Source organism: Pseudomonas sp. B22(2017), from assembly GCF_002113105.1.
Taxonomy (GTDB): domain Bacteria; phylum Pseudomonadota; class Gammaproteobacteria; order Pseudomonadales; family Pseudomonadaceae; genus Aquipseudomonas; species Aquipseudomonas asiatica.
The window spans coordinates 1-54926 of sequence record NZ_NEJN01000018.1 but is presented as its reverse complement, the minus strand read 5'-3'; the positions used below and the strand labels follow the sequence as shown (position 1 = coordinate 54926).

Here is a 54926-nt window from a genome sequence, read left to right as displayed (position 1 = left end):
CACCAACCCCTGGCAACACGCTAGCAGCAAGCCCGACAACAGCTGCATGTAAGCCACACGCATCTGCGGCGGCAAGGCAATCAACGCCGCCCGGTCATACAGCCCCGCGCAATCGCCAATATCCTCGACCTTCAACGCAAAGAAATCCCCACACCAGAGCTCAACGTCACCACTGCGCCAAACTTCGAAAACCCCGCGCTGTTGCACCTCGGCTTCAAGCCCATGCTCACGGAAGAATGCCTCCACCGCTTGCCGCGACAACTCTACGCCCAACACGCGATACCCCTGCCCGGCCAGCCAGGCCAGGTCCAGGCTCTTGCCGCACAACGGCACCAGCACGCGGCTGCCCGGCGCCAGGCCAAGCGTTGGCCAGTACCTCTGCAGATAGGGATTCACCTGCGCCTGGTGAAAGCCGATCTGGTTGTCGGCCCACCGCTGCTGCCAGAACGCTGGCTCCATGATCACTCCTGATTTTTAGATGGTTTGTCGGTAAAAGTTGGTTTGGATTTCGATCTGTAGTTGATCGAAGATGATTGCATCTTAACCGTCAGGACCCCGCCATGCTGCCCAGCCTGTTCATTTCCCATGGTTCTCCCATGCTTGCCCTGCAACCCGGCGCCAGCGGGCCTGCGCTGGCAGGGCTTGTCAACGCCCTGCCCCGGCCGAAAGCGATCGTGGTGGTGTCGGCGCACTGGGAAAGCCGCGAACTGCTGGTTACCGGCAGCGCACGACCAGAGACCTGGCATGACTTTTACGGTTTCCCACCGGCGCTGTATGCGGTGCAGTACCCGGCACCGGGCGACCCCACACTTGCCGGCCAGGTCAGTGAACTGCTGCAGGCTGCCGGGCTGCCTGCCCGGCTGGACGCGCAGCGGCCGTTCGACCACGGCGCCTGGGTACCTCTGTCGCTGATGTACCCGGATGCGAATATTCCGGTGGTGCAGGTTTCACTGCCCAGCCACATGGGGCCGGCGCTGCAGGTCAAGGTAGGCCAGGCGTTGGCGGGTTTGCGCGACCAGGGCGTGCTGCTGATCGGCTCGGGCAGCATTACCCACAACCTGGGCGAACTGGACTGGCATGCCGGGCCGGATGTGATCGAGCCATGGGCACTGGCGTTCAGGGATTGGGTGGTGGAAAAGCTTCGGGCGAATGACCAGGAAGCGTTGCTGGGTTATCGGCAACAGGCGCCGTTTGCGGTGCGTAACCATCCCAGTGATGAGCATTTCCTGCCGCTGTTCTTTGCCCAGGGGGCTGGCGGCAAGTTCGGGGTGGTGCACCAAGGGTTTACCTTGGGGGCGTTGGGGATGGACATTTATCGGTTCGACTGAAGGGCCTCTTTGCGGGCTTGCCCGCTCCCACAGGTCCTCCACAGGCCTTGAGAGCTGTGATGCACCTGTGGGAGCGGGCAAGCCCGCGAAGAGGCCGGCACAGGCAAAAAAAATCCCCAGCCAAAGCCGGGGATTTTTTCATTGCGCCAGGATCAATCCTCGCGGTAGCGACGCAGCTTCAGCTGCTTGCCAGCCACGCGGGTGTCCTTGAGCTTGGACAGCAGCTTCTCCAAGCCATCTTCCGGCAGCTCGACCAGGCTGAAGCTGTCGCGCACCTGGATGCGGCCGATGGCGTCACGAGCCAGACCACCCTCGTTGAGGATCGCGCCCAGCAGGTTCTTGGCAGCGATGCCGTCACGGGCACCCAGGGCAGTACGGCAACGCACGCGGCCTTCGGCCAGCGGCATCGGCGCACGGCGCTCGCGGTCACCACGCTCCGAGCGTTCGCCACGCTCACCACGCTCGGTACGCTCACCACGCGGGGCGAAGCTCGGCACCAGCGGCTGCTCACGCTCTACCGCGGCCAAGTCCAGCGCCTGGCCATTGGTGGCCTTGCGCAGCAGGGCGGCAGCCAGGGCACGCGCGCTGCAACCCAGGTCGGCGGTCAGGCGGTCGAACAGATCGCCGTGGGTGGCTTCTGCTTCGGCAACCAGTGGCGCCAGGCTCGAGGTCAGCTTCTTGATGCGGGCATCCAGCACGGCCTGGGCATTCGGCAGGCGGGCTTCGGCAACTTTTTGCCCGGTTACACGCTCGATCACCTGCAGCATGCGGCGCTCACGCGGGGTGACCAGCAGCAGTGCACGGCCATCGCGACCGGCACGGCCGGTACGGCCGATACGGTGTACGTAGGACTCCGGGTCGTACGGCATGTCGACGTTGAACACGTGAGTGATGCGCGGTACGTCCAGGCCACGGGCAGCGACGTCGGTAGCGACAACGATGTCCAGGCGGCCATCCTTGAGCGAGTCAATCACGCGCTCACGCTGGTTCTGGGCGATGTCGCCGTTCAGCGCGGCAGCCTTGTAACCCTTGGCTTCCAGCGCGGAGGCCAGGTCCAGGGTGGCTTGCTTGGTACGCACGAAGGCGATCAGCGCGTCGAACTCTTCCACTTCCAGCAGACGCAGCACAGCCGGGATCTTCTGGTCGGCGTGGACCATCAGGTGAGCCTGCTCGATCGCGGTAACGGTCTGGGTCTTGCTCTGGATCTTGACGTGCTTGGGCTCGCGCAGGTGGCGTTCGGCGATCGAGCGGATCGACGACGGCAGGGTGGCGGAGAACAGCACGGTCTGGCGGCTGGCCGGGATGGCATCGAAGATCACTTCGAGGTCGTCCATGAAGCCCAGCTTGAGCATCTCGTCGGCCTCGTCCAGTACCAGGTACTGCACGGTCGACAGGACTTTTTCGTCACGACGCAGGTGGTCGCACAGACGGCCAGGGGTGGCCACGACGATTTGCGCGCCGTTGCGGATCGCACGCAACTGTGGGCCCATCGGGGCACCACCGTAGACGGCGACCACGTTCACGCCCGGCATCTGCTTGGCGTAGGTTTCGAAAGCGGTAGCAACTTGCAGCGCCAACTCACGGGTTGGCGCCAGGATCAGGGCTTGCGGTTCGCGCTTGCTCACATCGATCTTGTTGAGGATCGGCAGGGCGAAGGCAGCGGTCTTGCCGGTGCCAGTCTGCGCCTGGCCGATCATGTCGTGACCGGCGAGGATGATCGGGATCGATTGTTGCTGAATGGCGGACGGCTCTTCGTAGCCGGTCGCCAGAACGGCAGCAACAATATTCGGATTGAGATCGAGAGCGGCGAAGCCGCCGGTTTCCTGGGTCATGGGTCTGCCTCTAGGTGCATCCGCAAAGACCCATGCTCCAAAGCTGCACAAGCCATGAAAGACCGACAGGTCACCCAGGCAGCTTTGGCGGCGGGGATTTGCGAAAACGATTGAAAAAGAAAACGTGGGAAAGTCCGCCTAGCGGACGTGCAGCCGAAGCTGGACTCGGAGGGTTTGCACCACCTGATTTTGCGGTCCGCTAAAAGACCGGCGCGTACTATACCCGAAATCGTGCGCAGACGTGAGGAATATTTTCAGGGTGCTTGGCCAGTGTCGGGCCATCAATCACCTGGAGCTGAATCGATAATTCTTTATTGCCTGTACCGGCCTCATCGCCGGCAAGCCAGCTCCCACAGGGACAGCGCATGGCTTGAGGCCAACGCGGTCGGTGTGGGAGCTGGCTTGCCGGCGATAGGGCCAGCAGCCTCGCCACAGATTCATCAGGTAGCCGGCCGAATCTCGCGGATCAGCCCCTCGAGGCTGTACCCTAGGCGCGGCGCCAGCGCCTGGGCACGGGCTTTCAGCCCATCCAGGTCCAGCGTCTGCTCCAGGTCCGCCGGCACCAGCAGGATCACATTGCCCTCCTTCACCGGCAGCTCCCAGTAATGCCGGTGGTACAACCCGCGCAGCAACGCCGCGCCCAGCGGCTTGCCGTCGTCGGTGGCCCACTGGTTGATCACCAGCCAACCACCCGGGTTCAGTTGCTGCTGGCAGTTCTCCAGGAAGTTCCACGCCAGGTGGCCCACCCCCGGCCCATGGTCGGTGTACAGGTCGACGAACAGCAGGTCGGCCTTCTCCGCCGTGGGCAACAGCTCCAGCGCATCGCCGATGCGTACATACAGCCGCGGATCGTCATCCAGGCCCAGGTACTCCATGGCCAGGCGCGGTACGTCCGGGCGCAGTTCGATGGCCTCGATGTCGTCCAGCGGCAGGAACTTCATGCAGGCCTGGGTCAGCGTGCCGGCACCCAGGCCGAGAAACAGCGCGCTCTCCGGCTGCTCGTGGCACAGCGCCCCCACCAGCATGGCGCGGGTATAGTCGTACTCAAGCCAGCTGGGGTCGGCCGTGAACACGCAGCTCTGCTCGATCGCATCGCCGAATTCCAGAAAGCGGTAGTCGTCGACTTCATACACGCTGATGACGCCAAAGGCGTCCTGCACCCGTGCCAGTAGCCGCTCTTCCCGTTCCGCCGCCATGCTCACCACCTACCCGCACAAAAACGCGCATTGTCCGCCAACACCCTCGATGCAACAAGCGCAGCGCCAACTGTTACCATGGCCCATAGCCTACAACCGACAAGACCGAGCCCGAGATGAACCAACCGTGGAGCCCCGACAGCTGGCGCGCCCTGCCGATCCAGCAGCAACCGACCTACCCCGATGCCGCGCACCTGCTGAAGGTCGAACAGACCCTGGCCAGCTACCCGCCGCTGGTGTTCGCGGGCGAGGCGCGCGAGCTGCGCCGGCAGTTCGCCGAGGTCACCGAAGGCCGCGCCTTCCTGCTGCAGGGTGGCGACTGCGCCGAGAGCTTCGCCGAGTTCTCGGCGGCGAAAATCCGCGACACCTTCAAGGTGCTGCTGCAGATGGCCATTGTCATGACCTTCGCCGCCGGCTGCCCGGTGGTCAAGGTCGGGCGCATGGCCGGGCAATTCGCCAAGCCGCGCTCATCGGGCGATGAAACCATCGGCGACATCACCCTGCCCGCCTACCGTGGCGACATCGTCAACGGCATCGGCTTCGACGCGAAAAGCCGCATCCCCGACCCGGAACGCCTGCTGCAGGCCTACCACCAGGCCACCGCCAGCCTCAACCTGCTGCGCGCCTTCGCCCAGGGCGGGTTCGCCGACCTGCACCAGGTGCACAAGTGGAACCTGGACTTCATCGCCAACTCGGCGCTGGCCGACAAGTACCACCAGCTGGCCAACCGCATCGACGAAACCCTGGCATTCATGCGCGCCTGCGGCCTGGACAGCGCGCCGCAGCTGCGCGAAACCAGCTTCTTCACCGCCCACGAAGCACTGCTGCTGAACTATGAAGAAGCCTTCGTGCGCCAGGACAGCCTGACCGGCGACTACTACGACTGCTCGGCGCACATGCTGTGGATCGGCGACCGCACCCGCCAGCTGGACGGTGCCCATGTGGAGTTCCTGCGCGGCGTGCACAACCCGATCGGGGTCAAGGTTGGCCCCAGCATGAACGCCGAAGAACTGATCCGCCTGATCGACACGCTGAACCCGGCCAACGACCCCGGGCGCCTGAACCTGATCGTGCGCATGGGTGCCGGCAAGGTCGGCGACCACCTGCCGGGGCTGATCCGCACGGTCGAACGCGAAGGGCGCAAGGTGCTGTGGAGCTCCGACCCGATGCATGGCAACACCATCAAGGCCAGCAGCGGCTACAAGACCCGCGATTTTGCGCAGATCCTGGATGAGGTGAAGCAGTTCTTCCAGGTGCACCAAGCTGAGGGTAGCCACGCCGGCGGCATTCACATCGAGATGACCGGGCAGAACGTCACCGAATGCATCGGCGGCGCCCGGCCGATCACCGAGGATGCGCTGTCCGACCGCTATCACACCCACTGCGACCCGCGGATGAATGCCGACCAGTCGCTGGAGCTAGCGTTCCTGATTGCCGAAACCCTCAAGCAGGTGCGGCGCTGAAAACCTCCAGCCAAACACCTCTGCGCCCCAACTCACCTCCTCAGCGGATCATCCCAGAAATGCCGCTCGGCCTCCTGCTGGATATCCGCCCGGCTCAGCCCCAGGTCGTGCAGGGTCGCATCACTCAGGCTGGCCAGTTCCTGGCGCTGGCGGTATAGCTGCAGCCATCGCGCCGGGCGCCGCAGGGCGGCATGCCACAGGTGGTTCAGGGAAAAGGCAGGTTGCTGGATGCTGCTGACATGACCTTTCATCGTGAAGCCCTCCGTGTTGATGGCTCCAGTCTCCTGCCAGGCATAAGATCAATCCAACGAATGTTTCTGATGCCATGCATCTCGGAGATTGATGCAATGTCCCAGTACCAGAGCCTCGATGCGGACGTACTGCGCACGTTCGTGGCCATCGCCGAGCAGGGCGGCTTCACCCGCGCCGGCGAGGTGGTCAACCGCACCCAGTCGGCGGTGAGCATGCAGATGAAACGCCTGGAGGAGGACATCCTCCAGCGCCAGCTGTTCGAGCGCGATGGCCGCCAGGTGCGCTTGACCGCCGAGGGCCAGGTGCTGCTCGGCTATGCCCGGCGCATCCTCAAGTTGCATGGGGAAGTGTTCAACACCCTGCGCATGCCGCACATGGTCGGGGTAGTACGCATCGGCACGCCGGACGACTATGCCATGCGCTTTTTGCCGACCATCCTGTCGAGCTTTGCCCAGGCTTACCCGCTGGTGCAGGTGGAGGTGCATTGCGACTCCTCCAAACAACTGATGCTGCGCCAGGACCTGGACCTGACCATCGTCACGCGTGAGCCGGGCAACGAGATTGGCCAGCTGCTGCGCCAGGAACGCCTGGTCTGGGCCGCCGCGGAAGGCTTCTGCCCGCAGGAGCAACGCCCCATGCCGGTAGCCTTGTTCAACACCGACTGCTTCTGCCGGGCCTGGACCTGCAATGCCCTGGAGGCCCAGGGCATCGACTACCGCATCGCCTATACCAGCCCGAGCCTGGCAGCGATCTTTGCCATCGTCACCGCAGGGTTGGCGGTGACCGCACAGTTGCAGAGCCTGATTGGCGGGAATATCCGCATTCTGGGCGAAAACGAAGGGTTGCCGCAGTTACCGGTGGCCAATGTGATGCTGGTGCGCAGTACCCAGAACCCTTCGCCGATTACCGATTGCATGGCCGACTACATTGTCGAAGGGTTCAAGTGAGCCGCAGCGGGCATGTCCCCCTGTAGGAGCAGCCTTGTGCTGCGAATGGGCCGCAAAGCGGCCCCAAATTTCAAAGCTCGAACCCGAGCATCACCGCACAACCCACCAAAAACACACAGAACATCGCCCGCAACACCTTCTCCGGCAACGCATGGGCCAACTTCACCCCCCAGCTGATACTCAGCAAGCCGCCCACCGCCAATGGGATCCCCACCCCCCAGTCAACACTGTGGTGCACCCCGTAGGTGACCAGGGTTACCAAGGTACTTGGCGCCGCAAGCGCCAGCGACAGCCCCTGCGCCACCACCTGGGTGGTACCGAACACACTGGTCAGAATCGGCGTGGCTACCACGGCCCCACCAACTCCGAACAAGCCGCCCATGGTCCCGGCAAAGCTGCCCAGTACACCCAGCCAAGGCCAGGCATAGCGCAACTCGGCGCTGGGCGGCGTTACCTTCATGAACATCCGCGCAACGTTCCACACCGCCAGGGCCACCAGGAAGCCGACGAAGCCCAGGCGCATGGAATGCGCATCCAGCCCGACCGCCCAGATCGACCCCAGCCAGGCGAACACGAAGCTGCACAGCGACAGCGGTACCGCATGGCGCAACTCGATGCGGTTACGCTGGTGATAACGCCACAGCGCCAGCAGCACATTGGGCACTACCATCACCAGCGCAGTACCCTGCGCCAACTGCTGGTCCAGGCCGAACAGCACGCCCAGCGCCGGAATCGCGATCAGCCCGCCGCCAATGCCGAACAGGCCACCCATGGTCCCCAAGGCTGCGCCCAACACGATATACAACAACCACTCGATCATCAGGGGCCTCATCCGCCTGTACACATAAAGCGAGCATGCTATCGATTGCGGGCTGGTGGGGAAACGCACAGCAGCGCACAATGGCTGTGCGTTTTTCGCAAAAGCAAGGCAGCCATGAGCCCCGATACCCTGACCGACCAGCTAAGCCTGTTCCTCGATGTGCTGGAAACCGGCAGTTTTTCTGCCGCCGCCCGCCGCCACCCGCTGACGCCTTCCGCCGTGGCCCGCCGCATCGACAACCTGGAAAGCGCCGTGGGCAGCCGCCTGTTCACCCGCAGCACCCACGCCGTGCGTGCCACGCCTGCCGGCAACGCCTTTGCCGAACGGGCCAGGCGCATCATCGAGGAACTGCGCCTGGCCCGCGCTGAAGCGGTGTCGCTGAGCAATGCCCCCGAAGGCCTGATCCGCATCGACGCCCCCGCCGCATTCGGCCGCCGTCACCTGGCCCCGGCCATCGCCGATTTCCTGGTCGCCTACCCGGGCCTGGATGTGCAACTGCGCCTGATCGACAGCTTCGTCGACCTGCATGGCAGCCACCTGGGCGAGGTCGACCTGGTGCTGCGCGCCGGCCCCCTGGCCGACACCCGGCTGGTCGCCACGCCACTGGCCTACATGGTGCGCATCGCCTGCGCCAGCCCGGCCTACCTGGCCAGCCGCGGCATGCCCAGCTGCCCCAGCGAGCTGCCAGGGCACGACGGCCTGGACTGGGACGGCCTTGCGCCACCATTCGCCTGGCGTTTCAACGTGGCCGGGCAAACCCGCCTGTACCGCCCCTCACGCATGCGCATGGCCGCCAACAACGCCGAAACCCTGCTGTTCGGTGCGCTCGCAGGCTTAGGCATAGCCCACCTGCCTACTTGGCTGATCAGCGAATACCTGCTGCGCGGCGAGTTGATACCGTTGTTTTGCGACGGTGGCTTGCCCAAAGCGGAAACCAGCGGTATTTACGCACTTCGCCTGGAACATGAAACGAACTCTCGCAGCCGTTTGCTGCTCGAATTTCTCAAGAGCCGCTTCAGCCCGATTCCACCCTGGGACCTGGCCTTGCGCAGTGAGCTGCGCGAATAAAGCGCGCACTAACGATCCGCGTGCCAGACTTTCCCATTGATTACCTTCAAGGACCTGCATGAACGCCGACACCCAAGCCTCCTGTGACGAGCTGCTGCTGGACAACCAGGTCTGTTTCGCCCTGCACTCCACCTCGTTGCTGATGACCAAGGTCTACAAACCGCTGCTGCAGGCCCTGGGCCTGACCTACCCGCAGTACCTGGCCATGCTCGTGCTCTGGGAGCACGATGGCCTGACCGTAGGCGAGATCAGCCAGCACCTGCTCACCGACCCCGGTTCGCTGACACCGCTGCTCAAGCGGCTGGAGAGCGAAGGCCTGCTGCAGCGCAACCGCAGCCGCGAGGACGAACGGGTGGTACTGGTGCAGCTGACCGACAAGGGCCGCGCCTTGCAGCAGCAGGCCAAAGAAGTGCCGCAGTGCATCCTCAAGGCCAGCGGGCGCAGCCTGGAACAGCTGCAACAGCTGCAGGCCGACCTGCTGGCGCTGCGGGAGAACCTGCAGAAAACCCTCTGACAGCTATGCTGTGCGATGGCCGTTCAGATGAACGGTGATGATTTATCTTGCGCACTAACTAATTGCGCGCTAATTTAAATCCCACACCAACCCGCGCCCTCCTCCAGACGGGGAGCGCACAGCACATTAGCGAGGCTCAAGATGCAAAAGGTCACTCCGCTGTACATCGCAGAAGCTACCTCTACCGGTGGGCGCGACGGCAAATCCCGCTCCAGTGACGGCAAGCTGGTGGTCAGCCTGAGCACCCCCAAGGAACTGGGTGGCGCTGGCGGTGACGGCACCAACCCCGAGCAGATGTTCGCCGCAGGTTACTCGGCGTGCTTCATAGGTGCCCTGAAGTTCGTGGCCGGGCAGGAGAAAAAAGCCCTGCCGGCGGACGCCTCGATCACCGCGAAAGTGGGCATTGGCCAGATTCCAGGTGGTTTCGGCCTGGACATCGACCTGCACATCAACCTGCCGGGTCTGGCTCAGGCCGATGCCGAAGGGCTGGTGGAAAAGGCGCACAAGGTGTGCCCGTACTCCAACGCCACCCGCGGCAATGTGGATGTGCGCCTGCATGTGACCGTGTAAGCCACAGGCATAAAAAAACCCGGCCTAGGCCGGGTTTTTTGCGTTTCACAAGAAGGATTACTTCTTGGAACGGCCTTTGAAGCTGTTGTCGCGAGTGTCGATATCGATCCACTCGTCGATCTGGATGAAGTCGGCAACCGAGATCTCGGTACCGTTCTTCAGCTTGGCAGGCTTCATGACCTTGCCCGAGGTGTCGCCGCGTGCAGCGTTCTCGGTGTAGACAACCTGGCGGCTGATGGTGGTCGGCAGTTCAACCGATACCAGGCGGCCTTCGAAGAACACGGCTTCGCAGACGTCTTCCATGCCTTCTTCGATGTACGGCAGAACGGCTTCGATGTCCTCGGCGTTCAGTTCGTACATGGTGTAGTCGGTGGTGTCCATGAAGGTGTATTCGTCACCGTTGATGAACGACAGGGTCGCTTCTTTGCGATCCAGGATCACGTCGTCCAGCTTGTCGTCTGCACCGTAGACGGTTTCGGTCTTGTAGCCGGTCAGCAGGTTCTTCAGCTTGGTCTTCATGATCGCGCTGTTACGGCCCGACTTGGTGAACTCAGCTTTTTGAACCAGCCACGGGTCGTTGTCGATCCGCAGGACGGTACCGGGTTTCAGTTCTTTACCAGTTTTCATTACGAAGTATCCGAATCTGGATGGATTTATAAAAATCGAGGCCGCGTATCATAGCGAATTTCGGTAAAAGTGTACTAGCGCTGTGGCAAGGTCCGGCTGAGCGGCCTGTCGCGCCGCCCAAAGCCGGGCATGCTGCTGCAGTTCCGGCCAGTGCTGACGAGCTGCCTGCCAGGCCTGGCCCATGTCGCGGTCCATGTTCCAGGCACGCCACAGGCCAAGCAGAGCGGCATCGGCATCGCCTGACAACCCCTGTCGATAATGCGCGAGAAACGCTTCGAGCTTTTCCCAATGGGCATTCTCGTCCTGCACGTAAATGTGCCACAGCATCGGCTGCCCGGCCCACTGCGCGCGCACGAACGAGTCTTCGCCGCGCACGGCATTGAAATCACAGCTCCACAGCAATCGGTCGTAGTCGTCTTGGCTGACGAAAGGTAGCACCTGCAGGGTCAGCGCCCCTCGCTTGCGCACGCTGCCCACTTGCAGTGCCGCCTCGCCAAGCCACTGGCCGAGCCCCGCGACAACGCGCCCTTGCGGCACCAGCAGGTGGCAAGGTTGCTCGCCTGAGGCCAGGGCCTCAAGCCAGTTGCCTAATTGCGGGTTTTCGTAGGCGAACAGGGAAATCAGCAACGCCCCCGCTTCAGGGTTCACGCCAAGCCCGTGCAAGAAGGCCTGCCGTGCGCCTTGCTGGAACGCATCACGCCGTGCCAGCAGCGAGCCCTCGCGCAGCAGGCCACCGGTTTTTTCAGTGAAGCCTGGAAAGAAAAATACCTTGCGCAAGCCATTGGGCTGCGGCGAAGGCAAGCCATGGCAACCTTCCACCCAGTCCTCGGCACTGAGGTATTCGAGGTTCAGCCACAGCGGCGGCGTGACACGAGCACGCATTGCCTCCACATAGGCTGCTGGCAATTGGCAGGCGAAGGCACCGATTACCACATCAGCCGGCGCCACCGGCAACCAGGCTACCGGCCATTGGCGCACATCCACACCGTGCTGCCACTGCTGCGGGGCGGTGGCATCGGCCCCGGGGCACATGGGCGTGAATGCATTGAGGTCATCCACCCACAGGCGCACAGCCAGGCCGTGCTCGGCCACCAGCTGCCGGGCCAGGCGCCAGGTCACGCCTATATCGCCGTAGTTGTCGACGACGCTGCAGAAGATGTCCCAAGTGGCTTTCATGTGCCCAGCCCTCGCCCAGCGGAAAAACCGCGCATTCTGCGTATAAATTGTCGCTGACAAAAGCACCTGCGCAGAAAAATGCCCAGGCGCATGCGACAATGCCCCCCGAACACCCTGCCAGGAGGCTGCCATGGCGCGCCACCGTGAACTGAAGATCACCCTCAAGCCGCTGCCGTTGATCGTTTGCGTTGCCTTTGGCCTGTGGCTGGGCGCCGTGGCGATCGCCGCAAGCCTGTGGCTGGCCCTGCAACTGTGGCCACAGCAGGTACAGCCACTGGCCCAAGCCGTGGCCCCCGCCGCGTACCGGCCTGCCGCGCCGCCAGCGCCAGCCCCTGCGGCGGATGCCCAGGCGGAAATGTTCGAACGCTACAAGGACATCCTGCACAAGCAGGAGCTGCAACAGGCCGCCGAGGCCGCCCAGGGCAACCCGCGCAACCTCAACAGCCCCAAGTGCCAGTTCTGGCTGCAGCAGAACCGCACCGCGCCCACCGACAAAAGCCAGGCCAACGTGCTGGAGTTCTGTTACTGACCATGGACAAGCCCAGCCTGCTGGCACAGATCGTCGCCACCCTCGAACATGACCTGGATGTGCTGACCCGCGCAGCGCAAACTGCGTACGAAGCCGCCACTGCCGAAGAGAACATCGCCGAGAACAAGTACGACACCCTGGGCCTGGAGGCCTCGTACCTGGCCACCGGCCAGGCCCGCCGCAGCGCCGAGATCCGCAAGGCGCTGCTGACCTACCAGCAACTGCTGCTGCGCGATTACGACCCGGCACGCGGGGTGCAGGTGAGCAACCTGGTGACGCTGGAGGATGAAGATGGCGGGCAGCGCCGACTGTTCCTCGGCCCCGAGGCGGCGGGGTTGAAGATTGGCGAGGGGGATGGGCTGGTGACGGTGATTACCCCGCGCTCGCCGCTGGGGCAACAACTGGTCGGCAAGAAGGTTGATGATGAGGTAAACCTGGGGGCACAGACATTGGTCATCGTCGATATTGCCTGAACCGGCCTCTTCGCCCCTCAGGCCAGTGATACCCCTTGTAGGAGCAGCCTTGTGCTGCGAAGGGGCCATGAGCAACACAGAAGATCTTTTGCCTTACCGGCCCCTTCGCAGCACAAGGCTGCTCCTACACGGATTGCAAGGCATCGAACCGCCGCGCCAACCCCTGCTCTGCGAACTGCTCCACCACAAAATCGACAAACGCCCGGGTCTTGCCCGGCAACAGCTTGTGCTCGGCGAAATACAGGCTGATATGCCCATCGTCCACATACCAGTCCGGCAGCACCCGCCGCAGCCGTCCGCCTTCCAGGTACGGCACGGCAAACGGCAGGCTCACCAGGGCGACCCCCAAGCCCTGCTCGGCCACCGCGCAAGCCGCATCCGAATCGCTCATGGTCATCGTCTGGCGCAACTGCAATGGCTGCTGCACCTGCCAGCGGCTGGTCAACGGCCATGACCGCACCCGCCCAGTCTGCGGCGAGCGGATCAGGATACCGTCATGCCGTTGCAATACCTGCGGGTCGTCAATCGGCGCGTGCCGCCCCAGGTACGCCGGCGCCGCCACCAGCACCCTGTGCGCCGGGGTCAGCTTGCGCGCCACCATCCCCGGCGGCAGCTCGAAACCTCCGCCAATCGCCGCATCGAAGCCCTGGCCGATCAGGTCGACCTGGCGGTTGTCGAAATGCCAGTCCGGAGTAATGGCCGGGTAGCGACGCAGGAACTCACCCAGCAATGGCAACACATACAAGCGCCCGAATACCGTGCCCATGCTCACCCGCAACAACCCGGCCGGCTGGCCTTCGCTGCTGGCCAGGTTGGCCACGGCGTACTGAATGGTGCGGAAGCTGTCACTGACCTCCCCCAGAAATCGCTGCCCTGCCTCGGTCAGGGTCAGCTTGCGGGTACTACGCTGGAACAACCGCACCCCCAGGCGCGCTTCCAACTGGGCAACATGCTTGCCTACGGCAGCCGGGGTAATGCTGAGGCGCCTGGCGGCTTCGGCAAAGCTGCCGACTTCGGCACTGCGGATGAAGCATTCCAACGCGTTGAATGATTCCATGGCCATGATTGGCAACCAAAGGTTTACTCTGCTGATAGTGATTGCCATCTTATCAGCAGGTAATCAAGCGCCGATACTGCGCCCATCCAAGGCATTCCGGCCTGGCTTCCAGCAGGAGATCAACATGTCCAAGCAACACTCACTCGAAGGCAAGGTAGCCCTGGTACAGGGCGGTTCCCGCGGCATTGGTGCAGCCATCGTGCGACGCCTGGCCCGCGAAGGCGCACAGGTGGCCTTCACCTATGTCAGCTCCGCCGGCCCGGCGCAGGCGCTGGCTGAGGAAATTACCGAAAACGGCGGCAAGGCCCTGGCCCTGCGGGCCGACAGCGCCGACGCGGCGGCCGTGCAACTGGCCGTGGATGACACCGTGAAGGCCTTCGGCCGGCTGGATATCCTGGTCAACAATGCCGGTGTGCTGGCGGTAGCGCCGGTGACCGAATTCGACCTGGCCGACTTCGACCACATGCTGGCGGTGAACGTGCGCAGTGTATTCGTCGCCAGCCAGGCCGCGGCACGCTACATGGGCCAAGGCGGACGCATCATCAACATTGGCAGCACCAATGCCGAGCGCATGCCGTTTGCCGGCGGCGCCCCTTATGCCATGAGCAAATCAGCCCTGGTCGGCCTGACCCGCGGCATGGCCCGTGACCTGGGGCCGAAAGGCATTACCGTGAACAACGTGCAGCCAGGGCCGGTGGACACCGACATGAACCCGGCCAGCGGCGAGTTCGCAGACAGTTTGATCCCGCTGATGGCGATCGGGCGCTATGGCGAGGCGGATGAGATTGCCAGCTTCGTGGCTTACCTGGCAGGGCCTGAGGCGGGGTATGTCACTGGGGCCAGCCTGACGGTCGATGGCGGGTTTGCTGCCTGATTGAAGGGTTGCCTGTGCCGGCCTCTTCGCGGGCGCGCCCGCTCCCACAGATACTGCGCGATGCCTGTGGGAGATTACCCAGCCCTTTTGGGCTGCGCTGTCGCGCAGAGAACAAATATCGCTCGTCTGACGCGGCCTTTGTAGGAGCAGCCTTGTGCTGCGAAGAGGCCGGCACAGGCTCTGCCGCACAATGCATTGATGCAAGGCCCGACACTTTCCGATAATCCCCCCTTTTATTCTGCCCGCCACGAGAACTGCATGAACGCCCCCACTCTCAGCCGTGCCCTGATTCTGCTGATGGCCACCGCCACCGGCCTGGCCGTGGCCAGCAACTACTATGCGCAACCACTGCTGCACAGCATCGCCCAGCAGTTCGGCCTGAGCACCGCCAGTGCCGGCAGCATCGTCATTGCCGCGCAACTGAGCTACGGCGCCGGCCTGTTGCTGCTGGCGCCCCTGGGCGACCTGTTCGAGCAACGCCGGCTGATCACCGTGATGACTGCCATTTCCACCCTTGGCCTGGTCATCAGCGCCGGCGCACCGAGCCTTCCCTGGCTGATCCTTGGCACCGCGCTGACCGGGCTGTTCTCGGTGGTGGCGCAGATCCTCGTGCCCATGGCCGCAACCCTCAGCGAGCCACACCAGCGCGGGCGAGCGGTCGGCACGTTGATGAGCGGATTGCTGCTGGGCATCCTGCTGGCGCGTACCGCCGCCGGGTTCATGGCCGAACTGGGTGGCTGGCGCAGCATCTACGTGCTGGCCGCGGTGCTGATGGCCATCACCGCCGTGGCGCTGTACCGCAGCCTGCCACAACACCACAGCCATGCCGGGCTGAAATACCCAGCGCTGATCGGCTCGGTGTTCCGCCTGTTCCTCGAAGAACCGGTGCTGCGCCTGCGTTCTCTGCTCGGCCTGCTGGCTTTCAGCCTGTTCGCCCTGTTCTGGACGCCACTGGCGTTCCTGCTGGCGAAAGGCCCGTACCACTATTCGGACGCGGTGATAGGCCTGTTCGGCCTGGCCGGTGCAGCGGGTGCACTGTCGGCCAATTGGGCGGGGCGCCTGGCCGACCGTGGCAAGGGTTCGCTGGGCACCACCGTGGGCCTGGTGGTATTGCTGCTGTCGTGGGTGCCGCTGGGCTTCGCCGAACAGTCGTTGCTGGCCTTGCTGCTGGGCGTGCTGATGCTCGACCTGGCAGTGCAACTGGTGCACGTGAGCAACCAGAATGCGGTAATTGCCCTGCGACCCGAGGCGCGCACGCGGCTGAATGCCGGGTATATCACCTGCTACTTCATTGGCGGGGCCTTGGGATCGCTGCTGGGCACGCAGCTGTTCCAACGCCAGGGCTGGATGGGGATTGTGCTGGCCGGGTTGGTGATTGGCGGGCTGGCGTTGCTGGCGTGGGGTTTGGCCGAGCGCAAGCGCAAGAACGCTTTGCAGATCGCCTGAAGCCCATTGACCTGAGCGACAATGCACCGCACGACCCTCCGTCGCATGGCCGTTGACTTGCCTGCCCGGGCAGCGCTCAGTAGGCGCTGGTCAATGCCCTTTCCCTGACAGGACGACGTTATGACAAGACTCACGGTGCAATCCGGCGATTTCTTGCAAGGCGAAGGCGAGTATCGCAACGGATCGCTCACACTCAAGACCCCGCGCAGCCCCTCCCCGGGCGAGCGGATTTCCCTGGCACGCATCAGCGACCTGCGGCTGGCCAGCCTGGAATCCAGCCGCAGCCTGGGCAGTGCCCTGGGCTGGGGCGTGGCCGGGGCTCTGGTGGCCGGGCCGGTGGGGTTGCTGGCCGGGCTCTGGCTGGGTGGCAAGGAAGAGGAAGCCACCTTCCTGGCCACTTTCAAGGACGGGCGCAAGCTCATGGCCATTACCGATGGCAAGACCTGGTCGAAGATCGACGACAACTGGAAGCAGCACAGGCGGCCGGCCAGCAAAGGCTGACGGGATATCGCAGGGCCCGGATCGTTTTATGTTGAAGGCGGCTGTAAGATGCCGCCTTTTTTCATGGCCTGTACTGGCCTCTTCGCGGGCTCGCCCGCTCCCACAGGAACAGCGCTGCGCTTGAGTGTGGTGCAGTCCCTGTGGGAGCGGGTTCACCCGCGAAGAGGCCGGCGCAGGTGTCGCGCATCCAGGAGCCCCACCGCATGCCCCCGCGTCATCCCCGCCTGCCCCTGAGCCTGCTCAGCCTGGGCCTGGCCCTGCATTGCCCCCATGTGCTTGCCGAAGACAGCGTGCTACTGGCCCCGCTGCAGGTCTCCGATACCTACACCAACGACGGCTACCAGGTACGCCAGGCAGCAGTAGGCGGTTTCCAGCCCGCACCCTTGCTCGACACCCCGGCCTCGATCAGCGTATTCAGCCAGCAACTGCTGGAAGACCGCCAGGTACGCCAGCTCAGCGAAGTGCTGCAAAGCGACGCCTCGGTGGGCGAAAGCTACGCCCCCATCGGCTACTACGAAAACTTCAACGTGCGCGGCTTCGAGCTGAATGCCGCCAGCAGCTACCGCATCAATGGCCAGACCATCGCCGGCGAGCAGAACGTGGCCCTGGAAAACAAGCAGCAGGTGGAGCTGCTCAAGGGCCTGTCCGGGCTGCAGAGCGGCGTATCGGAGCCGGGCGGCCTGATCAACTACGTGACCAAGCGCGCCGAAGACGTGCGCAGCGTCACGGTGTCGACCAACGAACAAGGCGAGCGCTACCTGGCCACCGACCTGGGTGGCTGGTTCGGCAGCGAGCGGCAGTTCGGCCTGCGGGCCAACCTGGCTCATGAAGACATCCGCTCCTACGTCGACCACGCCGACGGCAAGCGCGACTTCGCCTCGCTGGCCTTCGACTGGCAGATCAACCCAGATGCCACCCTGCAGCTGGATGCCGAATACCAGCACCGTGAACAGCGCTCGGTGCCGGGTTACCAGCTGCTCGGTGGCAGCGAAGTACCCCATGGCATCGACCCGGACGACCGCCTGGCCTACCAGCACTGGGCCAAGCCGGTGCAGAACGATTCGCTGAACCTGGGCGGGCGCTTCGAGTACCGTTTCAACGAAGCCTGGACCGGGACTTTGAGTGCTTCGCGCAGCAAGGTGGTGATTGATGACTACAGCTCGTTTGCCTGGGGCTCGAGCGAAGGCGCGTTCTTCGGCAGCAACGGCGACTACGACATCTACGACTTCCGCAGCCCGGACGACACCCGCCGTACCGATGAGGCGCAGGCCATGCTCAACGGGCGTTTCGATGCGCTGGGCGTGGGGCATGAGTTGACCGTGGGCAGCAGTGCGCAGCGGCGCACGCTGGATCAGCGCCCCAGCTATATGGAATGGGTAGGTACAGGCAACATCTACACGGGTGCACCGGCCTTTGATCCATCCGACAAGCCCATCAGGTCTAGCGAACGTCGCCTGGACAGCCGCCAGTACGGGTTGTTCGTGAGCGACCGCATCAGCTTCAACGAGCACTGGCAGACCGTACTGGGTGCCCGTGAAGTACGCCTGGACGAGAAAACCTGGAATGAGGACGGCGTTGCCGGTCGCCATACCCGGCAGTACGAGTTGCTGCCCAACGCCGCGCTCATCTACAAGCCGCAGCCGGATACCACGGTATATGCCAGTTATTCCAAAGGCCTGTCGGCAGGTGGTACCGCACCGTGGTTCGCCGAGAACAGATTCGAAATCCTGGCACCGACGACCTCACACCAACTGGAACTAGGCCTCAAGCATGACTGGCAAGGCCTGAGCTTCAGTGCCGCACTGTTCCAGATACGCCAGGCGTACCAGTACGCGCGCCCGGACGACGCCGGCACTTTCACCTACGTGCAGCAAGGCCAGCAGAAGAACACCGGCCTGGAACTGGGCGCCAGCGGCTGGGTGACCTCGAACCTGCAGGTGCAGGCCAGCGCTGCGGCGATTCGGGCGCGGGTGCAGAACAGCGATACCGATGCTTATGAGGGCCACCAGGCGATCAACGTGCCCAGGTTCCGGGCGGCGTTGCAGGCGGAATACACCCTGCCGGTACCGGGATTGGCACTGCTGGGTGGGGCGCGCTACAGCGCCAGCAAATATGCGAGCCAGGCGGGGAATGTGGAAGTTGGTGGGTATACGGTGTTCGATGTGGGTAGCCGCTACCGTACGCGCATCGGGGGGTATGACACGGTGCTGCGGCTGACTGTGGATAACGTGTTCGACAAGCGTTATTGGCGTGATGTGGGGGATTACCTGGGGGATAACTACCTGTTCCAGGGAGCGCCGCGCACGGCTCGGCTTTCGGCTTCGGTCAGCTTCTAGGTTTTTGGGGCTGCCTTGCAGCCCATTCGCAGCACAAGGCTGCTCCTACAGGGGCGCACCCCATCCTGTAGGAGCAGCCTTGTGCTGCGAATGGGCCGCAAAGCGGCCCCAAAGGGCGTGAAAACAAAAAGCCCCCGGCTTTTCAGCTCGGGGGCTCTTCGTAGAATGTGGCGGTGAAGAAGGGATTTGAACCCTTGATACGATTTCTCGTATACACACTTTCCAGGCGTGCTCCTTCGACCACTCGGACACTTCACCGTTTCTCTTCAAGCCTTGCAGCCTGTCGAGGTGCGCTAATTTAGTGAAAGACCTTCCCTTTGGCAAGCATTTTTTTCAATTTTTTCATGCATTTGCATTTGAGCCCTGGCGAACGCTGACCGACCAGTCAGCCTTACTGCTTTACCTCGCCCCTGGCGCTGGGTAACGTCGTCGCCACGCCAACAAAAGGACTCTGCCATGAGCGAGCTGATTACCTACCACGCCGAAGACGGCATCGTCACCCTGACCCTGAACAACGGCAAGGTCAACGCCATCTCGCCAGACGTCATCGCCGCCTTCAACGCCGCGCTCGACCGCGCCACCGAAGAGCGCGCGGTTGTGATCATCACCGGGCAGCCCGGCATCCTGTCTGGCGGCTACGACCTCAAGGTGATGACCAGCGGCCCCAAGGAGGCGATCAGCCTGGTCACCGCCGGCTCCACCCTCGCCCGCCGCCTGCTGTCGCACCCGTTCCCGGTAGTGGTCGCCTGCCCGGGCAACGCCGTGGCCAAGGGCGCCTTCCTGCTGCTGTCGGGCGACTATCGCATTGGCGTCGAAGGGCCGTACAAGGTGTGCCTGAACGAAGTGCAGATCGGCATGACCATGCACCATGCAGGCATCGAACTGGCCCGCGACCGCCTGCGCCGCTCGGCCTTCCACCGCTCGGTGATCAATGCCGAGGTGTTTGACCCGCAGGGCGCGGTGGACGCAGGCTTCCTCGACAAGGTGGTGCCGGCCGAGCAGTTGCAGGATGCGGCACTGGCGGCTGCGCGGGAGCTGAAGAAGCTGAACATGCTGGCGCACAAGAACACCAAGCTGAAGGTGCGCAAAGGGCTGCTGGAAGCGTTGGACAAGGCGATCGAGCTGGACCAGCAGCATATGGGTTAGCCGGGCCGACCTCTTCGCGGGCAAGCCCGCGAAGAGTCCGAAACAGGCTTGCACCAGGGTTTGCCCCGACCAGTGCACATCCGTACACTGCCCGGCGACTGTCTGGTGTGAGTCGTACCATGCTTTATTCATTGCGCATGCTCCTGCTGGCGCTGCATTTCCTTGTGGTTGGGGCCCTGGGCCTGATCATTGGCCTGTGCCGCCCCTTCAACCCCGACAACAGCCGCGTGTTCGCCCGCCTCTACAGCCTGCCGGCCACCTGGCTGATGCGCATCAGGGTGAAGGCCGAAGTCGGCCCGCTGTGGGACCAGCCGCCAGGCTGCGTGATCGTCGCCAACCACCAGTCCAACTTCGACCTGTTCGTGCTTGGCCAGGTGGTGCCGCAGCGCACCGTCGCCATCGGCAAGAAAAGCCTGGGCTGGATCCCGCTGTTCGGCCAGCTGTTCTGGCTGGGTGGCAACGTGCTGGTCGACCGCAAGAATGCCTACCAGGCACGCAAGGCCATGCAGAAGACCACCCGGGTACTGCAGGACGACACCTCGATCTGGATTTTCCCCGAAGGCACGCGCAATCCCGGCGAGCACCTGCTGGCCTTCAAGAAGGGCGCGTTTCACATGGCCATCGAGGCCGGAGTGCCGATCGTGCCGGTATGCGTCAGCCGCTATGCCGGGCGCCTCAGCCTGAACAGCTGGCGCCAGCGCACGGTGATCGTGCGCTCGCTGCCACCGATCGCCACGGCGGGCATGACCCTGCAGGACCTGCCGGCGCTGATCGAACAGTGCCGCGGGCAGATGCAGCAATGCATCGACCGCATGGAAGGGGAACTGGCCAAGCGCTAGGTTGCTCTTGAGCCCACTACAGCCCAAGCTGTAACCCGTGTCCAACCGGAATAAGCGAACAACCATGGGTCGAGTCGTGGCATCGGCGGTATACAGCGCCGGCAGAAAGGTCACCAACATCAGCATCGACGAAGGCAGCGAATGGGCACGCAAGCCAGGGCATTTTGTGTGGATTGGCCTGGAAGAGCCCAACGCTGAGGAACTGGCCAACCTGCAATGCCAGTTCAATTTGCACGAACTGGCCATCGAAGACGCCCTGGAAAAGCACAGCCGGCCCAAGCTGGAAACTTTCGGCGACGCCCTGTTCATCGTCACCTATTCGCCGGTGCGCCACGAAGGCAAGCTGGAGTTCATCGAAACCCACATCTTCGCCGGCAACGGCTACATCATCACCTGCCGCAACGGCCACTCCAAATCCTATGCCCTGGTGCGCCAACGCTGCGAGGCGCGGCCGTTGCTGCTGGAGCACGGCGAAGACTTCGTGCTGTACGCCCTGCTCGACTTCGTCACCGAGAACTACCAGCCGGTCAGCGAGGCCATTCATGGCGAGATCGAAGAGCTGGAGCAGAGCGTGCTTGGCGGGTCGCTGCAAGAAGACGATATCCGCCGCTTGCACAGCCTGCGCCGCGACATCCTGCGCCTGCGCCGCTACGTGGCACCGATGGTGGAAGTGAGCGAGGAACTGCAGCGCTTGAGCTTCCCGTTCATCGACAAGAACATGCGCCCGTACTTCCGTGACGTGCAGATCCACGTGACGCGGCAGATGGAAGACCTGGCCGGTATCCGTGACATTGCCAGCCAGACCATCGAGATCGGCATGCTGCTGGAATCGTCACGGCAGAGCATCGTGCAGCGCAAGTTTGCAGCCTGGGCGGCGATCCTGGCGTTCCCCACGGCAATTGCAGGGGTTTACGGGATGAACTTCCAGAACATGCCGGAGTTGGGGTGGCACTATGGGTACTTCGGGGTACTGGGGGTAATCGGGCTGGGCTGTACCGCGTTGTATGCCAGCTTCAAGAAGTCTGGCTGGCTTTGACCCCAGGCCCGGCGCGCTTCCTGTAGGAGCAGCCTTGTGCTGCGAAAGGCCGGCAAGACCAACATATGCTATGTGGTCGTGAGGCCCTCTTCGCAGCACAAGGCTGCTCCTACAAAAACAGCGCTCGGCTTCAGGCCGCGTCGTGTTTGCTCACCGGATGCTGGATAAACCGCAACATCCACTCCCCCACCAGGTCGCCCTGGTGCTCGGTGGCCAGGCTGGCCACGGCCTTGTGGTACACCTCATCACCCAGATACTCCTGGCGCGCATCGAGCAGCGCGCGGGAGTAGTCGTGCACGAACTCGGGGTGCCCCTGGAAGCACAGCACCTGGTCACGAATGTGGTACGCAGCGTTCGGGCAGAAATCGCTGGAGGCGATCACCGTGGCGCCTTCCGGCAGCTCGGTCACCTGGTCCTGGTGGCTGATCAGCAAGGTCAGCTCCGACACCTCCGGGTCCATCCACGGCGCATGGGCCGCCAGCGAATAGCGGTGGATACCCACGCCCCAGCCCTGCTCGGCACGCTCGGCCTTGCCACCCAGGGTCAACGCCAGCAACTGGTGGCCGAAACATACACCCAGCAACTTCTCGCCACGCTCGTACAGCTTCAGCAGGTAGGCCTTGAGGGTCTGGATCCACGGGTCGGTACCAAACGAGTCGGCCTTGCTGCCCGTCACCAGATAGGCATCGAACACTTCGTTGTCGGCGGGGTAATCGCCGTTCATCACGTTGTACACACGAAATTCGGCGGCGATCGGCTGACGCGAGAAGAGCTGCTCGAACATCCTGCCGTAGCCCTGGTACTGCGCGGTCAACTCCGGTCGCAGGACATCGGTTTCAAGGATGCAGATGCGTAACGACATAGGGATAGTCCTGAACGACATGGGTGGGAATCTGCTGTAGAGACTGACGCGAAAGGCACGTACAAGCAAGTAGGCCGCACTGACGAACGGTCACATTTCATCGGTGCCCTGCTGGCACTTGCGCCACCGTCTAGCGAGAGCATGCCAGCCGGCTGGCACTTGGCCTCATAGCCCGAAGAAATTAATGACCGACAACATTAGAACAAAGGGTTCTCAAACATGGATGACGCACACCCTACTGTTGGTTGTATATCCACTTTCAAGAGGCAGGCAGTTCAGGCGTCACGCAACGCCACTGCGATCGACCCGAAGCGCGACAGGGAAGCCAACGGGTATTCAGGAATAACAACAAGAAGGCGGTCCGCCATGTTCAGACAATCGAAAATTCGCCAAGCTGGGCTCATTCTCTTCGCCACGACTTTGCTGCTGATCCTGCCGAACCTCACACGTTTGTTCGGTTGACTGCCGCTGTGGCGCCAACAGGCAACGCACAGGTAACCTGCTGGCCTTGATGGTCGGAGATTACCCATGCGCCACTGCCTTGCACTGTTAGTGTTGCTCCTGAGCCTGCCGCTATCGGCGGCGCAACTGCACCTTGAACTGGGCGCCACGACGCGCCAATGGAGCAGTGCAGAACTGCTCGACCACCCGCAGGCCCGGGATATCAGCATCGACCAGGACGTTTCCTACAAGCAGCCCATGCGTTATCGGGCTGTGCCGCTGGCCGCGCTGCTGGACGGCGTGAGCGCCAGCGACCACCTGCAGGCAGTGGCGCTGGACGGTTTTGCCGCCGAAATGCCCGCGGCGCCACTGTTGCAGCAGGGGCCGGCACAGGCCTGGCTGGCGGTGGAGGAACCTGACCGGCCATGGCCACCACTGGGCCAAGGCAAGCCGAGTGCAGGACCGTTCTACCTGGTGTGGACTGCACCGCAGGCCAGCGGTATCCGCCCGGAGCAGTGGCCGTTCCAGATTGCCACGATTCGCAAGCAGGCCTCCGTCGAAGCGCGTTTTCCGGCGCTGCTGCCCGACCCGAAGTTGCCGGCCGACAGCCCGGTGCGCCGAGGCTTTGCCTTGTTCCAGCAGAATTGCCTGGCGTGTCATAGGTTGAATGGCGCAGGGGATGCACAGGTGGGGCCGGACCTGAATATGCCGCACAACCCGACCGAGTATTTTCGGCCTGAATATCTGCGCCAGCTGATTCGTGACCCGCAAAGCCTGCGGCAATGGCCGCAGGCGAAGATGCCGGGGTTTGCAGAGAGTGTCTTGAGTGAACCGGAGCTGGATGAATTGCTGGCCTATTTGAGGCATATGGCTGGGCGCAGGCCTTGAGAACCTGGGGGCGCTTTGCGCCCCTTTCGCGACACAAGGCCGCTCCTACAAGGGTACGCGCACGCCTGTAGGAGCGGCCTTGTGTCGCGATGGGCCGCAAAGCGGCCCCAAACTCCCGAAATCTCAGGCTATGGGCCGCTCCTGCTTGACCCCCCACCCTTCCACCTCACCGCCATAAGGTGTCACCAGCTGCTCGAAGGCCTCTTCAAAGTCGCCAATCCCGCCATGCGTGGCATACATGACCTTGCTCAGTTCCAGATGCCATGCACCGTCGCCCAGTTCCTTGACCTGGGCATTCAGCGATTCACCGCGAAACTGCCCGGCCGCACGGCGGGCCCCTGCTTCGTCGGGGAATATGGCGTAGAACTCGATGGGATGGATCTGGGTGAAGTCGAAACCGCCTGCCTTCATCTGGCGCAGGACGTTGCTGCTGATATCGTCGTTCTGGCTGCTCATGAAACGTCCTCCTGAATAATGCGATGGATAGACTTTCCGTGCACTACGCACCTGCCGGCAGCGGCCGGGCAGTTCGAGCTGATGCAAGACGCGAAGGGGTGCGGTGCCGACCCGCAGAATAGGCCGGCACCTTCATGCAGCGTAGTGCCTGCCAGGGCACCACGCAAACGTGTGGTTCAGGGCGTTTCGTGGATGCTGGTGATGGTCACGCCACTCTGCTCCTTCAGCCAGCGTGCGGTGGGGGAAATGGTGCGGTCCTGGAAGTCGTTGAGGTCCAGCTCGTCCATCACCGGGAACAGGTGCGAACGGATGGCCCGCGCGGCGTCCTCTTCGCTGGGGCACTGGTCGCCGCGCAGCGTCAGGGTGGTGAGCACGCCTTTCTGGTCGGCAAAGATGACTTCCCACTCTTTCATTGAACGAACCCTCTCAGTCAACGAACACCAAGGTGTGTGATGCCTGAAACAAGTGACCTTGAGGTGGGGAGAATGTTCAGTCGGAGGGATTTGTGTTGGGCCCATTCGCGGGCACGCCCGCTCCCACAGGCCAACACAAGGTCCGAAACCTGTGCTGTACCTGTGGGAGCGGGCGTGCCCGCGAATGGGCCGTGAAACGGCCCCGACCTACTTCGGCGTGCCGTGCACTACACCGGCAGTGTTATCCAGCAAGCTCTTGGTCGCAGTCTGGATATACGCTTCCAGCTTCTTCAGCATTTCCGGCTGGTCCGGGCTTTCGATCAGCTCGGCCTTGAACTCGCTGCCCAGCTGGTAGCGGTACATGCGCGGGGTCATGTCCTTGGACTCGATCAGGATACGGTCGCCCTGTACCAGGCCGACGATCTGCTCGCTGCCCGATGGCTTGATCATGCCCATGCCCTGGTCGCCCTCAGGCAGGTTGAGCAGGTCGCGGCCCCAGCACTGGTGACGGGCCTGGCCACCCAGGCGGCCCATGATGGTCGGCACGATGTCGACCTGGGTGCCCACGGTGTGGTTGACCGCACCGAACTTCTCCTGGATGCCTGGGGCAATCAGCAGCAGCGGCACGTTGAAGCGGCCCAGGTCCAGCTCGGTGACCTGCTGGTGGTTGCCAAAGCCATGGTCGCCAACGATGACGAACAGGGTTTCCTTGAAGTACGGCTCCTTGCGCGCCTTCTCGAAGAACTGCCCCAGCGCCCAGTCCGAATAGCGCATGGCAGTGAGGTGCTCGTCCAGGCGGCCCTGGCCGGTTACCGGCTCTACCGGCAGGTCTTTGGGCAGTGCGTACGGGGTGTGATTGGACAGGGTCTGCAGCAGCGCGTAGATCGGCTTCTTGCCATCGTGCTTGGCTAGCTCTTCGGCACCGCGGTCGAACATGTCCTGGTCGGACACGCCCCAGGTCGGGTCGGAGAACACCGGGTTGACGAAGTCGTTACGGCCAATGAAGGTGGTCATGCCCTGGTTGCCGAAGAACCCGGACTGGTTGTCCCAGGCAAAATCGCCGTTGTAGACGTAAACGTCGTCGTAATCGCGGGCGCTGAGCAAGGCTGGCAGGCCGGAGAGCTTGTGGCCGCCTTCCGGGGTCTGCATCAGGTACTCGAAGCCTGGCAGGTTGGGGAAGCAGGCCATGGTGGCGAACATGCCCTGGTGGGTATGGGTGCCGTTGGAGAAGAAGCGGTCGAACAGCAGGCCCTCTTTGGCCAGCTTGTCGAAGTACGGGGTGATGTTGTTGGGGCTGCCCAGCGCGCCCACCGAGTGGCCGGCGAAGCTTTCCATCAGGATCACCACCACGTTCTTGATCGGCAGGGTGCGCTCGGCCGGCGGCACGAAGTCGCGGCGGATTGCAGCCTCGTCGGCATCGACCAGGGTGTCGTGGGCGGTCAGCAGCTGCTCGCGCACGCTCTGCGTGGCCACGTCCTGCTCCAGCACCGGCTTCCAGATGTTGGCGCGGTCTTCGCCGAAGCGGCTCTTGGCAGCATCGATCAGGGTCAGGGTGCCGTTCAGGCCCAGCTGGTTGACGAAGTTGGAATCGGTGGTGAAGGCATCACCCCAGCGCATCGGCGGGCCCTGACGCAGGGTGCCACGGGCGGCGACCACGGCCACCAGCAGGATCACCATGAACACCGCCAGGCGGTTGTACCACGGCGCTGCACGGCGCTGCAGGGTGACCTCGCCGGCACCGTTGCCACGGGTCATGCGGTCGATGCCCTTGAACAGCAGGCTCAGCAGCCAGGTGCCGAACAGCCAGGCCAGCAGGTAGCGCACCACCGGGAAGCCGTACCAGAGCATGCTCAGCACGGTCTTCGGGTCTTCCTTGATGTACTGGAACACCAAACCGTTGAGGCGCTGGTGGAACTCGCGATAGAAGTCCATTTCCATCAGGCCGAGGAACATCACCACGCTCGAGGTGATGGTCAGCCAGAAACGGAACAGGCCACGCCGGGCCATGGCCCAGGGACTGAGGATGGCCAGCAGCAGCGGAATGCTGATGTACACCACTACCCGCAGGTCGAAGCGCAAACCGTTGAGGAAGCCTTCTGCGACGGTCGCGCTGGGGGTATCGCCGATCATGTCGCTGTTGTAGACCAGCAGCGCCAGGCGCACGAGGCTGAGCATCAGCATGATCACCAGGCCACTGAGCAGGGTGTAGGCCAGGTGGGATTTCAGAGTGGGCGAGAACGACGCTCGCGCGCCCCGTTGCTTCAAGGCGTCTAGGTTAGCCATGAATGGGAAGGTCCTAGGATTGCGGGTTTGCGGAGATGGCGCAGGTGTATACCAACGCAGCATTGTGCGGGTGCGGATTCTGTTTAAACCAATGTGAAAATTTTGTCACGGGGGTGTTGCGGGTTTTGTCTGTTCCGGCCCTATCGCCGGCAAGCCAGCTCCCACAGGATCACCACAAGCCCCTGGCATTGTGGAGTACCTGTGGGAGCTGGCTTGCCGGCGATAGGGCCAGTACAGGCATTCAGATCCGCACATTCCCCCGCGGCCCGGCGATCGCCCAGATCACCAGGCCCACCACCGGCAGCAAGGCGATCAGCAGGATCCACAACACCTTGATGCCCACTTCACTGCCACTTTTGATCACATTCAGGATGGCCCAGATATCCAGCGCCAGGATGATCAGCCCGACCAGGCTGTTGAACGTCGACCCCATGCCAAAACTCCTGTCAAAGGCTTTGCTGCACAGCATAGTCAGCTATCAAGGCGATAGAAGGGAATCCTTGGCGATTGGCGCAGGTCCCTGAGTAGACTGCCGTTATTTACTGATTCGAGGTTCACATGCCCCCCGCCCACACTCAAAGCGCCGCCCCGACCTCGCTGCTGAACGCCTGGCGCCAGCAGGCCGTGAACACCCCGTGGCTCAGCGCCGGCCTGGGGTTGAGCCTGCTGGCGGTGTTGCTACTACTGGCCGCCAGCCTATGGAACGCAGTGAACGGCGACCATGCCGACAACCTGCACCTGGCCATGCTGGGCGGGTTGTCCGGCTTTGGCGCCACGGCGCTGGGCGCAGTGCTGGCAGTGGTGCTGCGCGATGTCAGGGCCCGCACCCAGGATGTGATGCTTGGTTTTGCCGCCGGCATGATGCTGGCGGCCAGTTCGTTTTCGCTGATTCTGCCGGGCCTGGATGCCGCCCGCGAAATTACCGGCAACGGCCCGGCCGCGGCCTTTACCGTGGTGCTGGGCATGGGCCTGGGCGTGCTGCTGATGCTGGGCCTGGACCGCTTCACCCCGCATGAACACGAAAGCACCGGCCCTTGCGGCCCGGAGGCCGAGCGCATCAGCCGGGTGTGGTTGTTCGTGCTGGCGATTACCCTGCACAACCTGCCTGAAGGCATGGCCATTGGCGTGAGCTTTGCCAATGGCGACATGAACATCGGCCTGCCGCTGACCAGCGCCATCGCCATTCAGGACATCCCCGAGGGGCTGGCCGTGGCGCTGGCCTTGCGCGCTACCGGGTTGTCGAACCTGAAAGCTGCGCTGGTGGCGATCGGGTCGGGGCTGATGGAGCCGCTGGGTGCGGTGATCGGCCTGGGGATTTCGACCGGCTTTGCCTTGGCCTACCCGGTCAGCATGGGGCTGGCGGCGGGGGCGATGATTTTTGTGGTGAGCCACGAGGTGATTCCCGAAACCCACCGCAATGGGCACCAGACGGCGGCGACCCTGGGGTTGATGGGTGGGTTTGCGGTGATGATGTTCCTGGATACCGCACTGGGCTGAAGTTCTGGGCTGACTGTACCGGCCCTATCGCCGGCAAGCCAGCTCCCACAGGTACAGCACAGGTTTCGAACTCTGTGGTGATCCTGTGAGAGCAGGCTTGCCGGCGATAGGGCCATCAGCCTTTAGATGTGTACAGCCACTTTCAATGCCTCCAGTGCCGGCTCGACCTTGATCCCCACCTCAGCCCCCAGCTCCAGCACCCGCGCCAGGTCGTTCTGCCCTACCATCACCATCTGCAGCTCGTCATCCAGCAACTGGCTGAAGTTGAGCAGCACATACCCGCCCGCCTCCTTGTTCAGCGCCCCCATCTGCACCTGAATGCGATTGAGCGCGGTCAGCGGCTCGGTGCGGGCCAGTTGTTTGGGCTTGAGGGTGAACGGCACGCTCTGGTCGAACGAATCGCTGATCTGCTGGAACAGGTCCTGGTAGCTGTCGGCCTGGAACACCACGGTGTCCGGCAGGCTGCCCAGCACCACCCATTCGCCCAGCGGAATGGGGAAGCTGTCGTCGTAGTTGATGTCGGGGTTGGCGGCCAGGAAGGCGGCGGGGTCGGCGTAGGCCTGGGCGGCCTCGTCGGCGATGCGCTCGATGTCTTCCTCGCGCATGCAGCCAGCGCCAATGAGGCTGATGAATTCGAGCAACTGAGTTTTCATGAAAGGGGGCCTGCGACGGGTGAAAAGTCGCCAAGGATAGCCGCAAATGCCCCCTTGCGGTTAGCCGGCCAGCACTTGCAGGCGCGCTGCGGCGTCCACGGCCCCCATGGTTTGCGCCGCCATCAGCGCGGTGGCACCGCGGGCATCCTGGCGCGCCGGGTCGGCGCCCTGGGCCAGCAGGTAGTCGAGGATTTCGCTACGGTTGAACATGGCCGCCAACATCAGTGCGGTGCGGCCATCCTGCGCGGCGGCGTCCACCGGTACTCCGTGCTCCAGCAACAGGCGAATCATGGCCAGGTCCCCCTTGAACGCAGCGCCGGCGATGGGCAGTTGGCCGTTATCGTTGGCAATCAGCGGGTCGGCGCCATGCGCCAGCAGCACACGCACTGCGTCGTGGTGGCCGTGGTAGCTGGCCAGCATCAGCAGGGTGTCGCCCTTGTGGTTGCGAAGGTTGGCCGGCAGGCCGCTGGCCAGCAGGCGCCCGAGCATCTCGGCATCGCCCTGGCGGGCACGTTCGAACACCTGCTCGGCAAAGGCGGCGGTCTCGTCGTCGGTCATGGTGGTGGGCGTGGGTTGGCTGGACATTTGGAACCTCCTGGCAGAAATCGTTGCCCAAGTCTTTGTCAGGCAAGGCTGCCGGGTCAAAGGTTCAGATTCTATCGGGGCGATAGCTGGCCATGGGTCGTGCAATATGCACTGTGCAAAATGCACGACCATGCAGGCTGCACGATAGCGCTTCGGCAAAAAACAAATAACTGACTGAAATTTAAGGATTTTTTCAGAAAAAGCTTCCTGGCACGGTCACTGCAACCATCAACTCACGTCTGCCACGCAACAGCCAGGAGTTGATATGGACCTCATCCAGGAAAAGTTCGTTTCGGTATTTTCTGCCTACCAGGTGAATACCCAGGCCCGCCCAGACGGCGGTGTGCTGCTGACCCTTCGCGCAGCTGATGGCAAGGTCACCCGCCGCGTGCTGACCTACGCGCAATTGCACAGTGCCGAGCAGCTGTCCTGGGCAATCAGTGCGATTCGCCGCGATTTGGCCGAGCAGGCCAGTGAATTGCCGGTGATTTCGATGCTGCAGAGCCAGCAGCGGTTTGCCCTGCCGACTTATCGCTGAGTTTTTTGTTGGTTGATCTGGCCTCTTCGCAGCACGAGGCTGCTCCTACAGGGCCCGCGCTGGCCTCAAGCTTCGCGTTTTACTTGTAGGAGCAGCCTTGTGCTGCGAAGAGGCCGGCAAAGCCATCACAACTCATCAATGCCCAGAAACGCCCGCGCAGTCACATCGCCGGTAAACCTCGGCTGCATCCCTTCCTCGCTGCCGTACAACCGCAACGCCAGGCAAAACGGCGCATCGCCCAGCTCGACCCAGCGCCGAGTCCCCGCCGGCACCACCAGCTGGTCACCCTTCTCGCACAGCACCGAATACACCCAATCCCCCAAACGCAGGCCAACCTGAGCCCGCCCGCTGACCACGGCGAACACCTCGTCGGCGTCATGCACATGCTCATCGCGAACGTCCACCTGCGCAGGGGCCGCACCTTCACGGTTGAGTACTACGAAAGCCTTGCTGCCATGCGCCGTCATCAACTGGTCAAGGTGCTCGCGACAGGCCTCCAGTACCTCCTCCTGGGCAGTGCCAGGGCGCACACGCAGGCCATGCTCGGCATGGGCAAAGCGCACGCCCTGCTCGGCCAGGGTGGCAACGATATCGTCGTGGTGGGTCAACACCTTGTTCGGCAGTTCCGGGCTGGAGGGGTGGAAAACGCTGAGAATGCTCATCAGGGGCGGGTCCTGGTCGGTTGCGAACAAAGGGCAATGATAACGGCTGCAGCCAAGGCTGCGGCACTGGCCATACCAAAGGTGAAGGTGGGCCCCAGCAGTTTCCAGCTGTAACCCGAATACAACGCCCCCAGCGCACCGCCAGTGCCCGACAGCGCCGCATACAGCGCCTGGCCCTGGCCCTGCTGGCGGGCGCCGAAACTCGCCTGGACGAAAGCGATGCTGGCGGCATGGAAGCAGCCGAAGGTGGCCGCGTGCAACACCTGGGCAAACACCAGCACCGCCGGCTCGCCGGCCAGGTTGCCCAGCAACAGCCAGCGCAGCGCCGCCAGCACGAAGCTGGCCAGCAGCACCCGCTGCACCGAAAACCGCGCGAAGATACGGCTCATGGCCATGAACACCAGTACTTCAGCCACAACCCCCAGTGCCCACAGCAAACCGATGGCCCCCCTGGCATAACCCAGATGCTCCAGGTGCAGGGTGAGGAAGGTGTAGTACGGCCCGTGGCTGAGTTGCATCAGTGCCACGCAGGCGTAGAACGCGACCACCCCGGGCGCCCGCAGCTGCTGCAGGAAACCGCCCGCGCCGCTGCGCTCGCCCTGCTCCACCGGCTGGGCATTGGGCACCCACAGGCTGGCGGCGACGATGCCGGCCATGATCGTGACCAGCGCCACCGGATAGATGTCCAGGCTCAGCCACTCGAACAGCCGGCCCAGGCCGACCACGGTGAGGATGAAGCCGATCGAGCCCCACAGGCGCACCTGGCTGTAGCGCGCGGTTTGCCCGTGCAGGTGGGCCAGGGTGATGACCTCGAACTGCGGCAGCACCGCATGCCAGAAGAATGCGTGCAGGGCCATGACCAGCGCCAGCCAGGCGTAGCTTTTGCCAAGGAAGATCAGGGCGAAGGTGGCCAGGGTAGATAGCGCGCCCAGGCGCACGATCAGCAAGCGCTGGCCAGTGCGGTCACCCAGCCAGCCCCACAGGTTGGGGGCGATGCAGCGCATGAGCATGGGGATGGCCACCAGCTCGCCGATGCGTGCCGGAGAGAAGCCCAGGTGGTCGAAGTACAGCGCCAGGAACGGGGCGGTGGAACCGAGCAGGGCGAAGTAGAACAGGTAGAAGCTGGACAGGCGCCAGTAGGGGATCGGTTGCATGGGGTGGCCTATGGGGTTGCCGGTACTGGCCCTATCGCCGGCAAGCCAGCTCCCACAGGTACCCCACAATGTTCAGGCTTGTGGTAATCCTGTGGGAGCTGGCTTGCCGGCGATAGGGCCAGTGCAAGCGAATCAGAGCTGGCCCAGCACCGGGGTATTCACCTTCACATCGGCATTCTGCGCGCGGTGGCGCAGCAGGTGGTCCATCAGCACGATGGCCATCATCGCCTCGGCGATCGGCGTGGCGCGGATGCCCACGCACGGGTCGTGGCGGCCTTTGGTGATGACGTCCACCGGGTTGCCGTCGATGTCGATGGAGCGGCCCGGGGTGGTGATGCTGGAGGTCGGCTTCAGCGCCAGGTGGGCAACGATCGGCTGGCCCGAGGAAATACCGCCGAGGATGCCGCCAGCGTTGTTGCTGAGGAAGCCTTGCGGGGTCAGTTCGTCACGGTGCTCGGTGCCGCGCTGGGCCACGCTGGCGAAGCCGGCGCCGATTTCCACGCCCTTGACCGCGTTGATGCTCATCAGCGCGTGGGCCAGTTCGGCGTCGAGGCGGTCGAAGATAGGCTCGCCCAGGCCCGGCATCACGCCTTCGGCGACCACGGTAATCTTGGCACCCACCGAGTCCTGGTCACGGCGCAGCTGGTCCATGTAGGCCTCCAGCTCCGGCACTTTGCTCGGGTCAGGGCTGAAGAAAGCGTTCTGCTCCACCGACTCCCAGGTCTTGAACGGGATTTCGATCGGGCCCAGCTGGCTCATGTAGCCGCGCACGGTGATGCCTTGGGTGGCCAGGTATTTCTTGGCGATGGCACCGGCGGCCACGCGCATGGCGGTTTCGCGCGCCGAGCTGCGGCCACCGCCGCGGTAGTCGCGAACGCCGTACTTGTGGTGGTAGGTGTAGTCGGCGTGGGCCGGGCGGAACAGGTCCTTGATCGCCGAGTAGTCCTTGGACTTCTGGTCGGTGTTGCGGATCAGCAGGCCGATCGAGCAACCGGTGGTGCGGCCTTCGAACACGCCGGAGAGGATTTCCACCTCGTCGGCTTCCTGGCGCTGGGTGGTGTGCCGGCTGGTGCCGGGCTTGCGCCGGTCAAGGTCGTGCTGCAGGTCGTCGAGAGAAATCTCCAGGCCCGGTGGGCATCCATCGACAATGGCGACCAACGCCGGGCCATGGCTCTCGCCAGCGGTGGTGACAGTGAACAGCTTGCCGTAGGTATTGCCGGACATGGACGCTCCGCGAGATCTGCCTGAAGTGAACGAAAGCGGCAGTATACAGATGGATTGATCGCCTGTGCTGGCCTCTTCGAACCTTCCCGCAAACACTGGGTCAAACCCTCATCTCCCCATGTAGTACCGCATGATGTCGCGCCTCGTCGCCCTCTTCTTCCTGCTGTGCACCGGCCTGGCCCAGGCCGCCGCCCCCACCGTGCTGCAACGCCCGATCGACCTCGATACCGGCCAGGGCGTGCTGCACGGCAGCCTGCTGCTGCCGCAACAGCCAACCCCGCCACCGGTGGTGCTGATCATCGCCGGCTCCGGCCCCACCGACCGTGACGGCAACAACCCGGCGTCAGGCCGGGTCGACAACCTCAAGCGCCTGGCTCTGCTGCTGGCCAACGAACACATCGCCAGCGTGCGCTACGACAAACGCGGGGTGGCCGCCAGCCAGCCGGCCACGCCCGACGAGCGTGACCTGAGCGTGGAGCGCTATGTAGCCGACGTGGTCGCCTGGAGCCGCAAGCTCAAGGCCGACCCGCGCTTCGGCCCGTTGATCCTGATCGGCCACAGCGAAGGCGCGCTGATCGCCAGCCTGGCCGCCGAGCAGGCCGGCGCCAGCGCGGTGATTACACTGGCTGGCAGCGGCCGACCGCTGGCCGACGTGCTGCGCGAACAGCTGGCACAGCGCCTGCCACCGGCACAACTGGCCGGCGGCAGCGCCCTGCTCGACCGCCTGCAGGCCGGGCAGACCAGCCTGGAGGTACCGGCGCCGCTGCGTCAGGTGTTCCGCCCAAGCGTGCAGCCCTACCTGATTTCGCTGTTCCAGCAAAACCCGGCGGCGGCCTTCGCCCGCCTGCCCATGCCCGCGCTGATCGTGCAGGGGCGCAACGACGTGCAGGTGGGCGTGATCGACGCCGAACGACTGAAGGCGGCCAAGCCGGATGCACAACTGGTGCTGATCGATGGCATGAACCACATGCTGCGCATCAGCCCCAAGGCAATGAGCCAACAGCGCGACAGCTACCTCAACCCTGAACTGCCGCTGGCAAGGGAGCTTGGCGAGCAGATTGTGACGTTTATCCAGCATTTGCCTTCTGCCTGACCCTCAGGTCTTGGCCGGTACGGCCGATATTTCAGTATTAGCGGAACTTTGGGGCCGCTGGCGCGCCCCATCGCAGGCAAGCCAGCTCCCACAGGAACACGATAGGCCTGAATGCCCTGCGGTCCCTGTGGGAGCTGGCTTGCCGGCGATGGGCTGCGCAGCAGCCCCTGCCGCATGCCCGTACCCAAGGACAAGCCCTGATGACAACCGCCCCCGCCGCCGTAGAGCCAGCCGAAGAGCCCGAGGAAAGCCCTGCCCTGCCCTGGGCCGATCTGGCCGCCGAACATTTCCAGCTGTTGCGCCTGGCCGCCCTGCCCACCGACCGCAACACCGGCGCGCGGCCCCTGCGCTTCGTGCAGTTCGGCTATGCCGAGCGCCACGACAAGGCCCACAGCCTGCTGCGCATGGAAATCCAGCTGCCCGGGCAGAAGGTGCACAAGGAACAGAACCGCCTGGACATTCGCGTCGACCACTCCGCGCGCCTGGTGCGCATTGGCAATGAACACGGCCTGCAACTGGAGCCGCTGAACCGTGGCATCGGCCGCTTCCTGCTGGCCCAGGCCGCGCAGTGGCTGCAGCGCAAGTGGTCGCACTACCGGATCGAGGGCATGGCGCTGCCGAGCAAGGATGCGCTGAACGAAGACTCACGCCTGCGTCGTGACCACTGCCTGCGCGCGATGGGTATCGGGGTGGAGTACGAGGACAGCCAGCATCTGAAGGGTCGTACCGTGGAAATGACGGTGGGCGAGCTCAAGGGGGCGTGGAACAGCGAGCGCTTGCAGCGAGTGGGGATACTGGATGCTGCCGGCCTGCTGCAGCAGGCTGACCAGCAGTTGCAGGAGAAGGAAGGGCAACTGCGTGAGCGGGATGAACGGGTTGCCAAGTACCAGCGTGAAGACAGCGGGTTGCGCTTTACCATTACCTGCCTGGTGGCGTTTGCGGTGTTCCAGGCGGGGTTGCTGATCTGGATTGCCACGCGCTGAGACCGCGTCGCCTAATTCGCGGGTAAACCCGCTCCCACAGGGTCCGCGTCGCACCTGAGGGCAACGCTATACCTGTGGGAGCGGGTTTACCCGCGAAGAGGCCCTGGAATCAGACCCGGGCCTTGAACAGTTCCTGATGCTGGCGGCACTGCTCGGCAGTCAGCATGAACACCCCGTGCCCACCGCGCTCGAACTCCAGCCAGGCAAAGTCCACCTCGGGGTACAGCGCCTCGACATGCACCTGGCTGTTGCCCACCTCGACAATCAGCAAGCCCTTGTCGGTCAGGTGGTCCGCCGCCTCGGCCAGCATGCGCCGCACCAGGTCCAGGCCATCGTTGCCGCAGGCCAGGCCCAACTCGGGCTCGTGGTGGTACTCGGCCGGCATGTCGTCGAAGTCTTCGGCATCGACATACGGCGGGTTGGACAGGATCAGGTCGAAACGCTGCCCCGGCAAACCGCCAAAACCGTCGCCCTGCACGGTGTACACGCGCCCGTCCAGGCCGTGGCGTTCGATGTTCTGGTTGGCCACTTCGAGCGCTTCGAACGACAGGTCGGCCAGCACTACCTCGGCCTCGGGGAACACGTCGGCGGCAACGATGCCGATGCAGCCAGAACCGGTGCACAGGTCAAGAATGCGCGCCGGCTCGCTCGCCAGCCACGGCTCGAAGCGTTTCTCGATCAGCTCGCCAATCGGCGAACGCGGCACCAGCACGCGCTCGTCGACGATGAACGACATGCCGCAGAACCAGGCTTCGCCCAACAGGTAGGCGGCCGGCACGCGTTCTTCGATACGGCGCTTGAGCAGGTGCTGCAGGCGTACCCGCTCGTCGTCCTCGAGCATGCAGTCCAGATAGCTGTCGGCCACCTCCCACGGCAGGTGCACCGCCCCCAGTACCAGCAGGCGGGCCTCGTCCCAGGCGTTGTCGGCACCGTGGCCGAAGAACAGGTCGTGCTCGTGGAAGCGGCTGACCGCCCAGCGGATGTAGTCGCGCAGCGTGCGCAGGCGGGATGTGATCACGGGGTACTCCTAATTCAGACCGGACAAAAGTCTAACAGCCCCACCCGCACATTTGTTCCTTTGCCTTACCCAATGGCTAGCCACAAGCCAGTAACCATGCCGCTTGCGTTGTCAACCATTCCCATTGGCGCCAAGGCAGGGGAGAATAGGTATACAAAAGCCCTATCCAAGGAGCCCTTGATGTCCGTTCCAACCACGATGTTTCGCCTCACTGGCCGCGACTACCCGCCGGCCAAGCTGAGCCACGCCAGCCTGATCATCATCGATGCGCAAAAGGAGTACCTCAGCGGGCCCCTGGCGCTGTCGGGCATGGACGAGGCCGTGGCCAACATCGCCAGGTTGCTCGACGCCGCGCGCAAGAGCGGCCGTCCGATCATCCACGTTCGCCACCTGGGCACTGTCGGTGGCCGCTTCGACCCACAAGGGCCGGCCGGCCAGTTCATTCCGGGGCTGGAGCCGCTGGAAGGCGAAATCGTCATCGAAAAACGCATGCCCAATGCATTCAAGAACACCCAGCTGCATGAGACCCTGCAGGCGCTGGGCCACCTGGACCTGATCGTCTGCGGTTTCATGAGCCACTCCAGCGTCAGCACCACGGTACGCCGCGCCAAGGACTATGGTTACCGCTGCACCCTGGTGGAAGACGCTTCGGCGACCCGCGACCTGGCATTCAAGGATAGGGTGATCCCGGCCGCGCAGATCCACCAGTGCGAAATGGCCGTGATGGCCGACAACTTCGCTTGCGTGGCCCCCACCGCCAGCCTGATCTGAGCGGCTGAGCACAACCGCCCGGCAGCCGGGCGGAACCCGATGGGCGGCCCCAGGTCGAATTCCGGATATCCACAGAGGAGAGCGGAATGAAGCTCAAAGGCAGTTTCGACGCCAAGCGCCTGCGCCCGCGCGAACCGCGTAACTGGGGTGCCCGCCTGGCGGCAGGCCTTTCGGCCATGCTGGCGACCCTTGGCGTGCTGCTGGCGATGGCCGGCGTTGCCGGCCTGCTGGGCAACTACCCTGCCCTGGCGGAGCTCAACGCCAACAAACCGCTGGCCGGCATCCTCACCGTTGCCGGTTTGCTGCTGCTGTGGCTGGGCGTGCGCTTCTGGCGGCGCAGCCGCATTCGCCTGCGCCGCGGGCGGGAACTGAACCTGTCGCCGCACCTGATGAAGAAGCATGACTGAAAGCTGTACCGGCCCTATCGCCGGCAAGCCAGCTCCCACAGGTACCCCACAAGTCCTCAGGCCCTTGGTAATCCTGTGGGAGCCGGCTTGCCGGCGATAGGGCCCACACAGGCTGCACAAGGCCCCACAGTCGCGTAAACTACGCCGCCCACGTGGAGGCATCATGCAAGACGACGATTTTTCCCTGTTCAAGGCCGAAGTGCGCGGTGTCAAACCGATCAGGCACGACCGCGCCGAAGTCGGCAAGCCCAAGGCCGACCGCCAGAAGCTGGCCGGCCTGCGTCAGGCGGCGACCGTGCGCAGTGACAAGGCGCTGGTGATCGACGGCATGTCCGACCAGTTCGTCATCGACGTTGGCGCCGAAGACGAGTTGCTGTGGCGCCGCGATGGCGTGCAGGAAGGCCAGCTGCGCAAGCTGAAGCTGGGGCAGATCCCGTTCGAGGGCAGCCTCGACTTGCATGGCATGACCGTTGAAAAGGCCCGCGAAACCCTGTGGGACTTCATCGCCGAGGCCACCAGACTGGAAGTGCGCTGCGTGCGAGTTACCCACGGCAAGGCCGCGCGCCTGGACGGCAAGCGCCCGATGATCAAGAGCCACGTCAACACCTGGCTGCGCCAGCACCCGCAGGTGCTCGGTTTTGCCTCGTGCAGCGCCCGCCACGGCGGCACCGGCGCGGTGTATGTGATGCTTAAGCGAACCATGCTCGAAGGCCGCGACGAGTAACGCCGCGCTTGCAGCGCCGCTCTCACCGCCGTACCCTTCGTTTTTGCGATTTTTTCCCACAGGTAGATCCATGTCCCTGGAACAGAACTACACCGAGATCCTCAGCCAGATTGGCGAGGACGTCTCCCGTGAGGGCCTGCTCGACACGCCCAAGCGGGCTGCAAAGGCGATGAAGTACCTTTGCCGCGGTTATGAGCAAACACTGGAAGAAGTCACCAACAACGCGCTGTTCAGCTCTGACAACAGCGAAATGGTGCTGGTCCGGGACATCGAGCTGTATTCGATGTGCGAACACCACATGCTGCCGTTCATCGGCAAGGCGCACGTGGCCTACCTGCCCAAGGGCAAGGTACTGGGCCTGTCGAAGGTGGCGCGCATCGTCGACATGTACGCTCGCCGCCTGCAGATCCAGGAAAACCTCAGCCGCCAGGTTGCCGAGGCCGTGCAGCAGGTAACCGGTGCCGCCGGCGTTGCCGTGGTCATCGAAGCCAAGCACATGTGCATGATGATGCGCGGTGTCGAGAAGCAGAACTCGACCATGATCACCTCGGTGATGCTGGGTGAGTTCCGCGAAAACGCCGCCACCCGCAGCGAGTTCCTCAGCCTGATCAAGTGATTGGCTGCTGACCCCGAGCCGACCCTGCCGGGTCGGCTTTTTCATTTCAGGAGTTGCCCATGATCGTCAAAGCCCTGCGGGTTGGCCTCGGCCAGCTCATCGTGTTCGGCGACTGGATCAGCCGCCCGGCCAAGCGCAAGCGCGACGCCGCCGCCCAGGCCCGCGTCGAGCAAGCGGCCCAGGGCCTGGCGCTGTACCAGTTCCACGCCTGCCCGTTCTGCGTCAAGACCCGCCGCACCCTGCACCGTTTGAACGTGCCGGTGGCGCTGCGCGATGCCAAGAACGACCCGGTGCACCGCCAGGCCTTGCAGGAAGGTGGCGGCCGGGTGAAAGTACCGTGCCTGCGTATTGAAGAAGCGGGCAAGGTGACCTGGATGTATGAGTCCAAGGCGATCATTGCCTACCTGGATGAGCGGTTCGCTTCGGCCTGACCGTTTGCCGGCGGCCTGTGCCCGCCTCTTCGCGGGCACGCCCCACAGGTTCACCACAGGGCTGAATATTGTGGAATACCTGTGGGAGCGGGCATGCCCGCGAAGAGGCCGGCACAGGCTATAAACTAGCCCACCATCGGCACATGCCGCGGGTGGCTGCTGACCCGCTCCAGCCAGGCCCTCACTGCCGGGTAGTCGGCCAGGTCGAACCCGCCCTGCTGCGCCACGTGGGTGTAGGCATACAACGCCACATCGGCAATCGAATACTGCTCGCCGACCAGGAACGGCGTCATCTGCAGCTGCCGCTCCATCACCTTCAGTGCCTTGTAACCGCCCTTGTGCAGCTTGCGGTACTCCTCCAGTCGCTCGTCCGGCAACCCCAGGTAGAACTGGATGAAACGCGCCACGGCAATGTACGGCTCATGGCTGTACTGCTCGAAGAACTGCCACTGCAACACTTGGGTGCGCAGGCGTGGCTCGGTGGGCAGGAACTCGCTGCCATCAGCCAGGTAGTTGAGAATGGCATTGGACTCCCACAGGTAGCTGCCGTCTTCCAGCTCCAGCACCGGTACCTTGCCGTTGGGGTTCATCGCCAGGAACTCGGGCGTTTCGGTCTCGCCCTTGAGGATGTCCACCGGGTGCCATTCATATGGCCGGCCCAGCAGGCTCAACATCAGCTTGACCTTGTAACAGTTGCCCGACTGGTAGTCGCCGTAGACCTTGTACATCGCCCCTCTCCCCCTCTATGCCAAAGATCTCGCCTGGCCCTGTAGGAGCAGCCTTGTGCTGCGAAGAGGCCGTTACAGGCGCAGCACCTGCATGGGCTGAAACGGCCTCTTCGCAGCACAAGGCTGCTCCTACAAAAGCGGGCACCATTCTTGTGGCTGCCTGTGCAGTTCTGCATTTGCGCCCAATAGTTGGCGACTGTACGGCTAAAAGCAATGGCCGCTGTATGGCAAGGATCAACCTTGCTCGCTGTAGTCTGAAAAAACTGCTTACACCTTTACAAGGATTTTGTTCATGACCGATGCCACTTCCGTACGCCTGCGGCCCCTGGCAGACAGCTCCCCGTCGGCGGTGGTCGCCGGCTTCATCGCCATGCTCACCGGCTATACCAGCTCGCTGGTGCTGATGTTCCAGGCCGGCCAGGCAGCCGGGCTGACCAGCGCGCAGATTTCTTCATGGATCTGGGCGTTGTCGATCGGCATGGCGGTGTGCAGCATCGGCCTGTCGCTGCGTTACCGCACACCGATTACCGTGGCCTGGTCCACCCCCGGCGCCGCCTTGCTGATCACCAGCCTGGGCGGGGTCAGCTATGGCGAAGCGATCGGCGCCTACATCACCTGTGCCGTGCTGGTGCTGATCTGTGGCCTGACCGGCAGCTTCGAGCGCCTGGTCAAGCGCATCCCGGCCTCGCTGGCCTCGGCGCTGCTGGCGGGTATCCTGTTCAAGATCGGCAGCGAAATCTTCGTTGCCGCCCAGCATCGCACCCTGCTGGTACTGGGCATGTTCTTCAGCTACCTGCTGGTCAAACGCCTGTCGCCGCGTTACTGCGTGCTGGCCGCGCTATTGGTGGGTACGGCGCTGTCCGGCGCCCTGGGCCTGCTGGACTTCAGCGGCTTCCGGCTGGAAGTGGCCACGCCGGTGTGGACCACGCCAAGCTTCTCGCTGGCGGCGACCATCAGCATTGGCATTCCGCTGTTCGTGGTGGCGATGACCTCGCAGAACATGCCGGGTGTGGCCGTGCTGCGCGCGGACGGCTATCAGGTGCCGGCTTCGCCACTGATCTCGGCCACCGGTTTTGCCTCGCTGCTGCTGGCGCCGTTTGGTTCGCATGGGGTCAACCTGGCGGCGATCAGCGCGGCGATCTGCACCGGGCCACATGCCCATGAAGACCCGGCCAAGCGTTATACCGCGGCGGTGTGGTGCGGGATTTTCTATGGTATTGCCGGGGTGTTCGGCGCGACCTTGGCGGCGCTGTTTGCGGCGTTGCCAAAAGAACTGGTGCTGTCAATTGCGGCGCTGGCGCTGTTCGGCTCGATCATGAACGGGCTGACCGTGGCCATGAGCGAAGCCCGGGAGCGGGAGGCGGCGGTGATCACCTTCATGGTTACCGCTTCGGGGCTGACCTTGTTCTCGATTGGTTCGGCGTTCTGGGGGATTGTGGCGGGGGTACTGGCCTTGGTGATTTTGAACCCACGTAGGGTATGACGATAGATTGGGGTGGGGTTGAGATCGAGCGCCGCCCGCGCGGCGCTTCGCGGGGCAAGCCCGCTCCCACATTTGTTGCAACGTGACCATGCCTGTGGGAGAAGCGTTGTCAGCCCTGGTGCATGGCTTGAGACAGGAAAGGCGGCAACAGTGCCAACTCAGAAATCCAGCCAGCCCACCAAGGCTGGCAACCATGGCTTGTCAGGTTCGGCACGTTGCAACAAATGTGGGAGCGGGCTTGCCCCGCGAAGCGCCGCGCGGGCGGCGCTCGATCTCAACACCAACGAAAATCCCACGCCAGGCACCTAAAGCCTGAAATGCCCCACCATCCCCTTCAGGTCGGTACCCAACTGCGCCAGCTCGATACTCGACCGGGCATTATCCTGCATCGCCAACGCCGCCTGATCGGCACTACCACGGATCTGCGTGACGCTGCGGCTGATCTCTTCTGCCACCGAGCTCTGCTGCTCGGCCGCCGCGGCAATCTGCTGGTTCATCTGCTGAATCAATGACACCGCAGCCGCAATGCTGCCCAGCGCGCTTTCGGTCTGCAGCGCATCAGCCACCGCCAAACGCACCAACTCGGTACTGCCGCGAATCTGCACCACCGACTGCTGGGCATTGCCCCGCAGGCTGGCGACCAAGGTCTCGATCTGCTCGGTAGACTGCCGGGTACGCCGCGCCAGCGCACGCACCTCGTCAGCGACCACGGCAAAGCCACGCCCCTGCTCACCCGCGCGGGCGGCTTCGATAGCAGCATTCAGCGCCAGCAGGTTGGTCTGCTCAGCCACGCTCTTGATCACTTCCAGCACGTCGCCAATGGTGTGGATCTCGGCACTGAGGCTGTCGATACCGGCGCTGGCCGTCTCCGCCGCCGACGCCAGTTGCTCGATGCGCTGCATGCTCTGGCGCACCACCTGCTGCCCGGAATCAACCTTCTCATCCGCAGCCTGGGCCGCCTGCGCCGCCTCCTCGGCATTACGCGCCACATCGTGCACGGTGGCGGTCATCTGCTGCATGGCGGTAGCCACCTGCTCGGTCTCTTCCTTCTGGCTGCCCACCTCGCGGTTGGTCTGTTCGGTCACCGCCGACAGCGCCTGCGCATTGCCGGCCAGTTGCTCGATGCCCTGCTGCAAACCGCTGACAATGCCCGACAGGCCAGCCGCCATCTGCTGCATGGCCTGCATCAACTGCCCTACTTCGTCACGACGTGGTGCCTGGGCGTCGAAGCTCAGCTCGCCGGCAGCGATGCGCTGGGCGCGGGCAATCACATGCTTGAGCGGGCCGACCACGGCGCGGGTGATCAGCCAGGCTGCCAGCACACCTACCAGCAGCGCCAATGCGGTAGCCAGGCCGATGGCCACGGCATTGCGTTGCAGTTCGCCCTGCAGGGCCTGCTCCTGCCCCAGGTAAGCCTGGTCGACCCGGTTGGTGACTTGCTCGGCACTGGCCTGCAACTGCGCCTTCAAGCCCTGCTCGCGGGCCAGTTGGTCCGTGTATTCGTTAAGCTTTTCCGAGAAGCTGCCAATGTGCCCCGCCACTTCACCCAACACACTCTGGTAGCCGGCATCGCTGACAGCGCTCTGCAACTGGCTGACCAGGCTGGCGGCTTCGACGGTCTGGGCAATGCGCTCCTGGCTGACGCCCTCTTCGCCCTTGCGGCTTTTTTCCAGGCGTACCCGCGCTTCGTCCATGGCCTGCAGCATCAGCCGCGACACCTGCGCCACCTGCGTGGCCTGCTCGAGGAACGCGCCGCCCTGCTGGCCCTGGGACTGCTTGAGGGTATACACGCCGTCATCGGCCAGGCCGGCCTGCAGTACGTCGAGGTTATTGGCCACGCTGGACACCGACCAACTGGCCATGTCCAGCGCCAGCTCCTTGGCCTGCACCGCCTCGACAAAGGCCTCGAACGCCTGGCCATAGGCTGCCAGGTCGGTTTCCGCCGCCGCCAGCGCCGGCAGGCCACGGGCGCGTTCGACCAGGCCCTGCAAGCCGCTGCGCAAGGCCTCGGCCTGCTGCAGGTCGGAGCGCAGGGCAAATGCCTGCTCGTGCTGGCGCAAGCGCAGCAGGTCAGTATTGAACTGGGCCAGCTGGCGCAAGCTGTCGAAGCGCTGGCCAACGCTGTGCAACGCGGCAATGCCAATGCCGGCCACCGCCAGGGTCAGCACCAGCACCAGGGCAAAGCCCAGGCCGAGTTTGCGTGCCATGCCCAGGTTCGCCAGCACACCGTGCTTGCTCGTGCCCATGCCGATTCCCCTTCTGCGTGCGAGGTTATCCCGAAGGCCAAGGGTGGCAACGTTGCCAGCCGATGAACAAGGGCCTGACGTCAGAATAGTGTCAAATAGCTATGAGCGTGTCGCTATCAGCTTGGCAGAGGTCGCCCTGCGTGCTGAAGGAAGGCCTGGGCGCGGGAGTCCTGCCCGTAAGCGACATTGATGCGCAGCCAGGCGCTGGCCGCGCCCTGGTAATCGAAGGCGCTGCCGGGGGTTAGCAGCACGTCGTGTTCCAGTGCAAGGCGCTCCAGGCTGGCAAAATCGCGGCCTGGCACCCGGGCCCAGACGGTTGTAGTAGCCGGGGTTTTCCACAAGGACCGTGTCGCCCGGACGCAGCAGGGTGCGCACCAGCAGGTCCAGGCCGTGGCTGGCGCCGTGGGTGGTGAGGATACGTTCGGGGCCGGCGGCGATGCCCAGCTGCGCCAGGCGCTTGTGCAGCTGTTGGCGCAGGCTGGCCAGGCCAAGGGGTGGGCAATAGTCGAACAGGTCCTGCGGGTTGCCACGGCTTACCTGGCGCACTGCCTGGGCCAGCTCGGTGGCCGCGCGCCAACTACGACGCACTGACCGCCTGGCTGCGGGCCAAGGCCCGAATCGACGGCAGGCGCGCGCCGGGCGCAGGCGTTGCTGGTCGATCCAGGTTTGCAGGTGGTCGGTGAGTTGCTGCACCAGCGGGGTGGGGCTGGTGCGGTCGAGGGGCAAGTGTTCGCTGGTTTTGAGCGAACAGTTAAGCATAAAGGGTTGGCGGTGTGTCTGGTAATGGGGGTGGGCTGGCATCAGAGTGGGCAGGCCCGACCCTTTCGCGGGTGAACCCGCTCCCACAGAGATCGCACCCAACCCGAGAGCGGTGCAGTACCTGTAGGTTTACCCGCGAAGATGGCCACATCGATATCGGCTCAGATCGCCGTAGCCCCACCATCCACTGCCAGGCAATGCCCTGTGGTAAACGCCGCGCCATCACTGCACAGGTACAGCACGGCGCTGGCAATTTCCTCGACCTTGCCAATGCGCCCCACCGGATGCATGGCAGCGGCAAACTCGGCCTTGCGTGGGTCGGCCTCATAGGCGCGGCGGAACATGTCGGTGTCGATCACCGCCGGGCACACCGCATTCACCCGGATGCCCTTCTTGGCGTATTCGATGGCCGCCGACTTGGTCAGGCCGATCACCGCGTGCTTGGAGGCGCTGTAGATGCTCATCTTCGGCGCCGCGCCCAAGCCCGCCACCGAAGCGGTATTGACGATGGCCCCACCGCCCTGGGCCAACAGCAACGGCAGCTGATACTTCATGCACAGCCACACACCCTTCACGTTGACGCCCATGATGGCATCGAACTCCGCCTCGCTGCCCTCGGCCAGGCGGCCCTGCTCTATCTCGATACCTGCGTTGTTGTAGGCATAGTCCAGCCGGCCGTAGGCAGCGATCAGGCGCTCGTGCAGTTGGCGCACCTCGGCGTCACGAGTAACGTCGCAGGCAATGAACAGCGCCTCCCCGCCCGCGGCGTGGATCAGGGCTACAGTGGCCTCGCCGCCGGCCGGGTCGAGGTCGGCCACCACCACCTTCAGGCCCTCCTGGGCGAAAGCCAGGGCGGTTGCCCGGCCGATGCCGGCGCCGCCGCCGGTGACCAGGGCAACCTGGCCGGAAAAGGTCATGCTCATCGCGTGCTCCAAAGCGTGCTTGGTGGGGTTCAGAGCATAGTCAGCCACCGCTCGCCCGGGCAGCATCATCACCCCACCGGTTGGGCTACCATGCTTGTCAGTGATGTTAAGGACCTGCCTACATCAACAGGGTAGATTTGACGCCTCCCCCTTCAATGCCTACGAGGACCCGCCATGACCAACACCAACCGCCGCTTCCTGCTCGCCAAACGCCCGGTCGGCGCCGTGCGCCGTGACGACTTCAGCTTCGAGACCGTGCCCGCCGAACAACCCGGCGAAGGCCAGGTGCTGGTGCGCAACCTGTACCTGTCGCTGGACCCGGCCATGCGCGGCTGGATGAACGAAGGCAAGTCCTACATCCCGCCCGTGGCCCTGGGCCAGGTGATGCGCGCGCTGGGTGTTGGCGAGGTTGTTGCCTCCAACCATCCCAGTTACAAGCCGGGCGACCATGTAAGCGGCGCACTTGGCGTGCAGGACTACTTCACTGGCGAACCCCAGGGCCTGCACAAGATCGACCCCAACCTGGCGCCCCTGCCCCGCTATCTGTCGGCGCTGGGCATGACCGGCATGACCGCCTACTTCGCCCTACTGGACGTCGGCCAACCCAAGGCCGGTGACACCGTGGTGATTTCCGGCGCGGCTGGCGCGGTGGGCAGCATTGTCGGGCAAATTGCCAAGATCAAAGGCTGCCGCGTGGTCGGCATTGCCGGCGGCGCCGAGAAGTGCCAGTACCTGAAGGACGAACTGGGCTTTGATGGGGTGATCGACTACAAGGCCGAAGACGTGCTGGCCGGCCTGAAGCGCGAATGCCCCAAAGGCGTGGACGTGTACTTCGACAACGTCGGCGGCGACATCCTCGACGCCGTGCTGACCCGCATCAACTTCAAGGCACGCATCGTGATTTGCGGCGCGATCAGCCAGTACAACAACAAGGAAGCGGTGAAAGGCCCGGCCAACTACCTGTCACTGCTGGTGAACCGCGCGCGCATGGAAGGCTTCGTGGTGATGGATTACGCCAAGGATTACGGCAAGGCCGCGCTGGAGATTGCCGGGTGGCTGGCCAGCGGGCAGGTGAAGAGCAAGGAGGATGTGGTGGAAGGGCTGGAGACCTTCCCCGAGACCTTGCTGAAGCTGTTCAGTGGGGAGAACTTTGGCAAGTTGGTGCTGAAGGTTTGATTGGGGATTGCGTTTGGGCGTCCAGGCGAATGCCTTGGGTTTTGCTGCGCCTGTGAGATCGAGCGCCGCCCGCGCGGCGCTTCGCGGGGCAAGCCCGCTCCCACATTTGTTGCAACGTGGCCATGTCTGTGAGGCCGTGGTTGTCAGTTTTGTTAGCATGACTGGACTTCGAGGTGGGCATTGATACCGCCCCACCTGTCTCAAGACCTGCACCAAGGCAGGCAACCATGGCCTGGCAGGTTCGGCACGTTGCAACAAATGTGGGAGCGGGCTTGCCCCGCGAAGCGCCGCGCGGGCGGCGCTCGATCTAACAGGCGCTACGGCACGTGAGGCGTACACCTGTCAGCCCCTCCAGAATCGTCAGACTTTCCTGAACCTTGCCCCCACCGCTTCAGCTTGAAGCAGCAAGCGAACTATCCTACGCAGCGGTCGGAAGCAGCTGAATTGTCGGGGAAATCCCTCAGGGATAACTTCACCGGGTCGCCATGTTGGTGACCGGGTGTGAGAACCTGTTATGCACTGCTGCTCAACTGTTCAATGGCAGCCATTCGCGGGCAGGCTTTGGCTTGGCCGGCGTCAGTGCACCGGTTTCTCACCCCGCGCAATGGCTGCCACCTTTATCCGTGAGAAAGATCCGGGTGGTTGCTCCTCGTCACGCACTGGATTTTCACCATGAAAAAGAACACCCCCTCCCCCATCCTCACCGCAGGCCTCGAAACCTTCCTCGAAGCCGGCAACCCCACCCTCGACCTGCTCCGCGTACAGCCCGGCGTGCCCATCGATGATGCCTACGAGCACGTGTCAGTCCTGCTGGGCTACATCAAGCACCTTGTGCGCGAAGGCGACATGGAAGATGACCACAAGCTGCTGGGCTCAGCCGATTACCTGCTGGCCATGGCCAAGGCCCTGATGAACGACATCGAACTGGCCAAGAACAAGCTGCACTGACAGGGCAACGCAGCCCCTTGTGGAAGCGGCCGGCACAGCAGACGCTTCCACACCGTTACAACCCCACACAAGTCTTCGCACCGTCGCTCTGGTAGCATCCGGCGCGCGCCAACATCTTTGCCGCCTCAACCGGCAATCATAGGTAAATCAAGAGCATGGGCCCTGCAAGCAGCACGGCTCTAACGGGGGATCAATGGATTTATGGACTGCCTTCCAGGCAATCATCCTGGGAGTGGTTGAAGGGCTCACGGAGTTTCTACCAATCTCCAGTACCGGGCACCAGATCATCGTTGCCGATTTGATAGATTTCGGCGGTGAACGCGCAATAGCGTTCAACATCATCATCCAGTTGGCGGCGATCCTGGCGGTAGTTTGGGAGTTTCGCGGCAAGATCCTGGAAGTGGTGTTCGGCCTGACCAGCCAGCCCACGGCGCGGCGCTTCACCGGCAACCTGCTGTTGGCGTTTCTGCCGGCGGTGGTGCTGGGCGTGCTGTTCGCCGACCTGATTCACCACTACCTGTTCAACCCGATCACCGTGGCAACGGCCTTGGTGGTTGGCGGGGTAATCATGCTCTGGGCCGAACGCCGTACCCACCGTGTGGCGGTCGACCACGTCGATGACATGCGCTGGAGCCATGCCCTGAAGATCGGTTTCGTCCAGTGCCTGGCAATGATCCCGGGCACGTCGCGTTCCGGGTCCACCATCATCGGCGGCCTGCTGTTCGGCCTGTCGCGCAAGGCGGCCACCGAGTTCTCGTTCTTCCTGGCGATGCCGACCATGGTCGGTGCGGCGGTGTATTCAGGTTACAAGTACCGCGAGCTGTTCCAGCCCGGCGACCTGCCGGTGTTCGCCATCGGCTTCGTGACCTCGTTCATCTTCGCCATGATCGCCGTGCGTGCGCTGCTCAAGTTCATCGCCAACCACAGCTACGCAACGTTCGCGTGGTATCGCATCGCCTTCGGTTTATTGATCCTGGCTACCTGGCAGTTCGGCTGGATCGACTGGTCGACAGCTCAGGGCTGATATCACGACACACGAAAATGAAAAAGGGCTGCATCGCAGCCCTTTTTCATTGGTCAGGTTCAGCCGCGTATTTCAGCAACTACCGCAGCCAGCGCTTGCGCCGGGTCGGCAGCCTGGCTGATCGGCCGGCCGATCACCAGGTAATCCGAACCCGCATCCAGTGCCTGGCGCGGGGTGAGGATACGGCGCTGGTCATCCTGCGCACTGCCCGCCGGGCGAATACCCGGGGTCACCAGTTGCAGCGACGGGTGCGCAGCCTTCAGTGCCGGGGCTTCCAGAGCCGAGCACACCAAACCGTCCATGCCAGCCTTCTCGGCCAGCGCCGCCAGGCGCAGCACCTGCTCTTGCGGGTCGACATCCAGGCCGATACCGGCCAGGTCTTCACGCTCCATGCTGGTCAGCACAGTCACGCCAATCAGCAACGGCTGCGGGCCGCTGCGCTTGGCCAGCTCTTCGCGGCAGGCCGCCATCATGCGCAGGCCACCGGAGCAATGCACGTTCACCATCCACACACCCATCTCGGCCGCAGCCCTCACCGCCATGGCGGTGGTGTTGGGGATGTCGTGGAACTTGAGGTCCAGGAACACTTCGAAGCCCTTGTCGCACAGGGTTTCGACAATGCCCGAAGCACTGCTGGTGAACAGCTCCTTGCCAACCTTCACCCGGCACAGCGCAGGGTCAAGCTGGTCAGCCAGCTTCAGGGCGGCCTCACGGGTAGGGAAATCCAGGGCGACGATCAGGGGCGTCTGGCAGGCGGACATGGGCAGGGTCTCTTGGCAAGTCGAAAACGGCGCGCATTGTAAACGAAGTGGCGCAGGCTTTGGGGCCCGCGGGTCACGGAATTGGCCCGGCAGTGGCTGGCTCCTATAATTGAACCAACGGAACGGGCAATTGCTCAACATTTGTACAAGCGCTGCCCATCACCAGCAAAGGAGAACGACAATGCCCTGGTATGCCTGGCTGATACTCATCATAGCCCTCGGCTCGATCGTCGGCGGGCTGATGCTGCTGCGCGACACCGCAAAAAAACTGCCACTGACCGAAGAACAGCTGCGCAAGGTGCATGAGCGCAATGCCGAAGCGGATGCCAAGGATGCGCAGGACCGCTAGCCTGCCTGTCGGCGCTGGCACGGTCTGATCGGCTGATACATAACTCATTGGGCCCTGTGGGAGCGGCTTTAGCCGCGAATACCGGCGCAGCCGGTGCCATGCACCGCGTTTGGTTCTTCGCGGCTAAAGCCGCTCCCACAGGGTACGCGGACCGCTTTCGAATTCAGTTCTCTCAATTGAATCTTCATGAAAGTCAGGGCCAGGACGTAAACCCCAGCCCCCTCCCCCTTATTCCACCATCACCTTGTCCCGGTTACGCTCCAGCAACGCATTACCAATCCCCTTGATCTCCAGCAGCTCATCCACCGAAGCAAACGGCCCATTGGCCTCCCGGTAGGCCACTATGGCCTCAGCCTTGGCCTTCCCTATCCCGTTCAACTCCTTCTGCAAAGTAAGCGCGTCAGCGGTGTTCAGGTCCAGCCGCTGCGGCTGCTGGGCCTGCTGCTGGGTTACCACCGGCACCGGCTCGGCCACCGCCGTGGTGCTGGCCGGGGCGGCGCTAAGGGAAAAGGACAGGCTGGCGAACAGCGGCAGCAGCAAGTACGACAGAACGTTGTTACGCATGGTGAACACTCCTGGGTTGGTCATTTTCCAGCAGCCGGTTTCCTTCAGCTGCGCAATCAACCCTAGCGGCAAACCCGACATCGAAACAGCTACCATCATCGGCGGATGGTTACCAAATCGATCAATCACCCAACCAACTTCGCCAACCCAAAAAAACAATCGCCTTTTCCCTCCACCACCCCAGCCCGAGAGCATTGGCGCCATGCATCACGGCGTGTAGCCGAATACCCGTTTGTCCGATGCCGCATTCACAGCAAAACCTGCCCACATTCCTACAACCTCCGGTGAACAAGGCCTGAGCAGGAACAACCGCACTCTCCAGCGGGCCATCCCCCCTACGCCAACTGGCATCACATGAACCAACTGCTAGATTTCTTGAGCAATGGACAGCCGTTTGCTTGAAGGACCCAAGCTGCATGCCCTCACCCACCCGCCGCTTGCCCTCGCTCCCGGCCCGTCCACAAGGCCAGTCTCCGCGCGCCTGCCCGGCCCCTTTTGGCCCACCCGTACCAGCCCGTCCAGCAAGAGGATCACCGCCGTGCCCCTCAAGACCCTCACCGTATTTGGCACCCGTCCAGAAGCCATCAAGATGGCCCCCCTTGCCCTGCAACTCGCCCAGGACGCCCGTTTCGAGTCGCGCGTGTGCGTCACCGGCCAGCACCGGCAAATGCTGGACCAGGTACTGGAACTGTTCGGTATCACCCCCGATTACGACTTGAACATCATGAAACCCGGCCAGGACCTGACCGGCGTGACCACCGGGATTTTGCAGGGTATCCAGCCGGTACTGGCCGAATTCAAGCCCGATGTGGTGCTGGTGCATGGCGACACCGCGACCACTTTTGCTACCAGCCTGGCAGCCTACTACCAACAAATACCCATAGCCCATGTAGAAGCCGGCCTGCGCACCAATAACCTGTATTCACCCTGGCCAGAGGAAGGCAACCGGCGCCTTACCGGCACCCTGGCCGCCCTGCACTTCGCCCCCACCGCCACCTCGCGTGACAACCTGCTAAGGGAAGGCATCGACCCGGCGAGCATCTTCGCCACCGGCAACACTGTGATCGACGCCCTGCTGGAAGTGGTGCACAAACTGGAGAGCCCGGCGCTGAGGGCACAGTTCGAGCGCCAGTTCGATTACCTGGCTGCCAACCGCCGCATGGTTTTGGTAACAGGCCATCGTCGCGAGAACTTTGGCGGTGGCTTCGAACGCATCTGCCAGGCTTTGGTACAGACGGCGCGCCAGTTTCCGGAGGTGGATGTAGTGTACCCGGTGCACCTCAACCCCAACGTGCGCGAGCCGGTCAACCGGCTGCTGGCGGATGTGGGGAATATCTACCTGATCGAACCACTGGATTACCTGCCGTTCGTTTATCTGATGAGCCGGGCGTATGTAATTTTGACAGACTCGGGGGGTATTCAGGAGGAAGCGCCGGCGCTGGGTAAGCCGGTGCTGGTGATGCGCGATACCACGGAGCGGCCAGAGGCGGTGGCAGCGGGGACGGTGAAGCTGGTGGGTACGGAGGTTGAGACTATTGTCGGAGAGTTGGCTCGGTTGCTGACGGATGAGGGGGCGTATCGGGAGATGAGCGTGGCGCATAATCCGTATGGTGATGGGAAGGCGTGTGGGCGGATTGTGGGGGCGCTTGCTGGTTTCGCCATTGCACTGGATGGACAGGAGGAGCCCTACGCCGCAAGACCATACAAACGCTAATCAAAACGAGAAACAGTTACACATGATTACGAGGACCACCAAATCTTTACCATGATTTGTGATGCATAAAAAATTGCCTTGGTCATAAAGGTGTAAAGATTTGGCATCGTGCACTAGGAATGGTGCAGCTTCACAAATACTTGACTGCAAGTCGGAAGACAGATCTGTCTCGTCGAACGCTAGTTGTGCCAGCACCCTCTGCCGCGCCTCGTTAGATTTTTCCGCTCCTGCCCGAGACTTAAGACAGCCGTCCACTACTGAATACCGCAAGACTGACCATGCTGGCTCTCCACAGACTGATCAATGATCGCAGTCGGATGTGATTCGAAAGCCAGCCCTAGCCGCTAGTGATCAAATTTCGCTCTGCTCCTATTGCTTCCTTGTGCGTCTTATTGTACGGGCGTATTTTCGTACAAGCAGGTATGATGCGGAAAAAATTGCACCATCAGGAGCTAGATCCCACAATGACGTCTATAGTTCACGCCAAGGTGGCAGATGCTATATCGCTGCACAACGATCAGAAATACCGACCTGACATCGACGGACTGCGCGCTATCGCCGTTCTAGCGGTCATATTTTACCACTTCAAGGTCCCGTTCTTCACCGGTGGCTTTATTGGAGTAGACGTATTCTTTGTAATAAGTGGATACCTCATTACCAAGGGCATACTGAGCCAACAACGTATAGGTCGCTTCAACTTCAGCGACTTCTATACCCGACGCGTTCGGCGGCTGATTCCTGCCCTACTAGCAACTATCGTCGCTTCATTCATAGCAGCAGCTTTCTTGTTTTCGCCAGCTGACTTCAAGCAAATGTCTGGCTCCACCGTCTACGCATTAGCCGGGATATCTAATCTCTTCTTCTGGATGGAAACCGGATATTTTGATACTGCATCAGATGTAAAACCTTTGTTACACACTTGGTCCCTAAGTGTAGAAATCCAATTTTACATCCTTTGGCCGCTCATGTTGATCGGAATATCTAATTACACCAAAAACCTGCTCGCGGCAACCTCGACTGTATTCATTTTAGGCGCTGCGGCTGCATATTTTTTCCTGCAGCACGATGCAAGCGGCGCTTTTTTTCTTTCACCGTTTCGAGTTCATGAGTTCCTACTTGGTGCGCTTGTAGTTCTCGTCGAACAAAACAGATTCAACCAACTCATAAAAGAAATAGCATATGCGACCGGTCTAGCATTAGTCATAACTCCAGTTTTTTTCTACGACAGTGATACCACCCTTTTCCCGGGGGCGGCCGCAATGGTACCGGTAATAGGCGCAGCGCTGATGATATTCGCTGGAGACACTGCAAAATTAGCAAAATTCTGTAGATCCCGAGGAGCAGTGAAAGTTGGCGAAATAAGTTACTCACTCTACCTAGTGCATTGGCCTCTCTATGTATTCACTAGCTACATAGCATTTAAAAATATTTCCGCAGCAAGCATTGTCACGCTGCTTCTTGCGACATTCGCGCTAGCTACGGCCCTCTATTACGTTATCGAAAAACCGTTACGACACCAGTCAAGTTCAAAGCTGTCAGGCCCCGAATTCGCCCTAAGTACATTAATTTGCTCATTGGCCATTATCGTAACTGCTGCAAGTAGCTGGGCGAAAAATGGATGGGAGTGGCGTTTGCCAGAAGAAATCAGAAATATAGCAAAAATCAATATTAAAGAACTAAACGATTACACTTGGACAGCGCATAAAGCGCTTAATAAAAAATCTTCATTTGACCCATCTTCAAACAAAGAAAAAATATTGATCATTGGAGACTCTCAGGCAGCTGACGTAGTAAATATGCTAACTGAAAGCGGCGAAATTAAAAACTACGACGTCATTTCTAGAATAGTAGTTACCGATTGCGCCACTCCATATTTGTCCGCCAATGACGCTGACCACTTCTTCAAGAGCGTCAACACGTTCACAATTAAACGACCAGAACTGATTAGTCAATGCAGAACCCAGCACCAACACCTCATGGATGAAAAGCTACTAAAATCCGCCGACAAGATCTTCATATCATTCCAATGGCGCCCGTTTGCAATCGATTACAACATAAAAGCGATTAACCATATAAAATCAATCACTAACGCGAAGATTTACGTTTTCAGCAGGAAGGACCTTACTCAAGGTAGCATAGCGATCATAACATCCCTTGGCCGAACTACTGGCGCCAACAGCTATGCAGCCTCACTTCGCAGCAAAGAAAACGAAGAAATCAGCAAAAAAATGTCCTTTATCCCGAATACAACCTTTATCGACCTCATGTCGCTTACATGTCCAAATGAAAGCTCATGCGTGGTGCTCACCCCAAATAATCAGCCTGTATTTTTTGACTCTGCACACCTGACCAAAGATGGCGCAAAAATGATGGGCCTAGAACTAACTAAGACGCTCTTGTAACACTCCTGGCAACTGTAACCCCTAGGCTCTGTACGAAATCCCGAGAAACCCGATCGCTGCCCCTTGAACGCTGAGATTTTGTAGAGTCATCCGCCATCTACGGAAAGGAATTCTGTGATG

The 54926-nt window shown here is 62.7% G+C and carries 55 protein-coding genes, 1 tRNA gene and 3 pseudogenes (1 of these 59 running past the window's edge); 32 read left to right on the top strand and 27 right to left on the bottom strand.

Features of this window, described 5'->3' with window-relative positions; genetic code table 11:
• Nucleotides 1–459, bottom strand: the 5' portion of a protein-coding gene (locus tag CAG18_RS24805; RefSeq protein WP_061302956.1) for a thiopurine S-methyltransferase. Its footprint begins 192 nt before the window's first position; only the first 459 of its 651 coding nucleotides appear in the window; it begins with the start codon at nucleotides 457–459; the stop codon falls past the left edge of the window.
• Between the two features lie 101 nt (nucleotides 460–560).
• Here CAG18_RS24805 and CAG18_RS24800 point away from each other — a divergent pair, with 101 nt between their 5' ends.
• Nucleotides 561–1328, top strand: a complete 768-nt coding sequence (locus tag CAG18_RS24800) for a class III extradiol ring-cleavage dioxygenase (RefSeq protein WP_085721753.1) — start codon at nucleotides 561–563, stop codon at nucleotides 1326–1328.
• 152 nt (nucleotides 1329–1480) lie between these two features.
• Here the strand turns inward: CAG18_RS24800 and CAG18_RS24790 are convergent.
• A pseudogene (locus tag CAG18_RS24790) lies at nucleotides 1481–3194 on the bottom strand (DEAD/DEAH box helicase).
• A gap of 406 nt (nucleotides 3195–3600) precedes the next feature.
• A complete protein-coding gene (locus CAG18_RS24785; protein WP_015269377.1) occupies nucleotides 3601–4356 on the bottom strand; it encodes a spermidine synthase in 756 nt (251 codons plus the stop codon).
• A gap of 116 nt (nucleotides 4357–4472) precedes the next feature.
• Between CAG18_RS24785 and CAG18_RS24780 the strand changes: the two genes are divergently transcribed.
• Entirely contained in the window at nucleotides 4473–5819 is a 1347-nt protein-coding gene (locus CAG18_RS24780; protein ID WP_015269376.1) for a class II 3-deoxy-7-phosphoheptulonate synthase, read from the top strand.
• 32 nt (nucleotides 5820–5851) lie between these two features.
• Here the strand turns inward: CAG18_RS24780 and CAG18_RS24775 are convergent, their stop codons facing one another.
• A complete protein-coding gene (locus tag CAG18_RS24775; protein ID WP_054573472.1) occupies nucleotides 5852–6070 on the bottom strand; it encodes a DUF1127 domain-containing protein in 219 nt (72 codons plus the stop codon).
• Between the two features lie 96 nt (nucleotides 6071–6166).
• Here CAG18_RS24775 and CAG18_RS24770 point away from each other — a divergent pair, with 96 nt between their 5' ends.
• Nucleotides 6167–7018 carry a LysR substrate-binding domain-containing protein gene (locus tag CAG18_RS24770; protein WP_015269374.1) on the top strand — a complete coding sequence of 284 codons (852 nt, stop codon included), beginning with the start codon at nucleotides 6167–6169 and terminating at the stop codon, nucleotides 7016–7018.
• Between the two features lie 70 nt (nucleotides 7019–7088).
• On the opposite strand, the gene CAG18_RS24765 is transcribed toward CAG18_RS24770, so the two are convergent.
• Complete coding sequence (locus CAG18_RS24765) at nucleotides 7089–7838, bottom strand: sulfite exporter TauE/SafE family protein (protein ID WP_015269373.1); 750 nt, start codon at nucleotides 7836–7838, stop codon at nucleotides 7089–7091.
• A 114-nt stretch (nucleotides 7839–7952) separates the two neighbouring features.
• Between CAG18_RS24765 and CAG18_RS24760 the strand changes: the two genes are divergently transcribed.
• The 3 genes from CAG18_RS24760 (at nucleotide 7953) to CAG18_RS24750 (ending at nucleotide 9990) form a co-directional block, all read left to right on the top strand.
• The gene (locus CAG18_RS24760; RefSeq protein ID WP_013971533.1) at nucleotides 7953–8906 is read left to right on the top strand and encodes a LysR family transcriptional regulator; all 954 of its coding nucleotides are present in this window, start codon (nucleotides 7953–7955) and stop codon (nucleotides 8904–8906) included.
• 58 nt (nucleotides 8907–8964) lie between these two features.
• Nucleotides 8965–9420 carry a MarR family winged helix-turn-helix transcriptional regulator gene (locus CAG18_RS24755; protein ID WP_003260416.1) on the top strand — a complete coding sequence of 152 codons (456 nt, stop codon included), beginning with the start codon at nucleotides 8965–8967 and terminating at the stop codon, nucleotides 9418–9420.
• Nucleotides 9421–9561: 141 nt separating this feature from the next.
• Entirely contained in the window at nucleotides 9562–9990 is a 429-nt protein-coding gene (locus tag CAG18_RS24750; protein ID WP_013971531.1) for an organic hydroperoxide resistance protein, read from the top strand.
• 57 nt (nucleotides 9991–10047) lie between these two features.
• On the opposite strand, the gene efp is transcribed toward CAG18_RS24750, so the two are convergent.
• Nucleotides 10048–10617, bottom strand: coding sequence for an elongation factor P (efp, locus tag CAG18_RS24745; RefSeq protein ID WP_013971530.1), 570 nt, complete (start codon nucleotides 10615–10617; stop codon nucleotides 10048–10050).
• Between the two features lie 48 nt (nucleotides 10618–10665).
• On the bottom strand, nucleotides 10666–11793 hold the full coding sequence (gene earP, locus CAG18_RS24740) for an elongation factor P maturation arginine rhamnosyltransferase EarP (protein WP_085721751.1): 1128 nt from the start codon (nucleotides 11791–11793) through the stop codon (nucleotides 10666–10668).
• A gap of 130 nt (nucleotides 11794–11923) precedes the next feature.
• On the opposite strand from earP, the gene CAG18_RS24735 reads away from it, so the two are divergent.
• Both CAG18_RS24735 and CAG18_RS24730 read left to right on the top strand, forming a co-directional pair.
• Nucleotides 11924–12322, top strand: a complete 399-nt coding sequence (locus CAG18_RS24735) for a hypothetical protein (protein WP_013971528.1) — start codon at nucleotides 11924–11926, stop codon at nucleotides 12320–12322.
• Nucleotides 12323–12324: 2 nt separating this feature from the next.
• Nucleotides 12325–12795 (top strand): GreA/GreB family elongation factor, encoded by a 471-nt coding sequence (locus tag CAG18_RS24730; RefSeq protein ID WP_085721750.1) that lies wholly within the window; start codon nucleotides 12325–12327, stop codon nucleotides 12793–12795.
• 124 nt (nucleotides 12796–12919) lie between these two features.
• Here CAG18_RS24730 and CAG18_RS24725 read toward each other — a convergent pair whose 3' ends face one another.
• A complete protein-coding gene (locus CAG18_RS24725) occupies nucleotides 12920–13858 on the bottom strand; it encodes a LysR family transcriptional regulator (RefSeq protein WP_085721749.1) in 939 nt (312 codons plus the stop codon).
• Between the two features lie 118 nt (nucleotides 13859–13976).
• Between CAG18_RS24725 and CAG18_RS24720 the strand changes: the two genes are divergently transcribed.
• The 4 genes from CAG18_RS24720 (at nucleotide 13977) to CAG18_RS24705 (ending at nucleotide 19009) form a co-directional block, all read left to right on the top strand.
• Nucleotides 13977–14726: a 3-oxoacyl-ACP reductase family protein gene (locus CAG18_RS24720; protein WP_015269369.1), complete on the top strand. Its 750-nt coding sequence runs from the start codon at nucleotides 13977–13979 to the stop codon at nucleotides 14724–14726.
• 258 nt (nucleotides 14727–14984) lie between these two features.
• Nucleotides 14985–16172 carry an MFS transporter gene (locus CAG18_RS24715; RefSeq protein ID WP_085721748.1) on the top strand — a complete coding sequence of 396 codons (1188 nt, stop codon included), beginning with the start codon at nucleotides 14985–14987 and terminating at the stop codon, nucleotides 16170–16172.
• 120 nt (nucleotides 16173–16292) lie between these two features.
• The gene (locus tag CAG18_RS24710; RefSeq protein ID WP_015269367.1) at nucleotides 16293–16673 is read left to right on the top strand and encodes a hypothetical protein; all 381 of its coding nucleotides are present in this window, start codon (nucleotides 16293–16295) and stop codon (nucleotides 16671–16673) included.
• 203 nt (nucleotides 16674–16876) lie between these two features.
• The gene (locus tag CAG18_RS24705; protein WP_085721747.1) at nucleotides 16877–19009 is read left to right on the top strand and encodes a TonB-dependent siderophore receptor; all 2133 of its coding nucleotides are present in this window, start codon (nucleotides 16877–16879) and stop codon (nucleotides 19007–19009) included.
• A gap of 168 nt (nucleotides 19010–19177) precedes the next feature.
• Here CAG18_RS24705 and CAG18_RS24700 read toward each other — a convergent pair.
• Nucleotides 19178–19267: transfer RNA gene (locus CAG18_RS24700), tRNA-Ser, on the bottom strand.
• A 198-nt stretch (nucleotides 19268–19465) separates the two neighbouring features.
• Between CAG18_RS24700 and CAG18_RS24695 the strand changes: the two genes are divergently transcribed.
• The 3 genes from CAG18_RS24695 to CAG18_RS24685 all read left to right on the top strand — a co-directional run bounded on the left by CAG18_RS24695 (nucleotide 19466) and on the right by CAG18_RS24685 (nucleotide 22030).
• Nucleotides 19466–20155: a crotonase/enoyl-CoA hydratase family protein gene (locus CAG18_RS24695; RefSeq protein ID WP_015269365.1), complete on the top strand. Its 690-nt coding sequence runs from the start codon at nucleotides 19466–19468 to the stop codon at nucleotides 20153–20155.
• A 119-nt stretch (nucleotides 20156–20274) separates the two neighbouring features.
• Entirely contained in the window at nucleotides 20275–20994 is a 720-nt protein-coding gene (locus CAG18_RS24690) for a 1-acyl-sn-glycerol-3-phosphate acyltransferase (protein ID WP_085721746.1), read from the top strand.
• 64 nt (nucleotides 20995–21058) lie between these two features.
• Nucleotides 21059–22030, top strand: coding sequence for a magnesium and cobalt transport protein CorA (locus CAG18_RS24685; protein WP_015269363.1), 972 nt, complete (start codon nucleotides 21059–21061; stop codon nucleotides 22028–22030).
• 130 nt (nucleotides 22031–22160) lie between these two features.
• On the opposite strand, the gene CAG18_RS24680 is transcribed toward CAG18_RS24685, so the two are convergent.
• Nucleotides 22161–22892: an amidotransferase gene (locus CAG18_RS24680; protein ID WP_085721745.1), complete on the bottom strand. Its 732-nt coding sequence runs from the start codon at nucleotides 22890–22892 to the stop codon at nucleotides 22161–22163.
• 528 nt (nucleotides 22893–23420) lie between these two features.
• Between CAG18_RS24680 and CAG18_RS24675 the strand changes: the two genes are divergently transcribed.
• A complete protein-coding gene (locus tag CAG18_RS24675) occupies nucleotides 23421–24221 on the top strand; it encodes a cytochrome c (RefSeq protein WP_085721744.1) in 801 nt (266 codons plus the stop codon).
• Between the two features lie 123 nt (nucleotides 24222–24344).
• Here CAG18_RS24675 and CAG18_RS24670 read toward each other — a convergent pair whose 3' ends face one another.
• From CAG18_RS24670 to CAG18_RS24655, 4 genes are all read right to left on the bottom strand, one after another.
• Nucleotides 24345–24677 carry a ribonuclease E inhibitor RraB gene (locus tag CAG18_RS24670; protein ID WP_003260395.1) on the bottom strand — a complete coding sequence of 111 codons (333 nt, stop codon included), beginning with the start codon at nucleotides 24675–24677 and terminating at the stop codon, nucleotides 24345–24347.
• Nucleotides 24678–24853: 176 nt separating this feature from the next.
• A complete protein-coding gene (locus CAG18_RS24665; RefSeq protein ID WP_015269359.1) occupies nucleotides 24854–25090 on the bottom strand; it encodes a hypothetical protein in 237 nt (78 codons plus the stop codon).
• 207 nt (nucleotides 25091–25297) lie between these two features.
• Nucleotides 25298–27373 carry an LTA synthase family protein gene (locus CAG18_RS24660; protein ID WP_015269358.1) on the bottom strand — a complete coding sequence of 692 codons (2076 nt, stop codon included), beginning with the start codon at nucleotides 27371–27373 and terminating at the stop codon, nucleotides 25298–25300.
• Nucleotides 27374–27614: 241 nt separating this feature from the next.
• Nucleotides 27615–27806 (bottom strand): PLDc N-terminal domain-containing protein, encoded by a 192-nt coding sequence (locus CAG18_RS24655; RefSeq protein WP_012271091.1) that lies wholly within the window; start codon nucleotides 27804–27806, stop codon nucleotides 27615–27617.
• Nucleotides 27807–27931: 125 nt separating this feature from the next.
• Here CAG18_RS24655 and CAG18_RS24650 point away from each other — a divergent pair, with 125 nt between their 5' ends.
• A complete protein-coding gene (locus tag CAG18_RS24650) occupies nucleotides 27932–28870 on the top strand; it encodes a ZIP family metal transporter (protein WP_039614928.1) in 939 nt (312 codons plus the stop codon).
• Between the two features lie 122 nt (nucleotides 28871–28992).
• On the opposite strand, the gene CAG18_RS24645 is transcribed toward CAG18_RS24650, so the two are convergent.
• Both CAG18_RS24645 and CAG18_RS24640 read right to left on the bottom strand, forming a co-directional pair.
• Nucleotides 28993–29523: a hypothetical protein gene (locus CAG18_RS24645; RefSeq protein ID WP_015269356.1), complete on the bottom strand. Its 531-nt coding sequence runs from the start codon at nucleotides 29521–29523 to the stop codon at nucleotides 28993–28995.
• A gap of 60 nt (nucleotides 29524–29583) precedes the next feature.
• On the bottom strand, nucleotides 29584–30108 hold the full coding sequence (locus CAG18_RS24640; RefSeq protein ID WP_015269355.1) for an ankyrin repeat domain-containing protein: 525 nt from the start codon (nucleotides 30106–30108) through the stop codon (nucleotides 29584–29586).
• A 265-nt stretch (nucleotides 30109–30373) separates the two neighbouring features.
• Here CAG18_RS24640 and CAG18_RS24635 point away from each other — a divergent pair, with 265 nt between their 5' ends.
• Nucleotides 30374–30646 carry a DUF3509 domain-containing protein gene (locus CAG18_RS24635; RefSeq protein ID WP_013971511.1) on the top strand — a complete coding sequence of 91 codons (273 nt, stop codon included), beginning with the start codon at nucleotides 30374–30376 and terminating at the stop codon, nucleotides 30644–30646.
• A gap of 125 nt (nucleotides 30647–30771) precedes the next feature.
• Here the strand turns inward: CAG18_RS24635 and CAG18_RS24630 are convergent, their stop codons facing one another.
• The 3 genes from CAG18_RS24630 to aroC form a co-directional block, all read right to left on the bottom strand.
• The gene (locus CAG18_RS24630; RefSeq protein ID WP_085721743.1) at nucleotides 30772–31308 is read right to left on the bottom strand and encodes an oxidase; all 537 of its coding nucleotides are present in this window, start codon (nucleotides 31306–31308) and stop codon (nucleotides 30772–30774) included.
• Nucleotides 31308–32462 carry an MFS transporter gene (locus tag CAG18_RS24625; protein WP_015269353.1) on the bottom strand — a complete coding sequence of 385 codons (1155 nt, stop codon included), beginning with the start codon at nucleotides 32460–32462 and terminating at the stop codon, nucleotides 31308–31310. Before CAG18_RS24625 ends, CAG18_RS24630 begins: the two co-directional genes overlap by 1 nt.
• A 132-nt stretch (nucleotides 32463–32594) precedes the next feature.
• Nucleotides 32595–33686 carry a chorismate synthase gene (gene aroC, locus CAG18_RS24620; RefSeq protein ID WP_054572725.1) on the bottom strand — a complete coding sequence of 364 codons (1092 nt, stop codon included), beginning with the start codon at nucleotides 33684–33686 and terminating at the stop codon, nucleotides 32595–32597.
• Between the two features lie 130 nt (nucleotides 33687–33816).
• Between aroC and CAG18_RS24615 the strand changes: the two genes are divergently transcribed.
• Both CAG18_RS24615 and CAG18_RS24610 read left to right on the top strand, forming a co-directional pair.
• The gene (locus CAG18_RS24615; RefSeq protein WP_038409098.1) at nucleotides 33817–34779 is read left to right on the top strand and encodes an alpha/beta hydrolase; all 963 of its coding nucleotides are present in this window, start codon (nucleotides 33817–33819) and stop codon (nucleotides 34777–34779) included.
• A 200-nt stretch (nucleotides 34780–34979) separates the two neighbouring features.
• A complete protein-coding gene (locus tag CAG18_RS24610) occupies nucleotides 34980–35762 on the top strand; it encodes a hypothetical protein (RefSeq protein WP_015269351.1) in 783 nt (260 codons plus the stop codon).
• 109 nt (nucleotides 35763–35871) lie between these two features.
• On the opposite strand, the gene prmB is transcribed toward CAG18_RS24610, so the two are convergent.
• On the bottom strand, nucleotides 35872–36780 hold the full coding sequence (prmB, locus tag CAG18_RS24605; protein WP_015269350.1) for a 50S ribosomal protein L3 N(5)-glutamine methyltransferase: 909 nt from the start codon (nucleotides 36778–36780) through the stop codon (nucleotides 35872–35874).
• 180 nt (nucleotides 36781–36960) lie between these two features.
• Here prmB and CAG18_RS24600 point away from each other — a divergent pair, with 180 nt between their 5' ends.
• From CAG18_RS24600 to CAG18_RS24580, 5 genes are all read left to right on the top strand, one after another.
• Nucleotides 36961–37551 (top strand): cysteine hydrolase family protein, encoded by a 591-nt coding sequence (locus tag CAG18_RS24600; RefSeq protein WP_015269349.1) that lies wholly within the window; start codon nucleotides 36961–36963, stop codon nucleotides 37549–37551.
• A gap of 86 nt (nucleotides 37552–37637) precedes the next feature.
• Nucleotides 37638–37958 (top strand): hypothetical protein, encoded by a 321-nt coding sequence (locus CAG18_RS24595; protein ID WP_024086500.1) that lies wholly within the window; start codon nucleotides 37638–37640, stop codon nucleotides 37956–37958.
• 163 nt (nucleotides 37959–38121) lie between these two features.
• Nucleotides 38122–38682: a Smr/MutS family protein gene (locus CAG18_RS24590; protein ID WP_013971503.1), complete on the top strand. Its 561-nt coding sequence runs from the start codon at nucleotides 38122–38124 to the stop codon at nucleotides 38680–38682.
• Nucleotides 38683–38752: 70 nt separating this feature from the next.
• Nucleotides 38753–39298 (top strand): GTP cyclohydrolase I FolE, encoded by a 546-nt coding sequence (gene folE / locus CAG18_RS24585; protein WP_013971502.1) that lies wholly within the window; start codon nucleotides 38753–38755, stop codon nucleotides 39296–39298.
• Nucleotides 39299–39357: 59 nt separating this feature from the next.
• Complete coding sequence (locus CAG18_RS24580; RefSeq protein WP_003260822.1) at nucleotides 39358–39729, top strand: glutaredoxin; 372 nt, start codon at nucleotides 39358–39360, stop codon at nucleotides 39727–39729.
• A 125-nt stretch (nucleotides 39730–39854) separates the two neighbouring features.
• Here the strand turns inward: CAG18_RS24580 and CAG18_RS24575 are convergent, their stop codons facing one another.
• A complete protein-coding gene (locus CAG18_RS24575; RefSeq protein WP_015269346.1) occupies nucleotides 39855–40457 on the bottom strand; it encodes a glutathione S-transferase family protein in 603 nt (200 codons plus the stop codon).
• A 292-nt stretch (nucleotides 40458–40749) separates the two neighbouring features.
• On the opposite strand from CAG18_RS24575, the gene CAG18_RS24570 reads away from it, so the two are divergent.
• Nucleotides 40750–41940: a benzoate/H(+) symporter BenE family transporter gene (locus tag CAG18_RS24570; RefSeq protein ID WP_085721742.1), complete on the top strand. Its 1191-nt coding sequence runs from the start codon at nucleotides 40750–40752 to the stop codon at nucleotides 41938–41940.
• A 305-nt stretch (nucleotides 41941–42245) separates the two neighbouring features.
• On the opposite strand, the gene CAG18_RS27610 is transcribed toward CAG18_RS24570, so the two are convergent.
• The 4 genes and pseudogenes from CAG18_RS27610 to CAG18_RS24555 form a co-directional block, all read right to left on the bottom strand.
• On the bottom strand, nucleotides 42246–43109 hold the full coding sequence (locus CAG18_RS27610) for a methyl-accepting chemotaxis protein (protein ID WP_371807324.1): 864 nt from the start codon (nucleotides 43107–43109) through the stop codon (nucleotides 42246–42248).
• Nucleotides 43107–43634: pseudogene (locus CAG18_RS27605) on the bottom strand (HAMP domain-containing protein); the annotation flags it as partial. The gene CAG18_RS27610 and the pseudogene CAG18_RS27605, both read right to left, overlap by 3 nt.
• 867 nt (nucleotides 43635–44501) lie before the next feature.
• A pseudogene (locus tag CAG18_RS24560) lies at nucleotides 44502–44945 on the bottom strand (aminotransferase class I/II-fold pyridoxal phosphate-dependent enzyme); the annotation flags it as partial.
• Between the two features lie 161 nt (nucleotides 44946–45106).
• Nucleotides 45107–45868: an SDR family oxidoreductase gene (locus tag CAG18_RS24555; RefSeq protein ID WP_015269342.1), complete on the bottom strand. Its 762-nt coding sequence runs from the start codon at nucleotides 45866–45868 to the stop codon at nucleotides 45107–45109.
• Nucleotides 45869–46042: 174 nt separating this feature from the next.
• Between CAG18_RS24555 and CAG18_RS24550 the strand changes: the two genes are divergently transcribed.
• From CAG18_RS24550 to CAG18_RS24540, 3 genes are all read left to right on the top strand, one after another.
• Nucleotides 46043–47044, top strand: a complete 1002-nt coding sequence (locus CAG18_RS24550) for an NADP-dependent oxidoreductase (protein WP_085721740.1) — start codon at nucleotides 46043–46045, stop codon at nucleotides 47042–47044.
• Between the two features lie 672 nt (nucleotides 47045–47716).
• Entirely contained in the window at nucleotides 47717–47992 is a 276-nt protein-coding gene (locus CAG18_RS24545) for a DUF3077 domain-containing protein (protein ID WP_038409084.1), read from the top strand.
• Nucleotides 47993–48185: 193 nt separating this feature from the next.
• Nucleotides 48186–49016 carry an undecaprenyl-diphosphate phosphatase gene (locus CAG18_RS24540; protein WP_015269339.1) on the top strand — a complete coding sequence of 277 codons (831 nt, stop codon included), beginning with the start codon at nucleotides 48186–48188 and terminating at the stop codon, nucleotides 49014–49016.
• 59 nt (nucleotides 49017–49075) lie between these two features.
• Here CAG18_RS24540 and pyrF read toward each other — a convergent pair whose 3' ends face one another.
• Nucleotides 49076–49777, bottom strand: a complete 702-nt coding sequence (gene pyrF, locus CAG18_RS24535) for an orotidine-5'-phosphate decarboxylase (RefSeq protein ID WP_015269338.1) — start codon at nucleotides 49775–49777, stop codon at nucleotides 49076–49078.
• A gap of 181 nt (nucleotides 49778–49958) precedes the next feature.
• On the opposite strand from pyrF, the gene CAG18_RS24530 reads away from it, so the two are divergent.
• Entirely contained in the window at nucleotides 49959–50126 is a 168-nt protein-coding gene (locus CAG18_RS24530) for a DUF2897 family protein (protein ID WP_010952850.1), read from the top strand.
• Between the two features lie 228 nt (nucleotides 50127–50354).
• On the opposite strand, the gene CAG18_RS24525 is transcribed toward CAG18_RS24530, so the two are convergent.
• A complete protein-coding gene (locus CAG18_RS24525) occupies nucleotides 50355–50690 on the bottom strand; it encodes a ComEA family DNA-binding protein (RefSeq protein WP_024086485.1) in 336 nt (111 codons plus the stop codon).
• 538 nt (nucleotides 50691–51228) lie between these two features.
• Here CAG18_RS24525 and wecB point away from each other — a divergent pair.
• Nucleotides 51229–52404, top strand: coding sequence for a non-hydrolyzing UDP-N-acetylglucosamine 2-epimerase (gene wecB, locus CAG18_RS24520; RefSeq protein ID WP_085721739.1), 1176 nt, complete (start codon nucleotides 51229–51231; stop codon nucleotides 52402–52404).
• 464 nt (nucleotides 52405–52868) lie between these two features.
• Nucleotides 52869–54806 carry an acyltransferase family protein gene (locus CAG18_RS24515; protein ID WP_158090338.1) on the top strand — a complete coding sequence of 646 codons (1938 nt, stop codon included), beginning with the start codon at nucleotides 52869–52871 and terminating at the stop codon, nucleotides 54804–54806.
• The last annotated feature ends 120 nt before the right edge of the window (nucleotides 54807–54926 follow it).

Coding starts and splice junctions, on each gene's coding strand:
- CAG18_RS24515 (WP_158090338.1), top strand. CDS start 52,869: ATGACGTCTATAGTTCACGCCAAGGTGGCAGATGCTATATCGCTGCAC.
- CAG18_RS24595 (WP_024086500.1), top strand. CDS start 37,638: ATGAAGCTCAAAGGCAGTTTCGACGCCAAGCGCCTGCGCCCGCGCGAA.
- CAG18_RS24695 (WP_015269365.1), top strand. CDS start 19,466: ATGAGCGAGCTGATTACCTACCACGCCGAAGACGGCATCGTCACCCTG.
- CAG18_RS24765 (WP_015269373.1), bottom strand. CDS start 7,838: ATGATCGAGTGGTTGTTGTATATCGTGTTGGGCGCAGCCTTGGGGACC.
- CAG18_RS24590 (WP_013971503.1), top strand. CDS start 38,122: ATGCAAGACGACGATTTTTCCCTGTTCAAGGCCGAAGTGCGCGGTGTC.
- CAG18_RS24570 (WP_085721742.1), top strand. CDS start 40,750: ATGACCGATGCCACTTCCGTACGCCTGCGGCCCCTGGCAGACAGCTCC.
- CAG18_RS24530 (WP_010952850.1), top strand. CDS start 49,959: ATGCCCTGGTATGCCTGGCTGATACTCATCATAGCCCTCGGCTCGATC.
- efp (WP_013971530.1), bottom strand. CDS start 10,617: ATGAAAACTGGTAAAGAACTGAAACCCGGTACCGTCCTGCGGATCGAC.
- aroC (WP_054572725.1), bottom strand. CDS start 33,686: ATGTCCGGCAATACCTACGGCAAGCTGTTCACTGTCACCACCGCTGGC.
- CAG18_RS24680 (WP_085721745.1), bottom strand. CDS start 22,892: ATGTCGTTACGCATCTGCATCCTTGAAACCGATGTCCTGCGACCGGAG.
- CAG18_RS24525 (WP_024086485.1), bottom strand. CDS start 50,690: ATGCGTAACAACGTTCTGTCGTACTTGCTGCTGCCGCTGTTCGCCAGC.
- CAG18_RS24685 (WP_015269363.1), top strand. CDS start 21,059: ATGGGTCGAGTCGTGGCATCGGCGGTATACAGCGCCGGCAGAAAGGTC.
- CAG18_RS24630 (WP_085721743.1), bottom strand. CDS start 31,308: ATGAGCATTCTCAGCGTTTTCCACCCCTCCAGCCCGGAACTGCCGAAC.
- CAG18_RS24635 (WP_013971511.1), top strand. CDS start 30,374: ATGGACCTCATCCAGGAAAAGTTCGTTTCGGTATTTTCTGCCTACCAG.
- CAG18_RS24610 (WP_015269351.1), top strand. CDS start 34,980: ATGACAACCGCCCCCGCCGCCGTAGAGCCAGCCGAAGAGCCCGAGGAA.
- CAG18_RS24800 (WP_085721753.1), top strand. CDS start 561: ATGCTGCCCAGCCTGTTCATTTCCCATGGTTCTCCCATGCTTGCCCTG.
- CAG18_RS24710 (WP_015269367.1), top strand. CDS start 16,293: ATGACAAGACTCACGGTGCAATCCGGCGATTTCTTGCAAGGCGAAGGC.
- CAG18_RS24575 (WP_015269346.1), bottom strand. CDS start 40,457: ATGTACAAGGTCTACGGCGACTACCAGTCGGGCAACTGTTACAAGGTC.
- CAG18_RS24615 (WP_038409098.1), top strand. CDS start 33,817: ATGATGTCGCGCCTCGTCGCCCTCTTCTTCCTGCTGTGCACCGGCCTG.
- CAG18_RS24640 (WP_015269355.1), bottom strand. CDS start 30,108: ATGTCCAGCCAACCCACGCCCACCACCATGACCGACGACGAGACCGCC.
- CAG18_RS24735 (WP_013971528.1), top strand. CDS start 11,924: ATGGCGCGCCACCGTGAACTGAAGATCACCCTCAAGCCGCTGCCGTTG.
- CAG18_RS24540 (WP_015269339.1), top strand. CDS start 48,186: ATGGATTTATGGACTGCCTTCCAGGCAATCATCCTGGGAGTGGTTGAA.
- CAG18_RS24580 (WP_003260822.1), top strand. CDS start 39,358: ATGATCGTCAAAGCCCTGCGGGTTGGCCTCGGCCAGCTCATCGTGTTC.
- CAG18_RS24720 (WP_015269369.1), top strand. CDS start 13,977: ATGTCCAAGCAACACTCACTCGAAGGCAAGGTAGCCCTGGTACAGGGC.
- CAG18_RS24550 (WP_085721740.1), top strand. CDS start 46,043: ATGACCAACACCAACCGCCGCTTCCTGCTCGCCAAACGCCCGGTCGGC.
- CAG18_RS24725 (WP_085721749.1), bottom strand. CDS start 13,858: ATGGCCATGGAATCATTCAACGCGTTGGAATGCTTCATCCGCAGTGCC.
- CAG18_RS27610 (WP_371807324.1), bottom strand. CDS start 43,109: ATGGCGGCTGGCCTGTCGGGCATTGTCAGCGGTTTGCAGCAGGGCATC.
- CAG18_RS24730 (WP_085721750.1), top strand. CDS start 12,325: ATGGACAAGCCCAGCCTGCTGGCACAGATCGTCGCCACCCTCGAACAT.
- CAG18_RS24750 (WP_013971531.1), top strand. CDS start 9,562: ATGCAAAAGGTCACTCCGCTGTACATCGCAGAAGCTACCTCTACCGGT.
- CAG18_RS24770 (WP_015269374.1), top strand. CDS start 6,167: ATGTCCCAGTACCAGAGCCTCGATGCGGACGTACTGCGCACGTTCGTG.
- CAG18_RS24555 (WP_015269342.1), bottom strand. CDS start 45,868: ATGAGCATGACCTTTTCCGGCCAGGTTGCCCTGGTCACCGGCGGCGGC.
- earP (WP_085721751.1), bottom strand. CDS start 11,793: ATGAAAGCCACTTGGGACATCTTCTGCAGCGTCGTCGACAACTACGGC.
- CAG18_RS24690 (WP_085721746.1), top strand. CDS start 20,275: ATGCTTTATTCATTGCGCATGCTCCTGCTGGCGCTGCATTTCCTTGTG.
- CAG18_RS24760 (WP_013971533.1), top strand. CDS start 7,953: ATGAGCCCCGATACCCTGACCGACCAGCTAAGCCTGTTCCTCGATGTG.
- CAG18_RS24545 (WP_038409084.1), top strand. CDS start 47,717: ATGAAAAAGAACACCCCCTCCCCCATCCTCACCGCAGGCCTCGAAACC.
- CAG18_RS24785 (WP_015269377.1), bottom strand. CDS start 4,356: ATGGCGGCGGAACGGGAAGAGCGGCTACTGGCACGGGTGCAGGACGCC.
- CAG18_RS24775 (WP_054573472.1), bottom strand. CDS start 6,070: ATGAAAGGTCATGTCAGCAGCATCCAGCAACCTGCCTTTTCCCTGAAC.
- CAG18_RS24705 (WP_085721747.1), top strand. CDS start 16,877: ATGCCCCCGCGTCATCCCCGCCTGCCCCTGAGCCTGCTCAGCCTGGGC.
- CAG18_RS24645 (WP_015269356.1), bottom strand. CDS start 29,523: ATGAAAACTCAGTTGCTCGAATTCATCAGCCTCATTGGCGCTGGCTGC.
- CAG18_RS24755 (WP_003260416.1), top strand. CDS start 8,965: ATGAACGCCGACACCCAAGCCTCCTGTGACGAGCTGCTGCTGGACAAC.
- CAG18_RS24655 (WP_012271091.1), bottom strand. CDS start 27,806: ATGGGGTCGACGTTCAACAGCCTGGTCGGGCTGATCATCCTGGCGCTG.
- CAG18_RS24715 (WP_085721748.1), top strand. CDS start 14,985: ATGAACGCCCCCACTCTCAGCCGTGCCCTGATTCTGCTGATGGCCACC.
- pyrF (WP_015269338.1), bottom strand. CDS start 49,777: ATGTCCGCCTGCCAGACGCCCCTGATCGTCGCCCTGGATTTCCCTACC.
- CAG18_RS24675 (WP_085721744.1), top strand. CDS start 23,421: ATGCGCCACTGCCTTGCACTGTTAGTGTTGCTCCTGAGCCTGCCGCTA.
- CAG18_RS24670 (WP_003260395.1), bottom strand. CDS start 24,677: ATGAGCAGCCAGAACGACGATATCAGCAGCAACGTCCTGCGCCAGATG.
- CAG18_RS24650 (WP_039614928.1), top strand. CDS start 27,932: ATGCCCCCCGCCCACACTCAAAGCGCCGCCCCGACCTCGCTGCTGAAC.
- CAG18_RS24660 (WP_015269358.1), bottom strand. CDS start 27,373: ATGGCTAACCTAGACGCCTTGAAGCAACGGGGCGCGCGAGCGTCGTTC.
- CAG18_RS24625 (WP_015269353.1), bottom strand. CDS start 32,462: ATGCAACCGATCCCCTACTGGCGCCTGTCCAGCTTCTACCTGTTCTAC.
- CAG18_RS24665 (WP_015269359.1), bottom strand. CDS start 25,090: ATGAAAGAGTGGGAAGTCATCTTTGCCGACCAGAAAGGCGTGCTCACC.
- CAG18_RS24780 (WP_015269376.1), top strand. CDS start 4,473: ATGAACCAACCGTGGAGCCCCGACAGCTGGCGCGCCCTGCCGATCCAG.
- folE (WP_013971502.1), top strand. CDS start 38,753: ATGTCCCTGGAACAGAACTACACCGAGATCCTCAGCCAGATTGGCGAG.
- CAG18_RS24600 (WP_015269349.1), top strand. CDS start 36,961: ATGTCCGTTCCAACCACGATGTTTCGCCTCACTGGCCGCGACTACCCG.